The organism is Armatimonadota bacterium (genome assembly GCA_016869025.1).
Classification (GTDB): Bacteria; Sysuimicrobiota; Sysuimicrobiia; order Sysuimicrobiales; family Humicultoraceae; genus VGFA01.
Genome location: VGFA01000024.1, coordinates 1 through 41,894 on the forward strand (window position 1 = coordinate 1; position 41,894 = coordinate 41,894).

The 41,894-nt window shown below is 67.2% G+C and carries 42 protein-coding genes and 1 tRNA gene; 31 read left to right on the forward strand and 12 right to left on the reverse strand.

Features of this window, described 5'->3' with window-relative positions:
* On the reverse strand, positions 1-1,632 hold a 1,632-nt coding region (locus tag FJX73_11150; GenBank protein MBM3471328.1), incomplete at its 3' end, for a hypothetical protein.
* A gap of 198 nt (positions 1,633-1,830) precedes the next feature.
* On the opposite strand from FJX73_11150, the gene FJX73_11155 reads away from it, so the two are divergent.
* The gene (locus FJX73_11155) at positions 1,831-3,303 is read left to right on the forward strand and encodes a hypothetical protein (protein ID MBM3471329.1); all 1,473 of its coding nucleotides are present in this window, start codon (positions 1,831-1,833) and stop codon (positions 3,301-3,303) included.
* On the opposite strand, the gene FJX73_11160 is transcribed toward FJX73_11155, so the two are convergent.
* Positions 3,254-4,096: a hypothetical protein gene (locus tag FJX73_11160; GenBank protein MBM3471330.1), complete on the reverse strand. Its 843-nt coding sequence runs from the start codon at positions 4,094-4,096 to the stop codon at positions 3,254-3,256. The genes FJX73_11155 and FJX73_11160 overlap by 50 nt on opposite strands.
* A gap of 88 nt (positions 4,097-4,184) precedes the next feature.
* On the opposite strand from FJX73_11160, the gene FJX73_11165 reads away from it, so the two are divergent.
* The 4 genes from FJX73_11165 (at position 4,185) to FJX73_11180 (ending at position 8,081) form a co-directional block, all read left to right on the forward strand.
* Positions 4,185-5,441, forward strand: coding sequence for a CBS domain-containing protein (locus FJX73_11165; protein ID MBM3471331.1), 1,257 nt, complete (start codon positions 4,185-4,187; stop codon positions 5,439-5,441).
* A 61-nt stretch (positions 5,442-5,502) separates the two neighbouring features.
* Positions 5,503-5,578, forward strand: a tRNA-Arg gene (locus tag FJX73_11170).
* Between the two features lie 295 nt (positions 5,579-5,873).
* Entirely contained in the window at positions 5,874-7,247 is a 1,374-nt protein-coding gene (locus FJX73_11175; protein MBM3471332.1) for a gluconate:proton symporter, read from the forward strand.
* 24 nt (positions 7,248-7,271) lie between these two features.
* Positions 7,272-8,081, forward strand: coding sequence for a serine hydrolase (locus FJX73_11180; GenBank protein MBM3471333.1), 810 nt, complete (start codon positions 7,272-7,274; stop codon positions 8,079-8,081).
* A gap of 172 nt (positions 8,082-8,253) precedes the next feature.
* On the opposite strand, the gene FJX73_11185 is transcribed toward FJX73_11180, so the two are convergent.
* Complete coding sequence (locus FJX73_11185) at positions 8,254-9,441, reverse strand: trypsin-like serine protease (GenBank protein MBM3471334.1); 1,188 nt, start codon at positions 9,439-9,441, stop codon at positions 8,254-8,256.
* Positions 9,442-9,669: 228 nt separating this feature from the next.
* On the opposite strand from FJX73_11185, the gene FJX73_11190 reads away from it, so the two are divergent.
* Positions 9,670-10,191, forward strand: a complete 522-nt coding sequence (locus tag FJX73_11190) for a nitroreductase family protein (protein MBM3471335.1) — start codon at positions 9,670-9,672, stop codon at positions 10,189-10,191.
* Positions 10,192-10,211: 20 nt separating this feature from the next.
* On the opposite strand, the gene FJX73_11195 is transcribed toward FJX73_11190, so the two are convergent.
* From FJX73_11195 to FJX73_11225, 7 genes are all read right to left on the reverse strand, one after another.
* The gene (locus FJX73_11195) at positions 10,212-11,615 is read right to left on the reverse strand and encodes an ATP-binding protein (GenBank protein MBM3471336.1); all 1,404 of its coding nucleotides are present in this window, start codon (positions 11,613-11,615) and stop codon (positions 10,212-10,214) included.
* A 179-nt stretch (positions 11,616-11,794) separates the two neighbouring features.
* Entirely contained in the window at positions 11,795-12,145 is a 351-nt protein-coding gene (locus FJX73_11200) for a hypothetical protein (GenBank protein MBM3471337.1), read from the reverse strand.
* Positions 12,146-12,158: 13 nt separating this feature from the next.
* Entirely contained in the window at positions 12,159-13,076 is a 918-nt protein-coding gene (locus FJX73_11205) for a 4Fe-4S binding protein (protein MBM3471338.1), read from the reverse strand.
* A 43-nt stretch (positions 13,077-13,119) separates the two neighbouring features.
* Complete coding sequence (locus tag FJX73_11210) at positions 13,120-13,623, reverse strand: hypothetical protein (GenBank protein ID MBM3471339.1); 504 nt, start codon at positions 13,621-13,623, stop codon at positions 13,120-13,122.
* 94 nt (positions 13,624-13,717) lie between these two features.
* Positions 13,718-14,284 carry a hypothetical protein gene (locus FJX73_11215; protein MBM3471340.1) on the reverse strand — a complete coding sequence of 189 codons (567 nt, stop codon included), beginning with the start codon at positions 14,282-14,284 and terminating at the stop codon, positions 13,718-13,720.
* A gap of 191 nt (positions 14,285-14,475) precedes the next feature.
* Positions 14,476-14,997, reverse strand: a complete 522-nt coding sequence (locus tag FJX73_11220) for a YjbQ family protein (GenBank protein ID MBM3471341.1) — start codon at positions 14,995-14,997, stop codon at positions 14,476-14,478.
* 68 nt (positions 14,998-15,065) lie between these two features.
* Entirely contained in the window at positions 15,066-15,752 is a 687-nt protein-coding gene (locus FJX73_11225) for a GntR family transcriptional regulator (GenBank protein ID MBM3471342.1), read from the reverse strand.
* A gap of 58 nt (positions 15,753-15,810) precedes the next feature.
* Between FJX73_11225 and FJX73_11230 the strand changes: the two genes are divergently transcribed.
* The 13 genes from FJX73_11230 (at position 15,811) to FJX73_11290 (ending at position 29,645) form a co-directional block, all read left to right on the forward strand.
* Positions 15,811-16,179 carry a hypothetical protein gene (locus FJX73_11230; GenBank protein ID MBM3471343.1) on the forward strand — a complete coding sequence of 123 codons (369 nt, stop codon included), beginning with the start codon at positions 15,811-15,813 and terminating at the stop codon, positions 16,177-16,179.
* Positions 16,167-17,324, forward strand: coding sequence for a D-galactarate dehydratase (locus tag FJX73_11235; protein MBM3471344.1), 1,158 nt, complete (start codon positions 16,167-16,169; stop codon positions 17,322-17,324). Before FJX73_11230 ends, FJX73_11235 begins: the two co-directional genes overlap by 13 nt.
* 36 nt (positions 17,325-17,360) lie before the next feature.
* Entirely contained in the window at positions 17,361-18,776 is a 1,416-nt protein-coding gene (locus FJX73_11240) for an aldehyde dehydrogenase family protein (GenBank protein MBM3471345.1), read from the forward strand.
* Between the two features lie 49 nt (positions 18,777-18,825).
* Positions 18,826-20,091 carry an ABC transporter substrate-binding protein gene (locus FJX73_11245; protein MBM3471346.1) on the forward strand — a complete coding sequence of 422 codons (1,266 nt, stop codon included), beginning with the start codon at positions 18,826-18,828 and terminating at the stop codon, positions 20,089-20,091.
* A gap of 16 nt (positions 20,092-20,107) precedes the next feature.
* The gene (locus FJX73_11250; GenBank protein ID MBM3471347.1) at positions 20,108-21,046 is read left to right on the forward strand and encodes a sugar ABC transporter permease; all 939 of its coding nucleotides are present in this window, start codon (positions 20,108-20,110) and stop codon (positions 21,044-21,046) included.
* A gap of 45 nt (positions 21,047-21,091) precedes the next feature.
* Positions 21,092-21,883 (forward strand): carbohydrate ABC transporter permease, encoded by a 792-nt coding sequence (locus FJX73_11255; GenBank protein MBM3471348.1) that lies wholly within the window; start codon positions 21,092-21,094, stop codon positions 21,881-21,883.
* Positions 21,880-23,256, forward strand: coding sequence for a fucose isomerase (locus tag FJX73_11260; GenBank protein MBM3471349.1), 1,377 nt, complete (start codon positions 21,880-21,882; stop codon positions 23,254-23,256). The genes FJX73_11255 and FJX73_11260 overlap by 4 nt, the downstream gene beginning before the upstream one ends.
* Entirely contained in the window at positions 23,246-25,435 is a 2,190-nt protein-coding gene (locus FJX73_11265; protein MBM3471350.1) for a glycoside hydrolase family 31 protein, read from the forward strand. The genes FJX73_11260 and FJX73_11265 overlap by 11 nt, the downstream gene beginning before the upstream one ends.
* Before the next feature lie 89 nt (positions 25,436-25,524).
* On the forward strand, positions 25,525-27,096 hold the full coding sequence (locus FJX73_11270) for a hypothetical protein (GenBank protein MBM3471351.1): 1,572 nt from the start codon (positions 25,525-25,527) through the stop codon (positions 27,094-27,096).
* Between the two features lie 35 nt (positions 27,097-27,131).
* A complete protein-coding gene (locus tag FJX73_11275) occupies positions 27,132-28,073 on the forward strand; it encodes an ABC transporter permease (GenBank protein MBM3471352.1) in 942 nt (313 codons plus the stop codon).
* Positions 28,066-28,905, forward strand: a complete 840-nt coding sequence (locus FJX73_11280) for an ABC transporter permease (GenBank protein ID MBM3471353.1) — start codon at positions 28,066-28,068, stop codon at positions 28,903-28,905. Before FJX73_11275 ends, FJX73_11280 begins: the two co-directional genes overlap by 8 nt.
* Before the next feature lie 106 nt (positions 28,906-29,011).
* The gene (locus tag FJX73_11285; GenBank protein ID MBM3471354.1) at positions 29,012-29,233 is read left to right on the forward strand and encodes an AbrB/MazE/SpoVT family DNA-binding domain-containing protein; all 222 of its coding nucleotides are present in this window, start codon (positions 29,012-29,014) and stop codon (positions 29,231-29,233) included.
* Entirely contained in the window at positions 29,226-29,645 is a 420-nt protein-coding gene (locus FJX73_11290) for a type II toxin-antitoxin system VapC family toxin (GenBank protein ID MBM3471355.1), read from the forward strand. The genes FJX73_11285 and FJX73_11290 overlap by 8 nt, the downstream gene beginning before the upstream one ends.
* Before the next feature lie 35 nt (positions 29,646-29,680).
* Here FJX73_11290 and FJX73_11295 read toward each other — a convergent pair whose 3' ends face one another.
* Complete coding sequence (locus FJX73_11295; protein MBM3471356.1) at positions 29,681-30,730, reverse strand: aminotransferase class V-fold PLP-dependent enzyme; 1,050 nt, start codon at positions 30,728-30,730, stop codon at positions 29,681-29,683.
* A 206-nt stretch (positions 30,731-30,936) separates the two neighbouring features.
* On the opposite strand from FJX73_11295, the gene FJX73_11300 reads away from it, so the two are divergent.
* From FJX73_11300 to FJX73_11350, 11 genes are read left to right on the forward strand one after another with little or no spacing between them, the layout of a single operon-like run.
* Entirely contained in the window at positions 30,937-31,680 is a 744-nt protein-coding gene (locus tag FJX73_11300) for a GntR family transcriptional regulator (GenBank protein ID MBM3471357.1), read from the forward strand.
* A complete protein-coding gene (locus FJX73_11305) occupies positions 31,611-32,882 on the forward strand; it encodes a homoaconitate hydratase (protein MBM3471358.1) in 1,272 nt (423 codons plus the stop codon). Before FJX73_11300 ends, FJX73_11305 begins: the two co-directional genes overlap by 70 nt.
* Positions 32,870-34,129 (forward strand): 3-isopropylmalate dehydratase large subunit, encoded by a 1,260-nt coding sequence (locus tag FJX73_11310; protein ID MBM3471359.1) that lies wholly within the window; start codon positions 32,870-32,872, stop codon positions 34,127-34,129. The genes FJX73_11305 and FJX73_11310 overlap by 13 nt, the downstream gene beginning before the upstream one ends.
* Before the next feature lie 10 nt (positions 34,130-34,139).
* Complete coding sequence (locus tag FJX73_11315; protein ID MBM3471360.1) at positions 34,140-34,649, forward strand: 3-isopropylmalate dehydratase; 510 nt, start codon at positions 34,140-34,142, stop codon at positions 34,647-34,649.
* Positions 34,646-35,164 carry a hypothetical protein gene (locus FJX73_11320; GenBank protein MBM3471361.1) on the forward strand — a complete coding sequence of 173 codons (519 nt, stop codon included), beginning with the start codon at positions 34,646-34,648 and terminating at the stop codon, positions 35,162-35,164. The genes FJX73_11315 and FJX73_11320 overlap by 4 nt, the downstream gene beginning before the upstream one ends.
* Entirely contained in the window at positions 35,161-35,640 is a 480-nt protein-coding gene (locus FJX73_11325) for an AbrB family transcriptional regulator (protein ID MBM3471362.1), read from the forward strand. Before FJX73_11320 ends, FJX73_11325 begins: the two co-directional genes overlap by 4 nt.
* A 14-nt stretch (positions 35,641-35,654) precedes the next feature.
* On the forward strand, positions 35,655-36,524 hold the full coding sequence (locus FJX73_11330; protein ID MBM3471363.1) for an isocitrate lyase/PEP mutase family protein: 870 nt from the start codon (positions 35,655-35,657) through the stop codon (positions 36,522-36,524).
* 5 nt (positions 36,525-36,529) lie between these two features.
* A complete protein-coding gene (locus tag FJX73_11335) occupies positions 36,530-37,951 on the forward strand; it encodes an MmgE/PrpD family protein (protein ID MBM3471364.1) in 1,422 nt (473 codons plus the stop codon).
* A 23-nt stretch (positions 37,952-37,974) separates the two neighbouring features.
* Positions 37,975-38,961: a tripartite tricarboxylate transporter substrate binding protein gene (locus FJX73_11340; protein MBM3471365.1), complete on the forward strand. Its 987-nt coding sequence runs from the start codon at positions 37,975-37,977 to the stop codon at positions 38,959-38,961.
* A 46-nt stretch (positions 38,962-39,007) separates the two neighbouring features.
* Positions 39,008-39,451 (forward strand): tripartite tricarboxylate transporter TctB family protein, encoded by a 444-nt coding sequence (locus FJX73_11345; GenBank protein MBM3471366.1) that lies wholly within the window; start codon positions 39,008-39,010, stop codon positions 39,449-39,451.
* A 16-nt stretch (positions 39,452-39,467) separates the two neighbouring features.
* Positions 39,468-40,979: a tripartite tricarboxylate transporter permease gene (locus FJX73_11350; protein MBM3471367.1), complete on the forward strand. Its 1,512-nt coding sequence runs from the start codon at positions 39,468-39,470 to the stop codon at positions 40,977-40,979.
* A 72-nt stretch (positions 40,980-41,051) separates the two neighbouring features.
* Here FJX73_11350 and FJX73_11355 read toward each other — a convergent pair whose 3' ends face one another.
* A complete protein-coding gene (locus tag FJX73_11355) occupies positions 41,052-41,768 on the reverse strand; it encodes a hypothetical protein (protein MBM3471368.1) in 717 nt (238 codons plus the stop codon).
* Between FJX73_11355 and FJX73_11360 the strand changes: the two genes are divergently transcribed.
* Positions 41,542-41,894, forward strand: a 353-nt coding sequence (locus tag FJX73_11360) for a copper amine oxidase N-terminal domain-containing protein (GenBank protein MBM3471369.1), incomplete at its 3' end; no start/stop codon positions are given. The two genes, FJX73_11355 and FJX73_11360, sit on opposite strands and share 227 nt — an antisense overlap.

Here is a 41,894-nt window from a genome sequence, read left to right on the forward strand (position 1 = left end):
CGGCTTTTCTGGCTGCTCACCGCACGCCGGTCCCCCGAGCCGAACGTAGAGAAGGGTTAGCGTAATGGCGACCCATGAAGCCCCGAGCCCGGTGGCAACGTACTGACCCACATGCGGAACCTTGCCCAGCGTTGAGGTCAGAAGGATGGTGACCGCCACCTCCAACGCCAGCAGGAAGAACATCCGCCACCAGTGACCACGCAGGAGCTCGCCACTAATCCGGATCGCGCGAATCGGGCCCGCATTGCCCAAGACACCGGCTTGCACCACGAGAGCACCACGGACGAATGCCACGACACCCGGGATGATCAGCAGCACGAACCCCACGAACACCCTAACAAAGAGGGTTATCTCGGCGCCGAGTAGAGCCGGCAGACGGATCAGGGCCTTGCGCAGGGCAGCGCCAGGGGATATCTGTCGGGCGAGTTCGAGTTGTGCAGCCATGTGGCTCACGATGGCGGTCGCGAGGGTGTCAAGCACAGCCACGGCGGCAGTCACATACCAGAACCGCGAATCCAAGCCCAGGAACCCTTGTGGACCGAACGCCCCGGGATTTGGCGTCTGGACGTCGGGCAGAACCACAAGTGAAAACAACCACTCGTGAATCGCGGCGCCGACCAGGGCAGGCAGTACGAGGAGTGGTTGGCGCACCATCAGGGCCGCGGCATCCAGCGCTGTCCGAAGATGCACGCCGCGCGGAGGGGGGCGCCTATCCATCACTTCGTCTTGGGCCTGCCGGACGGCCTGGGGATCCCTCCACAGGGCTGGCCAGGCGACGGCGAGTACCCCCAGGACCAAGATGGTCCCTGTCGCGGTGTCCCTCACCGCCTCCGGTAGCCGGAGGATCTTGAACACCCAGAGAGCGCCGGCGGCGGCCACGAACGCGGCCGGCAGGACCGCCAGGCGCAGTGCCAGCCGCAACCACCACTGGCGCCGTAGGACGCGTCGCCCGTACTGCCACGCGGTAGCGGCCGCGATCACTCCCGCCAGGAACATGGAACCCGCCATGAGAAGGTCGGCGGCGTCTGGTAGATGGAGCTTGTCAAGCATGGTGGACGCGCTCGCCACACAGGCAAGCGTCGACGCAACGGCAACGGTACGCAGGCAATATCGCTGCCACGGGCGGATTCGCCCGTGGTGCCGTCGGAGGTATATCCAGGCAGCAACGGCACTTGCGCCGAAAAGGCCGACGGCGACGGCCTGACCTAGGACCTCTCCCGCTCCCGGCCAGCGGTGCAGCGCGGCTGCGCGGAGTAGGCGGTCGAGCCCGACCAGTACCAACGCGACCGCGAATACCCCCTTCCCCCATCTATCCCACGTCCGCTGGCATGCCAGGAAATCGGCGAAATCGCGCCAGCGGCGGCTACTCCAGGCGGCTCGCTTGCCACCAACCACCGAGGCAAACCACGCAGCGGCCAGGACGGCAGCGAGTAACCACTCGAGCGACTCCGGACGCTCTGGGAGGAACCGGGCGAACACGAGCAGCAGGATGGGGAGTATCAACCCGAGCGCGTACGAGTGCGCGCGCATTGCCAGCAGGTAGAGAGGGCCCAACGCGGCGGCGCCCCACGAAGGACTGCCGATAATCTGGTCCTGAACGGCGAGGTTCGGAGCATGTGGATCGATACCCACGGCAGAGCCTCCGGGCCATTCCTGGACTGCTCCGGGATTTCAATACTGCAAGCGGATATGGTGACCTTAAGGTCCAGAGGCATGTTCAAAGCCAGAGGCTCAACGCTCGGAGATCTTCATCCGCCGAACCGTAGCCGGGCAGGACAAACAAGGCCACATGGCCGACGGCGGGTTCCTGCTCCAAGGAGGATATGACACATGTCCGCTCACGCGGCGCGTGCTCGCCGTCCCCTGGTGCCGGGTGTGCTGACGGGTGCGCCTCGCCATGAGAGCGGGGCCGCGTGCGCCGAGCAAGCGGCGCCGCCGCGCGAAGGTGCCACTTTCTCAAGGTGGCGGCCCGACCGCGATGGCTCAGAGCTGGTCGTCTCAGGTCTGGTTCTGTACCTCGGACTGCGGGATCAGCTCATGAGGCCGGCCGCGGAACAGCTGAGCGCCAGCGCCGACTTCACCGCCCACCGGTGGCAGCAGTCGCCGGCAGAGGCCTGCGCACCGCCGGCATTCGGCAGAAGCGGCTACCCGCGCGCGTCTCCAGGCACACCGCCTCCTCCTCCTCGCCTGCCCGGACGGCCGCCGATCTACATTGCCTGCATGGACCGGCAGGGGAGCATCCTCGGCTCGATGAGCTTCCCAGGAAGTGAGACCGATCCTCTGCCCCAGGCCTTCCTCAACCCGTCGCTCCTGGGGGACGCCTTGGCCAATGGGAAGGCCAGTGACGTGGTGGACGGAGGTGAGGAGGCCGGACCGATCTATCGCGTCGCCATCACCGTCTCGAACCCCACCTCAGGCGGGGTGCTGGGCGTTGTGCAGGTGGGCCGTTCCATTGCCCAGCAGACGAGCGCGCTGCGGCTCCTGCGCGACTTGCTGTTCGCCCTCGGCGCCCTCGCCGTGCTGATCGCCACGATTGGCGGGGTGCTTCTTGCCAACAGAGCTCTAGCACCGGCCCAGATCGCGCTTGCCCGCCAGCAGACCTTCATATCGGACGCGTCGCACGAGCTGCGCACCCCCTTGACCCTCATCCGAGCAAATGCCGAAGTACTGCTCCGGCATCGGGACCGGCCCGACCCGGGCGACTCGGGGCTAGTTGAGGACATCGTGGCCGAGACCGAGCACATGGAACGGCTGACCACCAACTTGCTGACACTCGCCCGGCTCGACGCCGGACAGTTCCATCTTGAGCGCGAGCCGGTAGACCTCAGAGAGGTGGCCGAAAGCGTCGTGCGCCGGCTCGCACCGCTGGCGCGGGAGAAGGACGTCGCCGTCCGCGAAGACTACGGTACAGGGACGCGCCTCCTCGGCGACCGGCAGGCCCTGGAGCAGGCGGCCGTAATCCTGCTAGAGAATGCCATCAAGTTCACGCCGCCGGGAGGGACGGTCACCCTCCGAACCGGCGCGGGTGACGGCCTGGTCAGCCTCATCGTCGAGGACACCGGCATCGGAATCAGCAAGGAGCATCTCCCACGCCTGGGAGATCGCTTCTATCGTGTGGACCCTGCCCGCTCCCGGGATGCGGGTGGCGCAGGTCTCGGCCTTGCGATTGCCTTTGGGATCGCTGCGGCTCATGGGGGCACGGTACAGATCTCCAGCACGCCCAAGCAGGGCACGCGGGCGACGTTGCGGCTGCCTACTTGGAAGGATTCCGGCGGCGACCCTTGGGCTGCGAAAACTGCTTGACGAACTTCGCCGCGCGCGGTGAGGTCCGCGTCGGGCTGCGATAGGCTGCTTGGAGAATCCTGCTGGTGTCCGAGGGCGAGAAGGTAATCTGAGAAAGCCCTCCGCCGCCGGACGGAGCGACGGTCCCCCCGGTGATCCCGCACGCCGCTTGGAGCTCGCGGCTGAGTCCCTCAACAAGCGGCTTGTTGCCCACCAGCGTGAGGGTGCGCGGCACCCGCGGCGCCCGCGCACCCTGGCCGCCAAACGGCGGGCAGCGCCGGCTTCCCTCGAGATACCCTCTGACGAAATCCGGCCACAGCGCTGGCGGGATGAACTCGATGGGAATCGAGCCGTCTTCAGCTGAAGTACCGATCCCCCACTGGAGGAGCACCTCGGCGAGCGAGCGGTCGCGAACGTACGCCTGGCGCCCGTCGAGGCTGCTCTCGGCGAACTCACACCGGGGATGGCCGATGACCAGATCTGCCAGAAGCGTCTGGATGTGGGCCACGTCGTCCGGGTGAATCGCCAGGATCAATGTGGACAGGTTGTTCTGGCCGAAGACCCGGCCGCTGGCGGCTATGTAACCCAGCCAGTAGACCTGCACGGCGGCATTCGGCGGAAGATCGGCCCCCCGCAGCTCGTAGGGACTCAGCAGCGCGCAGGTCTTCCCGCTGGACCGCAAGAATCCCTGGACCGTGACCGCGGGCAGGTCGTGCTTCACCGCTATGTCCGCGGCACTCTTGCCGGCCTCGCGATCGGCGTGAATGCGGTAGATCGTCTTGGGATCGTACCTGGGGCGTGGTCTCGGGAACATTCTCACTGAAAACATTATACCACTTTCGCTCCGCCGCCAGAAGGCAAACTGGGCCGTGGCCGTGAATCTCCCTGCCGAGGGCCATCCCTTGAGCACCGTCGAGCAGGCAATGACCACGAACGTGGTCACCATCGGGCAGGACCGCACTGTCGGCGAGGCTGCTACCCTCATGCTTGACCGCGACGTGAGCGTCCTCCCCGTGGTCAGCAAGGAGCGCCTAGTAGGCGTCGTCGCGATGAGGGATCTCCTCCGCGCCCCGCCCTATCGGCCGGTCAGCGAGGTGATGTCCCGAGAACCTCCTGCCGCACGCCCCGGAACGAACCTGGCCGCCGCTTTCGACCTGATGGACAAACGGCAGATCGGCTACCTTCCGGTCCTGGACGACGACCGTCTGGTCGGTCTCATCACGCGGGAGGACATCCTCAAGGCGCTGGGGCGCCCGATGGATCCGCTGACGGAGCTTCCATGGGGGACCACCGTCCGCGATAGGGCAATCGAGTACCTGAGGGACGGACTCGAGATCACCATCCTCTTCCTCGATCTCGACGACTTCCGGTCGGTCAACAGGCGGTTCGGACACGCGGTGGGTGATCGTTGCATCCGGACGGTCGCCGAGGCGCTGCTCGCCACAGTGGACTCCGATCGCGACCTGCTCTGCCGGTACGGCGGCGACGAGTTCGCCATCCTGACCACACGACCGCAGGAAGAGGCGCAGGCGCTGGGCCTCAGGGCCCTTGAGGCCATCTGTGGGTTGCGATTGTCCGGGGCACCGCCGGGATTCGCCCTGGGGGCAAGCATGGGCATCGCCGGTGGGAAGCGGACGACGGAGCGGCAGGACGTCCACTTCGCGGCGACGGTGGACGATCTCATCACCATCGCGAGCCGGCAGTCCACGCAGGCCAAGAGAGAGAAGGCCCTGGCTGCGGGCGAATCTGCCGGGGGGCGAGTGTTGCCAGAACCGCGCCTGCAACTCCGGCGGGTCAACCTGTCCGCCGGGAACGGCAACGCAACGGTCACCGTCGAGTTGGGCCTGGGATCCGATCGCTATATCGGCGAGACCACAGGGCCGGACATGGGCTCGGTCCCGCTGCGGCTGCTGGCGGAATCCACGCTGGCGGCGGTGAACCAGGCGCTGCGCGGCGGGTGGCGGACGGCTGTGGAGGAGGTCCACGCTCTCCACATCCCCGCTGGCACGGCACTGGCTGTGACCGCCCTGCTGGGCGGGCCGGGCCAGCCCACTGAGCGCCTCATCGGCTGCGCGGCGGCGGAAAGCGACCTCGGGCAGGGCGTCGTACGGGCGACGCTGCTGGCGGTCAACCGTCGGCTGGCCCGCCTGTTGGAGTGACAGCCTCGAGCCCGAAGAAGGACTACGGTAAGTAGCGGGCCATCTGCTACAATGCTACCGCGGGCCCGTAGCTCAGTGGATAGAGCAGGGGACTCCTAAGCCTCTGGTCGGGGGTTCGATTCCCTCCGGGCCCGCCAATCCGGTCAGGACACGGGTTTCAGCCGTTGAATCCCTCGCAGAGCCGGCCGAAGAAGCCCCTGCTCACCCCCTCTGCGGGGCCGTCGAGGCGTCCCAGGCGTTCGCCACGCAGTGACGGCAGCGCGATCAGCATGTCCGAGAGAGCGTCCAAGGGGCCAGGACCGGCACAGCAGCAGGAACACAGCCCGAATAGGTACAAGTCTAACCATCGAACCACGCAACGCTGGGGACGAAAGGAGGTGGTGGAGAAGGTCCCCGGCAGCAACCAACCCATGATTGGGGGAGCGTGAACAGATGCGTAAGGCACAGGACACTTGGAGTGTCGTGCTGTTCGTCATAGCCCTCCTTCTGGCCTTCTACATCTACACTTCCATACAACCTCCCACGCTATGGGGGCTGGTTCCCATCTTGCTGTACGCGGTGCTCGTCCTGCTGGGCGTGGACGTGGTCTTGGCCACGCTCTCTTCCCTGGTTGTGGCGATCGTGATGACAGGAACCGGCGCCAAGGCCCTCGCAGGCCTGATGGCGGAGTCGCTGGGGGCTTTCATAACGGTCGTCGGCATGATCATCATGCTCGGGGGTGGCCTCGGCCAGGTCACGCGGGAGACCGGCGTGGCCGAGTATCTCGTACGGACTATTGTCTACCGGATCGGGGTGAAGACACGCACGCAGGCTCAGATCGGGGTCATGCTGACCTCGACGATCCTGGTAGCGGCCCTCGGAACGCTCGCCGGGGCAAACGCCATACTGGCACCGATCGTCATCCCGATCGTGGCCGCTCTAGGCTTCACACCGCCGGCGCTCGCCGCCATGCTCCATGCCGCCGGAGCGCCGGGGTTGTTCATCGGGCCCTTCACGCCACCGGTCGTCACGCTTACGGGAACCGCGAAGGTCGCCTATGTGCCGTATCTGCTCGCGGCAGGCATTCCGATGGCCATCGTGACGTGGATCACGGGGTTCTTCATGGTGCGCTGGATCCAGCGGAGAACCGAGGGCGTCTACGCGTACGACGAGTCCGACATCATCAAGACAGAGCACGCCCTCGGCCCCGAGGCGAGGAGGGGCACCTGGGCGTTCGTCCTCACCCTGCTCATCATGGTGATCTACGGCATCAGCATCAAGGCCGGCTACTCCTACGCGATCCTTGCCATGCTCGTGACCTCGTTCACCACGGGGCTCGCGGCCCGGCTGGGCCTGGTTCAGATCCTGCAGGCGATCTACGCGGGCGCCTCACGGCTGATCTGGCTGTTCTTCCTGTTCTGGCTGTTCAACCCGCTAGTCACCCTGGTGGGCAAGACCAAGGCCTACGACGCGCTGCTCGAGGCTCTCAAGCCGCTGCTGGCCACGGTGGGCTCGTTCGGCTTTGCCGTGATCGCCGCGGTCATCGGCTGGCTCGGTGTTTCTGGCGCTGCTGTCGCGCAGGTCGTGCTGATGAACGAGGTCTTCGGACCGACGGTGCAACAGCTCGCCCTTCCCGCCCTGGTGTGGGTGGCCGTGCTCCTGGCCTCCTCGCAGATCGACTGGTTCGGCCCGTTCCCCAATGCCGACATGATCGGCCAGATGGGGCTGGCCCGCTCCAAGGACCTGAGGATGCAGATGTACAACGGGTGGGCGATCATGGGCGCCAACTGCATCCTGTTCCTGATCCTGTTCTGGATCCTGCTGTGATCGGCTGACGGGAGGATCGCTGGCATGGGCACACTCGACGCGGCCCGCACGATCATCGAAGGCCTGATCGAGCGCGCGCCCGGAACGGTCGGCCTCGTCATCAAGGACGTGGGGTCGCAACAGGTCCTCACGTGGTCTCCAGACGAGCCGTTTCCCGCCGCCAGCGTGATCAAGATCCCGGTCCTCGTCGAAGCCCTGCGGCAGGCGCAGTCGGGGGAGGTCTGCCTCGATGAGCGCCTGCCCGTTAGGGCCGAGGACAAGGTAGGAGGGTTCGGCATCCTCAAGGACCTGGAGAGCGTCGCCGAGTTGACCTTCCTCGATCTGCTCACCCTCATGGTAATCATCAGCGACAACACCGCGGCCAACCTGTGCATCGAGCGCGTTGGTATGGCGGCAATCAACGAGTACATGGCCGCGCTAGGCCTGCGCGGGACGTTCCTACAGCGCAAGATGATGGACATGGAGGCGCGCCAGCGCGGCCTCGACAACTTCACAACGCCCGCCGACGTGGCGCTGCTGCTGGAGCTGCTCGCGAGGAAGCAGATCCTGACACCGGAGGGCTGCGATCTGGCGATCGGCATCATGCGCAGGCAGCAGGTCCGGGACAGACTTCCCCTCTGCCTCCCTCAAGAGATCGCCATCGCCCACAAGACCGGCGAGTTGCCGGAAGTCCGTCATGACGTGGGAATAATGCTCGCGGAGCGCGGACTGGTGGTGATCGCGGCGCTGACGAAGGGCTTCGGGACGCAGCTCGGCAGGGGCCTGATCGGAGGCGAGGCGTCGGCGCTCATCGCCAAGGTGGGCCGCGCGGTCTACGACGCCATCACGAACTAATGTCCTGAGTCAGGAAACCAGTGACAATACCTGGCCGGGGGCGCCAGGATTTGGGTGGCTGGCGGCCTGGGGTGGCGCCTGCAATCAGCCAGTTTGCGCATACCAGCGAGGCGAACGTGATGGATCAGGCGATCAGAAAGCCCCTGATCACCACACAGGCCTCAGGGAATCACTACCTTACGCCGAAATACACCACGCGCCTGTCCGGCATGTTCACGACAGGGTCATAGCCAGCGTATATCCCGGTCCATGATAGATTAGGAAAGTCATACAGGGGAGTCATGCTCACGCGGTAGTTACGCCCGAATTCCTCCTTCAGCTTGTCCAGCAAGTCGCCCACGCGGACGCCCCCAGGGGTGGCGAAATAGGGACTCGTCGTTTGAATCTCGTTGATTGGACTCCTTTCGTCCCTTGCGAATGCGGAGACCCGGGGGCTCAGGCGGGAAGTGGGTCCAGGCACGTCCCAGGACCAGAAGACCCCGCTCGGCGTTGCCGCGCCGCTTCGCGTCCACCTCCCGGCACTCAGCACTGCCTGTTCAATCGTCATATCCAGAGCAATCATCCCAATGCTTGCCCCAGGGCGAATCAACGTGGGGGACATTGGACCGACGGGCCGGGCAGACGGAGGAACCGGTTGCGGAGCCGGTGGGGGTGTCTGCTGAGGACCAGGGGGCTGCGCGCCCGGGGAACTCCTTGGCGCCGGGATGGCCACGGCGGTCAATTGAGTCAAGAGCGTGCGCGCGAGATTCGACGCCACCGCGAAATTCACCAGGGTGGCCTCCCGCAGAGAGGATACGGCGACCCCAACCACCTCGCCCCGTCGGTTCAGGACTGGGCCGCCGCTGTTCCCTGGGTTAAGTGCCGCGTCGAGTTGGATGTAGCCTTGGGCCGGGCGCAGCGCGCTGACGATGCCTCGCGTCACGGTAGCCGTCTCCGATCCAAGGGCACTGGCCCTAGGATAGCCGATTACGATCACTTCCTGCCCTTGTTGAACGCTGTCAGAATCCCCGAGTGGTAGTACTGGGAAGCCACTTCCATCAACCTTTAGCACAGCGACGTCAAAAAGCGCACTGTATCTAACGATGATGGCAGAGAGAGCTCTTCCATCAGCGATCTGAACGGCTATGCGGCCAGCGTCCTCGATGACATGTCGGTTGGTGATGATGTACCCAGTGGGGTCGACGAAGAAGCCGCTCCCAGAGAACCTTCCCCGGTCTGTTTCGACCATGATGAAGACTACGGCCGGTCTGGCACGAGTGACGATCTCCTCATACTGTGCTCGGAGTTCGGGCAGGGGCAGAACGAGAAGCAACCCGACGATGAACAGTGCGGCAGCCACGAATACGGCGCGCCATCTCATTTCTTCACCCCCCGCAAAGGCGGTTCGATTCACGCGGGTTCAGCTGTTGTCAACTATCTGAGGGCCTGAATTCGCGCCGTCGAGGGTGTGCTCCTGCTGTCGCAGGCCTCGGGGTCTCCCCAAACGTATCCCAGAGGCCGCGGAAGACAGGATCAGGAGCCATCTGTCGCGAACGGGGCTCCCCGCACGCACTCCTGACTCAAGTAGGTGCCGGAGGAAGTGGTGACGATGGAATCAACCGCAGTACCAGCATTGATCCTGAAGCGCAGGAGCATACGGGCCTACACCGGCGCTCCTGTGGCCGAGGACAAGGTCCGGGCCCTGCTCCAGGCCGCCATGGCCGCGCCGTCGGCCAACGATGTCCGCCCGTGGGCGTTCATCGTGGTCCGCGACCAGGCACGGCGCCGCGCGCTGGCACAGACCCACCGGTGGGCTCACATGTGCGCCAGCGCACCCGTGGTCATCGCGGTGGTCGGCGATCCCACCGCGTCCGACCATTGGGTCGAGGACTGCAGCGCGGCCACCGAGAACCTGCTGCTGGCCGCGGCCGGGCTCGACCTGGGGGCAGTGTGGGTGGCCGTCTACCCCCGCGAGCAGCGCGAAGCGTATGTGCGCAAGGAACTGGGCATTCCAGACCGACTGCGGGTGCTGTGCCTGGTGCCGGTCGGCCACCCGGCTGAAACAAAGCCGCCTCGCACCCGGTACGAGGAGGGCAAGGTGCACCACGAGTCTTTCGGGAATCGGCCGTGACCCTGGCCTGAACCCCTGCCTCAGTAGAGGTCCGCGACCGTGTAGAGCCCTACGCCCATCTCTTGGGCCTTCCTCAGGGCTGGCCGGCTGAACTGCCGCCGCGCATATAGGGCCAGGCCTCGGGGTGCATACCCGGTTCGCGTCTGGAAGTAGGCGGCCTTGCGCTGCAGCTCATCGACCTCCCGAGGATGCACGGCACCAGCAGACCAGGTGCATTCAGCCAGATAGGCCTCCTTCGTCGAGTGACGCACGGCGGCGACGTCAATCTCCGCTTTGCCATCCCACCAGGAGCCCACAGCGTCCGGCTCGAACGGCAGGCGCCCAGCGCGTGAAAGCAGCCAGGTGTGAGCGCGCGCGCACTCCTCGAACACGGGCACCATGGTCTCCGGCAGTCCGGGGCGGATCCGCTGCGACCACACCTCCTGGGCACGCCCCTGTTCAAGTGCGCTACGGCTGGGCGCAGCAGATCGAAACCAGAATCGAAGGAACGGGTCACTGATACGGTACAGGGCATCCCGTGTCCGCTGCGGGTTTCGTACGGTAGCCGGCACAGCGCGCTCGACTATTCCCAAGCCCGAAAGCCGGTTCAGGTACGGCTGAGCGCTCGCCCGCCCTTCGGGGCCGAAGATGGCCCGCGCAACATCTTGATGGCGCGTCGCACCGGAGGCCAGGGCGGACAACGCAGCGTAGTAGCGACTCGTCTCGCGGAGTTCGGCCTGTAGCAGGAAGTACACTTCCTCGTACAGCATGGAACCGCGCGACAGGACCCGCTCGACAACATTGGCTGCAAGCGGCTTGCTGGGGTCGAACTGCTCAAGATACGCTGGCATGCCGCCGAGGATGCCATAGGCGGTCAATTGATCTTCCCTAGAGTACTTGGGAAAGAACAGGGCAGCGTCACGATAACCGAGCGGCGCTACCCTCCACTGCCCCGTGCGGCGACCATAGAGCGGACTGCGTTGGCCGAGCACCTCACTTTCCATTACACTCACGTGGGAGCCACACAGGACCAGCATTAGCTTCGTCCGGCGCAGTTCCGCGTCCCAGAGGTTCTGCAGTTGGGAAGCCACAGCCGGTTCGGCCCGCAAGAGGTACGGGAACTCATCTAGTACCACAACAAACCTCCGGTCACGCGCGAGCCGGCCGAACACTCTAAACGCTGATGGCCAGTCCTGCAGGACCGTGCCTGACGGCAGAGGGCTTTCCGACAGGTCGGCCAGGTGGGTGGAGAAATCCCGTAGGAGCCGCTCGGATGTTGTCTGGCTGGCTACGAAGAACAGGTGTGGAAGCGAGGCACAGAAGTGCCGCAACAACTCGGTCTTGCCCACTCGGCGGCGGCCATAGAGGATCACCAGCTCGGCACGATCCGACTCGGCCTGGCTGTGGAGATACTTCAGCTCCTGCTGACGGTCTACGAAGGGCATGGTGTAATCCTGGTTAGTGTAATCTTGATTACACTATATCACTTGACAGATCCAACGAGGACTGTCAGGGGGAGCCACGCCGCCGCGACTCCCCCGTCCCGCTGGAAGAGCACTTCGTCCTGTGGTGGATCCCTGCGCTGCTCAGTGCCCGCTCTACGCTACCTAGCGAGCGCTCTGCGCTACGTATCGCCCGCTCCGCGCTTCTTCAGCCAATCGCGCAGGTCGTCGACCTCCATCCTGTTGGCGTGCATGACGTCCTTGAGCCGCTTACTTGGCGGCGTGTCCGCGGGAAGCTTCATCGCGGCGAAGATCTCGGCTGGAGGGATGCCAAAGGCCTTCGAGACGTCCTCAAAGGTCATCCATCCCTTGACCGTGTCCACGTCGCTCACGTCTACTGTGATTTGCTCGCCCGAGGCGGTAACCCGGTGGCTGGTGTTCCAGACGCCCGCGGCCTTGGAGACGTAGATCACCCCCAGGAACAGCACAACTGCCAGAAGGCCGTACGCGAACGGGTTCAGACGCATCGTCATCTCGCTCCTCTCCTCATCGTTCCGCCGAGACCAACGGCTTCGACCACGGCCAGCGCAGGGTGAGGTCCAGCGCGCCGGTGCGCGGGCAGACATCCACGCACTTCAGGCAGTCGTTGCAGTCCACGGCCGTGATCCGACTCGCCGTGGCGACGGGCAGGTTCATCGGGCACGCGACACTGCAGATGGCGCAATCCTTGCAGTATGTGCTTGTGCGCTCGATCTTGACCGACGCCAGTTTGCCTACCAGCCCCACGATCGGGGAGAGCGGACATAGGTACTTGCACCAGGGCCGCTCCGTGAAGAACGAGAGCACGACGGTCGCGATCAGGATCACCAGACCGGGCCCGAGCGTCGCCTCGGTGATGTTCAGGGCCGTGATGTACGGATCGTACGGCCGGAACACCATACGCGCGGCCAGGATCGTGCCGTATAGGAAGTAGGCGAGCATCAGGTACTTGCCCCACCTCAGGTACCGGTCCACGACTTCCAGGCCCCTTGTGCGCGCCTTGAGGGTCTTTGCGAGCCGTGCCACCGCCCGGAACCGGCGTTCGAGGAACCGCGTGATGCCGGTCAGCGCCTCCTGGAACGTCCCAAATGGGCAGATCCAGCCGCAGAAGGACGACTTGAGGGCCAGCGACCCGAGCAGCACGCCGCCCAGCACAATCAGACTGGACGAGGTGGCGTGGTGGATGTACTTGCCGGTCGTGATCCAATGGTAGAGCGTTTCGATTCCGCCGAAAGGACAGTACGCCTCGGGTGACGGCGGGGAGTTGACGACGCTTTCCGGCACCAGCGCGTGCCTGACCGCCATCACAACGACCGTTGCCAGGAATCCCGCCTGTACAAGGTACCGGAAGTTCTGAACGTTCCACAAAGCAGCGAGGCCCTTGGGTCTTCGCCTGATCGCTCCGAGCTGCACTCCCATCTCCATGCTCCTTTCGTATCAGGATGGCCGCCTGCCACCCGTGCGGCTGCTAGTCGCAGTGCTCCCGTACGCCGTTCTGGCGGCGCCTGGCCGCATCACGCATCTCGGTGAAGGCCGCGACTATGTCCGCTTCCTTGACGGTCTTGAGGAACTTCTCGTACAGCGCCACCCGCTCGTTCTCCAGTTGACCCGCGATGCGGCAGGCGTCCTTGAACGATGCCGGCGCGGCTACCTTTGCCGGGTCCGGCATCGCCGGTATGGGCACCCCGTACTTTGCGAACAGGGGCTTGAGGTTTTCATCAACCCGCTCCGGGCCGGAGCGAATCCAGCTCACGAACGGCCGGCCCTCGCCGAACTTCTTGACCACGGCCTGGTAGAGAGCCAGCGCCTTGAGCTCTGACGTCGTGGCGTCAATCAATGCCTGCCTCGCCACCGGGCTGATGGGCGCAGCGGCGGCAACCGCGATTGCCGCCGTCGCTGCGATCAGGACCAGGACAAAGACGAGCCCTCCGAACCGCTGCTGCCATCGGGTCCTTGCGCGAATCGTGCTCACGATCACACCTCCTCATCATCTCGCCGGGTCTTGCCACAGGCGATGCCCCGGCGGGGCAGAGGCGGCCCGCCCCGCCGGGTGGTGCAGCTCGGGACTAGCGCCCCGGGCCGAACCGGTGCATCCTGCCGCCCCGCATCTGACCGGGCCGCTGTTGACCTGCGCCCGCCCACCGACCTGCGCCGGGTCTGGCGCCGAAGCCGGGCTGCATCCCAGGGCCAGGGCCCATCGCGGTCCCGGTACCGGGCCTGCCGGCCGCCCCGAAGCGGGGTCCGGCCTGCAGCAGCGCATCTGCCTGGGCCTTCGTGATCTTGCCCGAGGCCAGTGCCTGGTTGATCGCGTACTTGCGGGCGTTGACCATGGCCGTCTGCACTGTCTGCAGCGGCACACCCTTGGCCCCTGCAAGGTATGCCAGGGTCTTGCCTGCCGCGCGCTCCTTCTCGAACTCGGCCGGGGTCATCTTGAGGACCCTGGCCGCGGCCGCTTGAGTCGCCGTCTCAATGGCCTTGTGGACGTCCGCGGGAATCGTCGCCGCCACACCGGCACCAGGGCCGCGCCCCGCACCTGGACCGGGTGCCCACCTGGGCCCGGCGGCCATGGCAGGGGCAACCGACACGACCAGCAGCGCCAGGAGAACTCCGGCGGCTGTCAACATCGTTCTCATCGCTCTTCCCTCCTCGTTGCCCGTGCCGGACCATGCACTCGGGTCCGGCGGGCGTATCGTTCGAGGAGAAGAGTAGTCCCGGTTGATGAGGGGAGCGTAAGGCGAATGTGAAGATTGTGTGAGGAGTTCAGGCCTCGCAGGCCCGGAACTCGCGCACGTTCTCTGGCCGGGGTTGCCGGGGATCGCTACGCCTAATCCACGAGGCCGATGATCTTGACCAGAACCCGCTTGCGGCGCTGCCCATCGAACTCGGCGTAGAACACCTCCTGCCAGGGTCCCAGGTCCAGGTCTCCGCCGGTTATCGGAACGATCACCTGATGGTGCAGCAGGAGGCTCTTGAGGTGGGCGTCGGCGTTGTCTTCCCCGGTTCGGTGATGCAGGTAATCCGACCGGAAGGGCGCCAGGTGGTCGAGCAGCCCCATCATGTCCTGCATGATCCCGGCCTCATGGTCGTTCACGTACACAGCGGCGGTGATGTGCATCGCGCTGACCAGGGCGAACCCCTCGCTCACGCCGCTGTCCTTGACGGCCTTGCGCAATCGGTCGGTCAGGCGGACGATCGCCCGGCTCTCCCTGGTCTGAAGCCACAGGTAGAGCGTGTGGCTGCGAAACGAAGCGCCCTCGTGCTGCGCGGTCTCCTCCTGCTTCAGGCTCTCGCGCAGAGACGCGTCTATCTCGACGGTGCGTCCGCCGCTGGTGATGCGCTGGGCCATGATGCGCTCGCCTCCCGGTAGGTCTTCGTTGAGTACTTCGGCAGACGGGGCGGCGACCCTGGGGGCAACTAGCGCGGGGTGTTAGCCAGGTGCGCCATGAGCGCCATCCCGGCCTGCTGTACGTGGCGGCGCATCGCGGCCTCGGCGGCGGCAGGGTCGTGGTTCTTCACCGCCCGCACGATGGCCTCGTGCTCCCGCAGCGACACGGGGAGTCGGCCGGGGAGCTGCGCGGACGTGCTTATCAGGAGCCGTATCTGCCCGTTGAACGCTTCGGCTACCCTGGACAGCCGCCTGTTGCCCGACGCCTCGCGCAGGCACCGGTGGAACGCGAGGTCGAGATCGCCGTAGCCCTCCACGTTCCCCTCCCGAACGCACACGCGCTGTCGCGTCAGCAGACGCTCCAGTTGCGCGCGCAGGCGCTCATCCCCTCGCCGCGCGGCGAGCGATGCGGCCAGCCCCTCGACGATCTCGCGCAGGGCATAGAGCTCCTCGATGTCGTGCGGTGTGATGGTCGGAATGCGGTATCCCCGGTGCGGAACGGCCACCACGAGGCCCTCGCGATCGAGGGCCGCCAGCGCCTCCTTGATCGGGGTGGGCGACAGGCCCATGTCCTCGGCCAGCACGCGCACGACGAGCCTGGCCCCGGCAGGCAGACGCCGGTTCAGTATGGCCGAGCGGAGCGCCCGGTAGGCCTCGCGCGAGAGTGTGGTCCGCGACAGGGCCGCACGGCCGACACGCAGATGGGTTGCCCGCATAATCCAAGTATACGCCTGGGGTATTGACCGGTCAAGATTTTGGATTTAGAATTCAAATATGGCCGAGCGCAATCCACACACAGCCGCCTCATCCGCGCACGGCCGCTCACGTCACGCCATCAGGCCAAAGGAGGCACCCGTGGCCTACAAAGCCGTCGCGCACAGGAAGGAAGACGCGGTTGCGGTAGCCATCGCCGACCTGCACGCCGGCGAGACCATTCAGGTACGCGTTCTGGACGGCTCTGCCCCGCTTGCCGTGACGGTGCGGGGCGCCATCCTGTTGGGACACAAGGTGGCCCTGGCTGACATCGCACCCGGCGGCGACGTCACCGAGTACGGCGAGCGCATCGGCAGGGCCACGCTGCGGATCCCCCCGGGCGAGCACGTGCACGTACACAACATCGAGAGCGCGAGGTGGTCGGCGTGAGACTCACCGGGTATCGCCGTCAGAACGGCGCGGCCGGGATCCGCAACCATGTCGTGATCTTGCCACTCGACGATCTCTCCAACACTGCGGCCGAGGGCGCGGCCCGGCTGATCCCGGGCGCTCTTGCCCTGCCCCACGCCTACGGCCGGCTGCAGTTCGGCGAGGACCTCGACCTCTTCTTCCGGACCATGATCGGGACCGGCGCCAACCCCAACGTGGCCGCCGCCGTTGTGGTGGGCATCGAGCCCAAGTGGACGCAGCGCCTCGCAGACGGCATAGCCAGGACGGGCAAGCCGGTCGAGGCGTTCTCGATCGAGGGTTCGGGTGACCTGCGCACCATCGAGCGCGCGGCGCAGGCGGCGAAGATCATGGTGCAGGACGCGAGCGAGACGGAGCGCGTGCCAATCGAGCCCCGCGACCTGGTGGTCTCGATCAAGTGCGGGGAGTCCGACACCACGCTGGGGATAGCCGGCAACCCGGCGCTCGGGCGTGCGGTGGACTGGTTGGTCAACGCCGGGGCGACGGTGATCTTCGGCGAGACGTCCGAGCTGACCGGCGGCGAGCACCTGATTGCCGCGCGGTGCGCCGCGCCCGAGGTGCGCGAGGCGTTCCTGCGCACCTACGCAGAATACATCGAGTTCATCCGCTCCACCGGCGCCGACCTGCTCGGCTCGCAGCCAACCGAGGGCAACATCGCGGGCGGCCTGTCCACGATCGAGGAGAAGGCGCTGGGCAACATCCAGAAGACCGGCACCACGCCGGTGCGGTCGGTGCTGGCGCCCGCGGAGGCGCCTCGTGGGCCCGGGCTGCACTTCATGGACACCTCGAGCGCCGCCGCCGAGATGATCACGCTGGCCGGGGCCGCGGGGTCCGTCCTGCACTTCTTCACCACCGGGCAGGGCAACGTCGTCGGCAACCCTATCGTGCCGGTTGTCAAGATCTCGCCCAACCCCAACACCACGACCTCGATGAGCGAGCACATCGACGTGGACCTTTCCCGGCTGCTGGCCGGCGATATGAGCCTGGAGGAGGCGGGCACGCGCGTCCTCGAAGTCTTCGAGCGCACGGTGCGCGGTCGGCTCACCGACGCCGAGGCCCTTGGGCACGTCGAGTTCGTGATGACCAAGCTCTACCGCAGCGCCTGATCCAGGCCAGTCCGATCCGGAGGGTACGCCGTGAGGATGTACGTCGCCGGGAAATGGATCGAGGGGACGCGGACCCTGCCGGTCACCCACCCCTACGACGGCAGCGTCGTTGACACGGTCCCTGTTGCAGGATCTGAAGAGGTCGAGATGGCGCTGGATGCCGCGGTCCGGGGCGCGCGCGACATGCGTGCCTTGAGCGGCCATGAGCGCTACCGCATCCTGACCAGGGCCGCGCGGCTGATCGAGGAACGCGCCGAGGAGTTCGCCCGAACGATCACCCTGGAGGAAGGCAAGGTCCTGCGGGAGTCGCGCGCCGAGGTCGCACGGGCGGTCGAGACGCTGACGCTCTCTGGCGAGGAGGCCCGGCGCATAGCCGGTGAGATCGTGCCGCTGGACGGCTCGCCGGGCGCAACCGGTCAGTTTGGGTTCACGGTGCGCGTGCCGTGCGGCGTAGTTGTCGCCATCAGCCCGTTCAACTTCCCTCTAAACCTGGTGATGCACAAAGTCGGCCCGGCGCTGGCCGCGGGCAACAGCGTCATCGTCAAGCCGGCCAGCAACACCCCTCTGTCGGCGCTCCGGCTGGTCGAGGTCCTGCTCGAGGCCGGCCTTCCCCCGCTGGGCGTGCAGTGCCTGGTCGGGGGCGGGCGCGAGATCGGCGAGCCGCTGTGCGCCGATCCGCGCGTGCGCAAGATCACGTTCACCGGCAGCCGGGACGTGGGCGAGCGCATCTGCCGGATCGCCGGCATAAAGAAGGTCACGATGGAACTCGGCAGCAACTCGCCGGTTGTTGTGATGCCGGACGCGGGCATCGAGGAGGCCGCCGCCGCGATCGCGGCCACAGGCTACTCCAACGCGGGACAGGTCTGCATCAGCGCACAGCGGATCATTCCCCTCGAGCCGATCTACGCGGACCTGCTCGACGCGCTGGCGCCCAGGGTGGCTGCGATCACCACCGGCGACCCGCTGGACGAGCGAACCGCCATGGGCCCGATGGTGCGCGAGAGCGAGGCGAGGCGCGTCGAGGCATGGGTGACGGAAGCCGTATCCGGGGGGGCCCGTCTAGTGGTAGGCGGCGAGCGCCGCGGCGCGATCTACGCGCCGACGGTCGTGGCCGATGTGAGCCCGCGCATGCGCATCTCGTGCGACGAGCTGTTCGGGCCCGCGGTGGCGGTCACGCCGGTCGGCACGTTCGAGGAAGCCCTGGCGCTGGCCAACGACTCCAACTACGGGCTGGCGGCGGCGATCTTCACGCGCGATCTTGACCGGGCGATGCGGTTCGCCCGGGAGGCCGAGAGTGGCAGCATCCACGTGAACTGGGGGCCGCAGTGGCGTGCCGACATGATGCCCTACGGTGGACTCAAAGAAAGCGGGTTCGGCAAGGAAGGCCCAAGGTACGCGGTGGAGGAGATGACCGAGCTCAAGATGGTGGTGTTGCACCTGAAGCAGCGGTGAAATCGCACGTAAGGCCGAAAGACGGCCATAGACAGGGAGGGAGATTGGCATGAGAACTCGCTTGCTGGCCATTGCGGCGGCGCTTGCGATGGGGTTCGCGGTGCTGCCTGTCTCGGCACAGGCACCGGTCACGATCACTTGGAGCACGCTCGCCACGGGCGGGCCGATCGTCTCCGACGTGTACCGCGCGCTCGTGCAACAGTACGAGCGTCAGAACCCCGGGGTGCGGGTGAACCTGCAGATCCAGCCGGGGACCTCAGGGGAACAGCTGAGCCGATACGTGACCCTGTTCGCGGCGAAGGACAGCTCGGTGGACCTCATCTCTATTGACGTGATCTGGCCGGCCCAGATGGCAGCCGCGGGCTGGCTTGCCCCGCTCGACCAGTGGTTCACGCGCGAGCGGCGCGAGGAGTACCTGCCGGGAGGCATCAGGGCCAACACGATTGGCGGGAAGATCTACGGGGTCCCGTGGTACGCCGACGCGGGGCTGTTCTACTATCGCAAGGACCTGCTCGAGAAGCACAGGGCGCGGGTCCCTGTGACCTGGGACGAAATGATCGCCACGGCCCAGCGGATTGTTGCGGCCGAGGCCAACCCTGCGCTTGGCGGCTTCCTGTTCCAGGGCGCGCGCATCGAGGCGCTGGCCAACTTCTTCTTCGAGGTCCTCTGGAGCAACGGCGGGGATATCCTCGATCCCGCCGGCAAGGTCATCGTGGACAACGGCAAGGGGCTGGAGGCGCTGAACTTCATGCTCGACCTGGTCCGGCGCCACCGCGTGACCCCGCCCGGAGTCACAACCCTGCCGACCGACGACACGCGCGCCATCTTCCAGGACGGCCGGTTCGTGTTCCTGCGCAACTGGACCTACGCCTACGGCCTGTTCCAGGGCGAGGGCTCCAACGTTGTGGGCAAGGTGGGCATCGCGCCGCTGCCTCGGGGGTCCGTGGGCAGCGCGTCCACGCTCGGTGGCTGGCAGCTCGCGGTCAGCAACTTCTCGCGCAACAAGGAGGCCGCCTACCGCTTGGTCGAGTTCCTGACCGGATCGGTTGCGCAGAAGAGCATGGCCGTGCAGCTCAGCACCGTGCCCACGCGCAAGGACACGTTCGAGGACGCCGTTGTGAAGCAGCGGGCGCCGCACTACCCCGACATGCTGAAGGTCGTCCTGAACGCGCGCCCGCGGCCGCAGATCGCCGACTACCCCCGGCTGTCGAGCATAGTGCAGACCAACCTGCACGCGGCGCTGACCGGCCTCGTGAGCCCGGAGGAGGCGATCACCCGCATGGCACGAGAGATCCGCTCACTGCTGGGTCAGTAGAGGAGCGGCGCGGCGCATGGCGGCGCCGACGATAGCGCAACCAGGAGCAGGATCGCGCGCTCTGCGCCGGTGGATGACCGGCCAGATCACCCAGGGCGAACTGGCCGCGATCCTGCTCTTGCCCTGCTTCGCCTTCCTGGTGGTGTTCGCAATCTACCCGGTGTTCAACGCAATCTGGACCAGCCTGCACCATCTGCGGCTCGACCAGCCGCACCTGGGCACACCCTTCGTCGGGCTGCGCAACTTCGCGCGGGCGTTTGGGGACGAGTACACCTGGCACTCTATCCGCGTGACGCTCGTCTACACCGGAGTGACCGTCTCGGCCCAGCTAGTCCTCGGTCTCGGGCTTGCGCTCGTTGTCAACCGCCTGGTGCGCGCGCGGGGATTCGTGCGGGCTGCGGTGCTGCTGCCCTGGACCATGGCTCCGGTGCTCGCCGGGCAGATGTGGCGGTGGCTCTTCAACGACCAGGCGGGCGTCGTCAACGACCTGCTCAATCGCACCGGCCTGGTCCAGGGGCAGATCATCTGGCTGGGTTCGCCGGTGCTGGCCTTCTTTGCGGTGACGGTCGCGGCCACCTGGGGCGCGGCCTCATATATGGCGCTGATCCTGCTCGCGGGCCTGCAGGGTATCCCCGACGACCTGTACGAAGCCGCCAGCCTGGACGGCGCGTCGCCGCTGCAGGCATTCCTTGCGGTCACCCTTCCGCTGCTGCGCAGCGCTATCATGGTGTCGCTGGTGCTGCGCACGCTTGGCGCGCTCCAGGCGCTCGACCTGCCGTTTGCGATGACCGGCGGCGGGCCGGGCAACGCCACCGAGACCTTCGCCCTGTTCATCTACAAGAACACTTTCCAGTTCCTCGACTTCGGCTACGGGGCGGCGCTGTCGGTCATCCTTGTAGTCATCGCGCTGGGCTTCGCCGGCACGTACTACCGCGTGCTGGCGCCGAGGGATTAGACCGTGGCCGGCCGGGGCGCACTCGCCCGCACCACTCTTGCCGCGCTGGTCGTGCTTGCGCTCGTCTGGTCGCTCGCGCCGTACCTCTGGACCCTGTTCACGTCGTTCAAGACCGAGCGCGAGCTCTACCAGTTCCCGGTCACGTACATCCCGAAGAACCCCACAATCATCAATTACGTGCACGTGTTCACGCAGAACCCCTTCGGGCGATTCCTGCTGAACAGCGCGATCGTAACTGTGCTCTCGACCGTGCTGTGCCTGTTCATCGCGTCGCTGGCCGCCTACGCGTTCGCGCGGCTGCGGTTCCGGGGCCGGGAGCCCCTGCTGGTCGGGCTGCTCGTCGTGGCGATGATCCCGCTCATCACCCTGATCGTCCCGCTGTACGTCCTTGTGCGCAACCTTGGTATGCTCAACACATACTGGGGGCTGATCGCGCCCTACGTCACGTACTCGCTCCCGGTCGCGATCTTCATCCTGACCGCGTTCTTCCGCGAGATCCCCCACGAGCTGGAGGAGGCGGCGCTCATCGACGGCTGCACGAGGATGAACACGCTGTGGCGGATCATCGCGCCGCTGGCCGCCCCGGGCCTGATCACGGCGGGAATCATCGTGTTCGTCTATACCTGGAACGAGTTCCTGATCGCGATGACGCTCACCAGCACCGCCGATGTGCGCACAATAACAGTGGGCATCGCGCTGTACCGGGGCGAGTTCACCTTCCCGTGGGGGGTGATCTCCGCGGCCGTCGCGCTGGCCACGATCCCAATCATGACGCTCATACTGCTCGGCCAGCGCCTGGTGATACGCGGCCTGACCGCGGGCGCGGTGAAGGGATGATAGGAGCGGAGAGAAGAGTGGTTCGCGTCGGGCTGGTCCCGGTTGTCCGCCCCATCTTTCGCGGCGCGCACATGGGCCTCGAGGAAGCGAGCCGCCGCTCGCTGGAGGCCCTGTCGGAGCGCCTGGGCTTCGCGCTGGTCTACATCGGGGCTCCGGTCACCGACGCCTCGGAGGCAGAGAGCCGCGCCGCCGAGGTGGCGGCCCTGCATAGTGGCGGCGGGCTCGACTTCCTGCTCGCCCTGCACGTGACGTTCGCAACGGGAGATCTCGTCAGACCGCTGTTGGGGCTCGACATGCCTCTGGGCCTCTGGGCCCTGCCGGAGGCCGCTGTGGATGGGCCGCTGCCGCAGAACGCCCTGTGCGGCCTCAACCTGGGTCTGAGCCTGCGGACGGGCCGCCGGACGCCCGTGAAGTGGTTCTATGGAAGCCCCGATGAACGGGCGTTCCAGGAGCGGTTGGGCATCACGATGCGGGCGATGCGTGGCTGCAGGGCCGTGCGCGAGGGCAGGGTGCTGTGGGTCGGCGGGACCGCGCCAGGCTTCTACCGTCTGGAGACCGTCCCTGAGTTGCCGCTACGGATAGACCGTGCACCCCTGGAAGTTCTCTTCGATGCGCTGTCGCAGGTGGACGAAGCAGGCGTCACGCATCGCCTGGCCGAAATGGACGAGCCCTTGGATATGCCAAGGGAGGATCTGCGGTCCACCATCAGACTCGAGATAGCACTCGAGCGCCTGGCAGAGGGCTACGATGGGGTCGCGCTGCGCTGCTGGCCGGAAGTGCCCGAGCGCGCGGGCACGATGGCCTGCGCCGCCTTCGCGCGCCTGGCCGATCGCGGCTGCCCGTACGCCTGCGAGGGCGACCTTGCCGGACTGGCGTCCATGCTCGCAGTGGCCGCTGTGACCGGCGGCCCGGCTGCGCTGCTCGACCTCTCGCACGCCGATGACGAGGGATTGATGTTCTGGCACTGCGGCAACACGGCGCGCTCGTGGGCCGATGGCGCCACACGCCTCGTACCACACTTCAACCGCGGCCTGCCCGCTGTGCGCGACATGCGCCTGGCGCCCGGCCAGGTCTGCGGACTGCGGTTCCTGGAATCGAGAAAGGCCGCGGTGTACGCCGGGGCCGTGCTCGGACGGGCTCGCGGCTACGACGGCGCCGCGGGCTGGATCGGGCACCTGCGGTGGGCAGGCGAGCCAGCCAGCCCGAGCGGATTCCTGGCAAGCGTCCTCAACCGGCGCCTTCCTCATCACCTGGCATGGGGACGAGGCGACGAGGAGGAAGCGCTGCTGGAGATGTGCTCCTGGCTGGGACACGAGCCGCTGCCGCTCGACCCAGAGGATAGGCTGCTCAGGTGGACCTCCGATGCGCCTTGACCCAGGGGCGCTGCGCCGTCTCGATACCCTGTGGCTACGGGATACCACGCCGTCCGGAGCGCGGTTCACCACCGAAGCGGGAACGCTGCAGGCTGAGATCTACGCGCCAGGAATCCTGCGTCTGCGCCTGTCTACCGGCCCTGAGATTGAGAGGCCGGACTACGGTCTTCTCGCGGCAAACCCGGAGCCGCCCTCGCGCATAGGATTCTCAGAAGACGCCGGCGTCTATCGTCTCGAGGCCGGCGGGATGGCAGGAGAGGATGGAGCCGAGCCGGGCTCCATCAGCCTGGAGCTGCGCGCCAATCCCCTTCGTCTGCGCCTGATGCGCCGCGGCGTCACGCTCCTTGAGTCAAGCGGCGACGCGCACATACGGGGCGGCCTGCGCCTTCCGGCTGTGGCGGTCGAATCCGGAGACGGCGGGGAACCGGGGTGGTTCCTGAACCTGGGCCTGCGCTCAGGCGAGCCGGTCTATGGGCTGGGCGAGAAGTTCGGGCCGCTCGATCACCGGGGGCAGTTGATAACTTCGTGGAACGAGGACGCACTCGGCGTAAACAGCGAGCGCTCGTACAAGAACATCCCCTTCGCGTGGAGCCCTCAGGGGTGGGCCCTGTTCGTCCACACCACGGGGCGCGTCACACACGGCGTGGGCTATCCGCAGTGGTCGCAGCGCAGCTACGTGCTCCGCGTGGACGACCCCACGCTCGACCTCTTCCTGTTCGCGGCCGACTCACCGGCCGCGCTGCTGGAGCGCTTCACGCACCTGACCGGCCGCGCGCCACTCCCTCCGCGCTGGAGCTACGGGGTCTGGATGTCACGCTGCTACTACCGCACGCCCGACGAGGCGCTCGATGTCGCGCGCACCCTGCGTGAGAGGCGCATCCCTTGCGACGTGCTGGTGCTCGATGGCCGCGCATGGCTTGAGGTCGAGACGCGCTACGGATTCGAGTGGGATGCCGAACGGTACCCCGATCCCAACGCTTTCATCGGCCGGCTCAAGGCACTGGGCTTCCGCCTGTGCCTGTGGGAGTACCCGTACGTATCGGTGCACAACCCGCTCTTCGCGCGCCTGGCTGAGAAGGGATACCTGCTGCGGCGCGCCTCTGGCGAGCCCTACATCTATGAGTGGGACCCTGAGCCATTCGGGATGCTGCTTGCCCCGCTGCCACACAGCGGAATGGTGGATTTCACGCACCCCGAGGCCTTCGCCTGGTTCCGCGACGCGCACAAAGACCTGTTCGAGCAGGGCGTGGACGTCTTCAAGACCGACTTCGGAGAGCAGGTCCCAGAAGACGCGGTTGCCGCGAACGGCGAAGCGGGCCGGCGCCTGCACAATGTCTACCCCCTCCTCTTCAACCGGTGCGCCTACGAGGCGAGCCAGCGCTACGCACCGGGCGGCGCGCTGGTCTGGGGCCGCTCGGGCTGGACCGGCAGCCAGCGCTACCCGATCCAGTGGGGCGGCGACCCGCAGGCCGACTGGGAAGGCCTGGCAGCCAGCGTGCGCGGGGGGCTGTCCTGGGGGATGAGCGGCGCGCCTTTTCACAGCCACGACATCGGCGGCTTCTATCACCAGAGGCCCGGCGCATTGCCTGATCCCGAGCTCTACGTGCGCTGGATGCAGGCAGGCGTCATGGCGTCCCACACGCGTTTCCATGGGACGAGCCCCCGCGAGCCGTGGTTCTACGGCGACGAGGCCGAGCGGATCGTGCGACGGTGGCTGGAGTGGCGCTACCGGCTGATTCCCTACATCGAGGCGTGCGCGCAAGAGGCGCAGCAGACCGGCATGCCGGTTGCGCGCGCGATGCCTCTCGCCTTCCCTGAGGACGCGGCGGCGTGGGCGTTCGAGCACCAGTACATGCTGGGGCCGTCACTGTTGGTTGCCCCGGTGCTCTCTCCCGATGGAGACGTCACGCTGCACCTCCCCAAGGGTGGATGGTACGACCTGTCAAGCGGCGAGCGCATCGAGGGCCCGCGCACGCTCCGGCGCACGATGCCGCTTGAGGAGATGCCTGTCTACGGCCGCGAAGGCCACTCCCTACCGCTGGGCCCCGCGGTGCAGCATACCGGAGAACTGGACGAAGCGGCACGGATCAATGAGATCTGGATCTTCGGTGCCCCGAGCCAGAAGGCGAGGGCAGATCTCAGCGGCCTCCCCAAGGGAACGCGCCTGCGCCACTTCTAGAAGAGAACCGCCCGCACGCGTCGAATCGTCTTCCGCCCGCAGCGCGCGAGTATAATGGTGTGCGGTGCGGCCCTGGGCGTGCAAGTTCAATGGAGGTGGTTGAGATGAACATCAGCCGTGTCCCGATCGCGCTGGCGCTCGCGCTGGTGCTTCTCTGCGTGGGCGTCGCGACCTCAGCCCCGGCCAGGCAGGAGATCGTCATCGGCAACGAGGCCGACGTCACGATCTTCGATCCGATCCGCATCCAGGAAGCCCCCACGAGCTTCGTGGCCGACATGGTCTACGATCCGCTCGTGCGGAGAACGCTCGACGGCAAGATCGGCCCGGCCCTCGCCGAGAGCTGGAAGACGTCTCCTGACCGCCGGACCTGGACCTTCAACCTGCGCAAGGGCGTCAAGTTCCACGACGGCTCGGAGTTCGACGCCTCGGTCGTGGAGTGGCACTTCAAGCGGGCGCTCGACCCCAAGGAGGGCAGCGTCTTCCGGCGGCAGTTCATGGTGATCGAGAGCATCAAGGTGCTCGACCGGCACACGATCGCCTTCACCCTGACCGAGCCCAACGTCGCGTTCCTGGAGTTCGTCCTGCTCACGAACGGCGGGTACATCCCGAGCAGGAAGGCGTACGAGACTCTGGGCGAGGAGTTCCCGTTCAGGCCCATCGGCACAGGGCCGTTCCGGTGGGCGCAGTGGGTCCAGGGCCAGCGTGTGGTCCTGGAGCGAAACCCAGATTACTGGGGGACTCCGCCAAAGCCGGACCGTCTTATCATCCGCCCTATCACCGACGTCAACACGGGAATCATCGAGCTGGAGACCGGCGGCGTGCACTACATCATGCGCGGCAGCCGGGAGGATCTTGACCGTCTGTCCAAGGACAAGCGATTTGTCGTACACCGCGTGCCGACCTACCGCGTCCGGTTCATCTCGATGAACTCGGTGCGGCCGCCGTTCGACGACATACGCGTGCGCAAGGCGGTCAACCACGCGCTCAACGTGCCTGAGATAACGAACGCCCTGACCGGCGGCATGGCGATCCCGGTGGACACCATCCTCCCGGTGGAGAGCCCGTTCCACCCCGCACGCGGGACCTACACGACGTACGACACCACCCCACAGAAGGCGCGTGCGCTGCTGGCGGAGTCCGGATGGCGCCCGGGCCCTGGCGGCGTCCTACAGAAGGGCGACCAGACGCTGCGGTTCCTGCTGCACTCGCCGAACGGCAGGTACTACATGGACAAGGAGATATCCGAGGTCATCTGCAACCGTCTGCGCGCCGTGGGCATCGAGTGCCGCGTCAAGGTGATGGACTGGGCGGCGTTCCTGGCCGAGGTGCGCGCCGGTAAGTACGAGGCCGCCTTCCTGGGATGGAACCAGTCGAGCGGCGAGCCCTCGCTGTTCTTCGATCCGCTGGTCGCGACCGGCGGGCGGGGCAACTACGGCGGCTTCAGCGATCCGGCGCTGGATGCCGTGCTCAGGGAAGGGCTGATAGCGTTCTCGGAGGGCCGGCGCAAGCTGCTTTACGCCAGGGCCACCGACATCGTGAACAAGAACGCCTGGTACGTGCCGCTGAACAACGAGTTCAAGGTCGCGGTCACGACCTCGCGCATGGGGGGGTACGTCCACAGCGCGGCGCGCAACGACTTCACGACGATGTTCCTCAAGTGATGGCGTAGCCTAGGCGCTGCTCCAGTTCGCTTGAGATGTGGCGGTACATCGTCCGCAAGTTCCTGGCCGCGATCCCGGTCCTGCTGGGCGCGGCGCTGCTGGCGTTTCTCATTCTCCACCTGAGCCCGGGAGATCCGGCCCGGCTGGTCGCAGGCGAGAGCGCGTTCGAGGAAGACGTCCTGTTGATCCGCAAGAAGCTGGGCTTGGACCAGCCGTTCCTGGTCCAGTATCTCAGGTTCGTCGGCAGCAGCCTGCGGGGAGAGTTCGGGCGCTCGCTCCGGACCGGAAGACCGGTGCGGGACGAGGTCGCGGCCAGGTTTCCCCATACGTTCGAGCTGGCGGTCGCCAGTCTCATCCTATCCATCGGCATAGGGGTAGTCGCCGGGGTCGCGGCCGCGATCCGGCCGAACACCGCGTACGATTACGGCGCCACGCTCGTGGCGCTTGCCGGAATATCAACGCCGGTCTTCTGGCTGGGACTGCTCCTGATGCTCCTGTTCTCCTACTACCTGGGCTGGCTGCCGGCCTCGGGCCGCGGGGGCCCGCTGTGGACGCTGGCAGGACTGCAGTCCATCATCATGCCCGCCATTGCGCTGGGCACGCCGTCGGCTGCCATCATCGCCCGCCTGACCCGGAGCAGTCTGCTCGAAGTGCTGAGGCAGGATTACGTGCGAACCGCCAGGTCGAAGGGGCTGATAGAGCGCGCCGTGATTGGCCACCATGCGCTGCGAAACGCGCTGATCCCGGTCGTGACCGTGGTCGGGCTCCGGCTGGGGGCCTTGCTCGGCGGGGCGGTCATCACGGAGCAGGTCTTCTCCTGGCCTGGGATCGGGACGCTCATCGTGACCGCCATCAACACGCGAGACTACCCAATGGTCCAGGGAACGATGCTGATCGCGGCGCTGGTCTTCGTCGTGGTCAACCTGTGCGTGGACCTGGCGTACGCGTTGGTAGACCCGCGCATCCGCTATGAATAGCGCGGGGTTTCTGCGCCGGCTGTTCCGGCGGCGCCTGGTGATCCTCGGCGCGGTGCTGGTGTTGGGATTCCTGCTGGTGAGCATCGCGGCGCCCCAACTGGCTCCGGGGGGTTACGACGAGCAGGATCTGCATCGCCGCCTGCAGCCGCCGTCGTCGGATCACCCGATGGGGACCGACATGCTGGGCCGGGACCTGCTGGCGCGCATCGTGTGGGGTGCCCGGATCTCGCTCATGGTGGGCTTCCTGGCCATGGGCCTGGGGTTCACGTTCGGCTCGCTGCTGGGCCTCTTCTCGGGCATGTACGGCGGCGTGGTAGACCGCGCGGTGATGGGCGCGATGGACATCCTGCTGGCGTTCCCGGGCATCCTCCTGGCCCTGGCAGTGGTCGCAGCACTTGGGCCAGGGCTCTACCAGGTCATGATCGCGGTGGGCGTGAACCAGATCCCATCGTTCGCGCGTCTGGTGCGGGGATCGGTGTTGTCCGTGCGCAAGCACGAGTACGTCGAAGCGGCGAGGGCGGTCGGCGCGTCTGACCCGCGCATCATGCTGCGGCACGTTGCGCCGCAGGTCATCGCGCCGGTGATCGTGCTGGCCTCTCTCGACGTCGGCACCGCGATCCTGGCCTCGGCCGGGCTTTCTTTCCTGGGTCTGGGCGCCCAACCGCCGCTGCCGGACTGGGGCGGCATGATAAACCAGGGGCGGGCGTTCCTGCGCAGCGCCTGGTGGGTGGGCGTCTTCCCGGGGCTGGCGATCATGCTGACCGTGCTGGGATTCAACCTGGTGGGAGACGGGTTGCGCGACGCCCTCGATCCGCGGTTGCGGCAGGCGTAGGAAGAAGCCGGCCCCGATCTCTCGAGCCCTCACATGCCATTTGTCAAAGACCTCTTGCATTTCGGAGAAACGTCTTGCAGAATCAACGTGCGGGGGGTGATCTCGGATGAAGACCACGGTGACCGCAAGAGGCCAGACCGTTATTCCCGCGAAGGTCCGGCGGGCCCACCGGATCACGCGGCAAACGAGACTGGAATGGGTGGACGACGGAGAAACAATCCGGGTCGTTCCCCTTCCCGAGAATCCCATCGCCGCCGCCCGCGGCGTCACCAAGGGCCTCCGGCGGGCGCTGTTGGCCGAACGTAACCGAGAGCGCCGGCGTGGCTGATTGTTACGTCCTCGATACATCGGCACTCCTGGCCTTCCTCGGCGATGAGCCAGGCGCCGACAAGGTGGAGCGTTTGCTCGAAGGCGCCCGCGACAGCCGGTGTCATTTGCTCTCGTGCTCGATCACGCTGATGGAGATCTTCTACACTGCCATGCGCGAGAAGGGCGAGGATGAGGCCATCAAGATACTGGCGCTGGTGAAGGCCTGGCCGATCGAATGGGTTGACCCTGACGAGAAAGTGCTACTACAGGCCGGAAGGCTGAAAGCAGCGTATCGTCTCTCGGTCGCCGATGCCCTGATTGCCGCCGTTGCAAGGACGAGGGGCGCAATCCTCGTGCACAAGGATCCGGAACTGGAGACCTTGAGGGGGAATGTGAGACTCTTGGGCTTGCCCTTCAGGACAACACGCTAGGCGATAGCCCGCAGCAGCGGTCCACCCCGCCGCGCTCAGGCGATGGCCCGCAGTAGCGCATCGGCGTCCTCGGGCGCGTTGTAGACGTGCGGTGACACCCGTATCCCGTGCGGTCGCAGCGAGACGACTACGTTCCGCTCCAGGAGGCGCCGGTGCAGCGCCTCGTCCCGTGCGCTATCGCCGGTGGTGAAGCTCAGAATCGTCGAGCGCGTCCCCGGGGCCAGCGACGACGTGATCGTCATCCCAAGCCGCGCCAGTCCGGGGATGAGACGGTCGAGTAGCTCCGTGATGTGCGCGTGCGTGCGCTCGATGCCCGACTCCAACAGCAGCCCGAGCGAACTCTCCAGGACCAGCAGGGCCGCGGTGGCCTCGCTGCCGACCTGGTAGCGCATCGCGTCCTCCTTCCATACAAGATCGGGCCGGGCGACCATGGAGGTCTTCACGCCCGCCTGGCCGGCGCGGTCCGGGGGAAGCGAGGGCATGGCGTCCCTGCGAACGTACATGAGGGCGGTCCCTGGGATGCCGAGCAGCCACTTGTAGCATCCGGCCACCAGCACATCCGCGCCCATCTCCTTTACGTCCACCGGCGTGACGCTCAAACTCTGGATCGCGTCAACGACGAGCAGGATTCCGCGCGGGCGGCACAACCGGCCGAGCCGGCCTACGTCGCACCGATAGCCCGAGGTCCACTCCACGTGGCTGATGGACACGACGCGCGTCCGGCCGTCAATGCGCTCGATCAGCGCGTCCATGTCCACCTGTCCGTTGGGCGCCGGCGTCATGCGCGCCTCGACTCCCCGGCGCGCGAGATTGAGCCATGGGTAGACCACGCCCGGGTACTCGCACTCCGGCAGGACCACGTTGTCGCCGCTCCGCCAGTCCACCGCGTTGGCCACAATGCCCACGCCGTCGGATGTGGACGGGACGAACGTGATCTCGGACGGATCGCAGTTGATCGTCTCCGCCAGTGAGCGACGCAGAGGTCCGAGATCATGTTCCTGGGCACCCGGCCGGTAGCGCAGGAGGCGGCGTGATTCAGGAAGGCGCACGCCGCGGTCAGCGGGAACTCGACTCGGCGCAGGTATTCTAGATCATGGCTCACGGTGTCCGGCTCCTTTGATGTGGGAAACGCCGTTCGGATTCTACTTCGTTTCCATCCCTGCTTCCTGCCCACCTGCCAGTTCGCGGTCCATTTCCTCAGCCGTCCCACAAGCAATTGACACAGCGTCTCGATATTGTATACTAAATTGTGCACAAATCTACGTCCACGACTGCCAGCCCGGGAGCAAAGATGCCCCAGCGACGCAAAGCGGCTACCAGCGGCCCCCCCACCACGTCGAGGCGCCGCTCCACTACGCCGAGCAATCCCTCCGCCACGTTGAAGGAACACGCCTACTCCCGCCTGCGCGCCGAGATCCTCAACGGCCTGATCACACCCGGCGCCGGCCTTCAGGAAGCCGATCTCAGCCGGCGACTTGGGATCAGCCGCACGCCGTTGCGCGAGGCCATCTGCAGACTTGCCGAAGAAGGCTTGGTCGAGGTCCTGCCCTACCGGGGCGCCCGCGTCGTCCGCCTGGACAACGACCACCTCGACGATCTGTTCCAGGTCCGCGAGATCGTGGAAGGATTGGCCGCGCGCCTGGCAGCAACACGGATGTCGAAGCAGGACGTGGCGAAGAGCAGGCGCAGCCTGAAGGTCCGGCTGCGTGAGACCGACCGGAGGACCTCCGTCTACCGGGCGCCGACCCTGGACTTCCACCAGGAGCTGCTGCGCGCATCCGGAAACCGGCTGCTCATCGACATCGCCGGCCGTCTTTACGCGCGCCTGTCCCTGGCGCGCGCGGTCTCCGGCGCCTTTCGCGAGCGCGCCGCCGACGCAGCGCGCGAGCACCTGGCAGTCCTCGACTCAATCGCGCAGCGCAAAGCCGACACCGCAGAGAGGCTGACGCGCCGGCACGTCCGGCGATCCCACGAGAACCTCCTTCGCTACCTGGAGGAGCTCAGCCGCGAGCAGGAGCGAACGTGGACGGAGTAACAGAGTATCTGAGCCCCCACGTCCGGCGGCCGGAGGCCCGCGCGGGGTTCAATCTGCCGGCAGACATCATAGTGTGCGACTGCACCGCCCGTGAGGGTGAGCAGGCTGCCGCGGTAGACTTCGGCGCCGACCTGAAGGTGGAGCTGATCCGGCTGCTGGACGAGATCGGCGTCCCCCAGGCGCAGGCGGGATACCCGGCCAAGTCGCCGCTGGACGGGGAGACCGTCCGCAGAGTGCGGCGGCTTGGGTTGCGGATCAGGGTCGAGGTCATCGCGCAGGTCTTCGACCCCAACTGGCGCGATGAGGTTGACGCGGCCGTCGCGTGCGGGCCCGACATCGTGGACATCCAGCTCCCCTGCTCCGACCGGCGGTTGCTGCTCCTGCACAAGATGACCCGCGGGGAGATGCTGGACCGCGCAGTCGAGGCGATCCGCCGCGCACGCGGCCGTGCGCCCGTCGTCCGCTTCGCACCCACCGACACCACCCGTGCGGATCTCGACTACGTCCGCGCCCTGTACCGTGCGGCGCTGGATGCCGGCGCCGACCGCCTGTCCCTGGCCGACACGGCCGGGGCGATGTTCCCACCGGCCATGCGCTGGCTCGTGGGCGAGCTCACGCGCGAGTTCACGGTCCCCCTTCAGGTGCACTGCCACAACGACTTCGGGCTGGCCCTGGCCAACACGCTGGCCGCGGCCGAGGGCGGGGCCTCCATCCTCGACGCGACGGTGAACGGCCTGGGCGAACGGTCCGGCAACGCGTGCCTGGACGAGCTCGTCGTGGCCCTGGAGGCGTTCTACGGCGCGCGCACCGGCGTCCGGACCGAAGGTCTGTACCGGCTGGCACATCTGGTCTCGAAGTGGACGGGCATCCCTGTCCCGACCCACAAGCCCCTTGTAGGGGACAGCGCGTTCGCGCACAAACTGGAAGGCCACGTGCGCGGGGTGCTGACCTCGCCGCCGCTGTACGAACCCCTCCCGCCGGAGACGGTCGGCAACAGGCGGCGCATACCCATAGGCAAGTACAGCGGTGTGCACGCCGTCCGCTACCGGCTCGGGCAGGCCGGGATAGACGTAACCGAGGAGCAGGCCCGAAAGGTCCTGGACGCCCTGGGGAAGGTCTGGGAGGAGACGCGGGCCAGCAGCCTCTCAGACGACGCCTTCCTGTCTCTGGCCGAGGAGACGCTGTGCCGATGCCCGGACTGACGATCGCCGAGAAGATCCTGTCAGAGCGAAGCGGGCGCGAGGCCCGCGCAGGGGCGTTTGTGGTAGCGGAAGTTGACGTGTTGATGGCGCACGACGGCAATCGGCCGCTGGTCATAGACACGCTCGGGGAACTCGGGTTCGACCGGCCGGCCCGTCCCGAGAGGCTGGTCCTGGTGCTGGATCACGCGGTGCCGCCGCCGACCTCCGTGGTGGCGAACATCCACGCCCGAATGCGGGCCTTTGCCCGGGAGCACGGCGCCCATCTTGTAGAAGCGGGCGACGGCGTCTGCCACATCGTCCTGCCCGAGCGCGGCTACGTGAGGCCCGGGGATCTCGTCGTGGCCTCGGACTCCCACACCACGACGATCGGTGCGGTGAACTGCTTCGCGACCGGCATGGGCTCGTCCGACATGGCACTGGCGGCGGCGAAGGGCGCGGTGTGGTTTCGGGTCCCGACGACCCTGCGCATCGTGCTGACCGGCCGTCTGGGCACCGGCGTCGCCGCCAAGGACGCCGCGCAGTACCTCGTCCGCCGCCTCGGGCTGCACCGCTGCAACTACCGGACGCTGGAGTTCGAGGGCCCCGGCATCGAGGCGATGGGCATGGACGGCCGCTTCGCGATGGCCAACGTCGCCGTCGAGCTTGGCGCCAAGTGCGGCATCTTACCGGGCGACGCCGTGCTCAGGGTCTGGCTGGAGCGGCGGCTGATCGGCCCACTCAAGTTTGTCGCGTCCGACCCGGGCGCGGTCTATGAAGAGAGCTTCGAGTTCGACCTTGGCGCACTGGCCCCACAGGTGGCCCGGCCGCACTCTCCCGCCGATGTTGTGGACGTCGCCGAGGTCGAAGGAATCTCGGTGCAAACGGCCTTCATCGGCACCTGCAGCGCCGGCCGATTGGAGGACCTGCGGGCGGCGGCGCAGGTGCTCGCGGGTCGCAGCGTCGCGCGCGGCGTGCGGCTGGTCGTCGCCCCGGGCTCCGCCGAGATCCACCTGGCCGCGGTCCGCGAAGGGATCGTGGAGACACTGCTGGCAGCCGGGGCAGCGCTGGTGCCGCCCGGGTGCGGGCCGTGCGCGGGCGTCTCCCAGGGGGTTCCGGGCGACGAAGAGACGGTGGTGGCCACCTCGCCCCGTAACTTCCGCGGCCGGATGGGCAATCCCAAGGCGCGCATCTTCCTGGCCTCGCCGGCCACCGTCGCGGCGTCCGCGGTCGCCGGCGCCATTACCGACCCGAGACGCTACCTTAGCTGAGGGAGAAGCCGTGATCATCAGCGGGCGCGTGCACCGAGTCGGCGACGACGTCAACACCGACTACATCATCCCGGCGCGGTATAAGAGCCGCACGGAGGACATCGCGTCCCTTGTGCCGGTGCTCTTCGAGGACCTGGATCCCACGCTGGCTTCCCGGATCCGGCCGGGCGACCTCGTGGTGGCCGGTCACAACTTCGGCATGGGCTCGTCACGGGAGACCGCCCCGCGCCTGCTGCGCGCCGCCGGCGTCGGCGCCGTGTTGGCCCGTTCATTCGCACGGATCTTCTTCCGTAATGCGGTGAATGTCGGCCTGGCGGTGATCGAGTGCGATACCGAAGCGATCGCCGACGGTGACGAGGTGGAGGTGGACCTGGAGTCGGGCTCTGTCAGAGTCCCTGCCCGTGAGGTCGCCGTGACGGCACAGCCGCTACCCCGGCTGATGCTCGACATCCTGCGGGCCGGGGGGATCAAGGGCTACCTGGAGGCCCAGGGCAGAGGCACGGGAGAGAATCGAGTATGAGCAGCCCGGCGGGCGTGGTCCTCGTGCTCCTCATCGGAGCGGCCGGCGGCTATGCCGGCCTGCGGCTCCGCCTGCCTGCGGGCGCCCTGCTGGGAGCGCTGCTGGCCGTCCTGTTGGCCCACGCGCTGATCCCGACACTGCCGGCCATAGACCCGACCATCCGGCGTTGGCTCCAGATCCTGGTGGGCACGGCCCTTGGCTCGCGCGTGTCGGCGGATACGGTGCGGCGGTTGCGCAGGGCGGTCCCCGTGGCCGCGCTGGTGGTCGCCGCCACGATAGCAGGGACGCTGGTGGGCGGTGCCGTTGTAGCCAGTGTCCTCAACATTGACCGCGGGACCGCGCTGCTCGCCAGCACTCCCGGCGGTTTGCCCGAGATGGTGGTGATGGCCGACGCGCTGGGCCGCGACGTTCCCACGGTGGTGGTTATCCAGCTCGTCCGGATCATCCTGACGCTGATCGTCGTGCTGCCGTTGGCTCGCCTCTTCATGGTCCGGCACGGGGCGGAGCCGTCGTGAGTCTGCTGCTGACGCTGGCCGCAGGCGTTGCAGGAGGCTGGCTGGGCATGTGGCTGGGCCTCCCCGCCGGCGCGCTGGTCGGATCAATGGTCGCCGCCGGTTCCCTGCGCCTGCTGGGCGGGCCGGTCCAGGAGATCCCCGCGGGAGTGCGCCGCGGGGCTCAGATGGTGATAGGCGCGGCTCTGGGCGTCTCTTTCGGCTGGAGTCAGCTAATGATCGGCCGGATGCTCTTTCCGGCCCTCCTCCTGGCGGCGGTGCTGTTCAGCTTCTCTTTCGTCCTGGCGGGGGTGATGGTGCGGCAGACCGGGTGGTCCTGGTCCGCGGCGCTGCTCTCTACGGCGCCCGCGGGCATGACCGAACTCTCGCTGTCGGCCGACGCGATGGGGCTGGACGCGTCCGTGGTGGCGACCATCCACCTGGTGCGCCTGACAACAGTGATGACGGTGGTCCCCTGGCTCGTACGCTGGCTGGGATGAAGGAGGCGGGTGAAGTGGACAAGCGGGAATGGCTGCGCCGGCGCCTGGCAGAGGGCCCCATCCTCATGGCGCCCGGCGCGTTCGACGCCCTCAGCGCCAAGGTCGTGGAGTGCTGCGGGTTTGAGGCCGTCTACGTGAGCGGTGGGGCAATCTCGCGGAGCCTCGGGTTCCCGGACCTGGGCCTGGTGACCGCCTCGGAGATGCTGGAGCGCATCGCCCGCATATGTGAGGCCACCGACCTGCCGGTGATCGCGGACGCCGACACCGGCTACGGCAACCCACTCAACGTCCACCGAACCGTGCGCGAGTGGGAGCGCGCCGGCGCAGCCGCGCTGCAACTCGAGGATCAAGTGACGCCGAAACGGTGCGGCCACTACGCGGGGAAGGCCCTGATCTCCACCGGCGACATGGTGCAGAAGATCCGGGCCGCCGTGGAGGCGCGCCGCGAGGGGACGCTAATCATCGCCCGCACCGACGCGCGGGCCCCAGAGGGTCTGGACGGTGCGCTGGCGCGCGCGCGGGCCTACGGCGAAGCGGGCGCCGACGTGCTCTTTGTTGAGGCTCCCGAATCCCTGGCGGAGATCGAGACGATCGCCCGGGCCCTGCCCGGGCCGCTGATGATCAACATCTTCAAGGGCGGCAAGACGCCCGTTGTGCCGACTGGCGAGCTGGACCGGATGGGCTACCGGCTGGCGATCTTTCCGAGCGAGCTCCAGCGGGCCGCAATCTACGCCATGCTCGAGTGCGGGCGGCACCTGCGGGAGACGGGAACCGTTGAGGACTTCGCGCCGGTGGTTTCATTCCGGGATCGTGAGGCGATAATCGATGCCGGCCGTTGGGCCTCGATGGGCGACCGGTACGCGACGCCGCCTGTGGGAGGCTGAGGGAGATGGCACATGCCGGGGGGAAGGGCACGGTCGCGATCACGCGCCGCCTGGCCGAATGGGTAGCGGCGCTCCGCCTGGAAGAGGTCCCCGACGACGTGGTCCGTCACGTCAAGCTGGGTTTGCTGGACACGCTGGGTTGCGGGCTGTTCGGCAGCACCCTTCCCTGGGGACAGACGGTAATCAGGTTTGCCGGCACGCTGGGCCGCGGCGAGGAGGCCACGGTCTGGGGCGACGGGTCCCTTCTGCCGGCTGCCAACGTTGCGCTGGCCAACGGTACGCTCGTCCACGCGTTCGAGATGGACGACCTCCACGCCAGCGGGGTGCTCCATCCGGGCTCGGTGACGGTCACGGCGGCGATGGCCGTGGCGGAGCGCCGGGAGCGTGGCGGCGGCCCGCCTGCAGACGGCCGCAGCCTTTTGGGGGCGCTGGTGGCGGGCTACGAGGTCGGCGCACGCATCGGCGTGGCCTGCGGCTACGCCAAGCTGCGCAAGGGGTTCCACCCCGCGGCCACCACCGGGGTGTTCTGCGCAGCGGCGGCGGCCAGCCGCATCCTGGGATTGGACGCGGACGCCACGCAGGACGCCCTTGGCACGGCGGGCACCCAGGCCTCCGGCCTGATGGCGGCGCAGTACGGGTCTATGGTCAAGCGCATGCACATGGGCCTCAGCGCCCAAAGCGGCATCTACGGTGCCGACCTGGCGGCGATGGGGTTCCGGGGGGTGCGCGAGGTGATCGAGGCGCCCTACGGCGGCTTCCTGAGCACGCTGGTGGGCGACGCCGCCGACCCGGCGTTCATCCTGGAAGGCCTGGGAGAGCGCTATGAGTTGATGGGAACCGGCTTCAAGGTCTACCCGTCGTGCGGCAGCTCGCACACCACGATTGATGCGCTGCTGGCCATCCGGGAACGCTGCCCGGATCTGAGCCCGGAAGCGGTCGAGTCGGTCGTGGTGCGGACCACCACGAGCACCCGGGACCACGTCGGGTGGCCCTACGTACCCGACACCGTTACATCTGCGCAGATGAATCTCCCCTACACCGTCGCCGCCCTCCTGGCAGACGGCGCGCTCACGGTCGAGTCCTTCGCCGAGCACCGGCTCCGCGAGCCCAGGCTGGTCGCCCTGGCGGAGAAGGTGCACGTGGAGGCCGACCCCGACCTGGACCGGATGGGACGTGACCACCGGCACACCGTGCGCGTCACGATTCGCCTGACCGACGGCCGACAGTTCGAGGATTCCCGCACCCACGCCCGCGGAACCGCCCGGGTGCCGATCTCGGCCTCCGATCTGGAGGCCAAGTTCACCGATCTCGCCGGGCGCGTGGTCGGCGACGATCAGGCGGCAGCGATCCGAGAGATGGTGGAAGACCTGGAACATCTGCCCACCGTATCTCCACTGGGAGATCAGATGGTGAGACCGCCGGAGTAGACGGCGAAAAGGGAGGCAGGGCGATGAAGCAGAGAGGGATGGGAGTGACGGTTCTGGTCGTCGTCGCGCTGGCGCTGAGCGGAGCGGCCATTGCAGGGCCCGCGTGGCAGCCCACTGCGTCGGTGGAGCTGGTCCCTGCGGGCGATCCCGGGGGTGGTTTGGACCTTCACGCGCGCATCATCGCGGAGGTCTTCCGCAAAGAGAAGATCCCGCCCACCCGGTTCATCATCAACAACATGGGCGGCGCCGGCGGCAACACGGCCCGCTCCTACCTGGCGCAGAAGCGCGGCGACCCGCACGTGCTCGTGCTGGAGAGCAACCGGGCATACCTGGCCGAGCTGCTGGGAACCACGAAGCTCAGGGTGAACAAGGACTTCCTGGCGGTGGCGCGCCTGACCGCGGACTACATCGTCTGGGCCGTACGCAAGGACTCGAAGTTCAAGACCGCTAAAGAGGTGCTGGACGCTGTCAAGCAGGATCCCGCATCGGTCAGCTTCGGCGTCGGCACTGTGCCCAGCAACGACCAGTTCCACATCATCCGGGCGGCCCGCTCCGTCGGCGCCAAACCCGAGCAACTGCGCATCACGGCCTTCCGGGCCGGCGGGGACCTGATGGTTCAGTTGCTGGGTGGCCACGTCCAGGTCATCTCCACCGGGCTGTCGGAGGCCGTCACGCAGTTCGAGGCGGGAGAGGTACGCATCCTGGCGGTGACGGCGCCCAAGCGCCTCGGCGGCGCCCTGGCCTCCGTCCCGACCTGGCGCGACCAGGGGCTCGACCTGGTCATCGAGCACTGGCGCGGAGCCTTCGCGCCGCCGGAGGTCCCGCGTGAGGCGATCGCCTTCTGGGTGGATGCCTTTGCCACCATGCGGCAGGTGGAGTACTGGGAGGGGCTGCTGCGCCGCTACAGCCTCTTCGACGCGTTCCTTCCCGCAGACCGGTTCGCCCGGGCCCTGGAGAGCGAGCGTGAGCAGACGCAGGAGCTGCTGCGCGTGACGGGGTTCATCAAGTAGCGTCGGCGGGCGGGCCGGCAGGCCGGGATGCTGGGGGGTTGAGCCGATGGAGATGCGGGCGGATCGTGTCTTTGTGGCGCTGCTGCTGGTCATTTCCATAGCCTATGCTTTCGAAGCCACGCGGATCTTCAACCCCCCGGCGATCGCCGATCCGCTGGGACCGCGGGCCTTCCCCCAGTTCCTGGGGATCGTGGGTGTCGTCCTGTGCATCGCCATCCTCCTAGGGCGGCCGGCCGAGGACGGGTTGCCGATCACCCCGACGGTGTTGCGCGAGATGGCCAGCATCCTGGCCGCGCTGGCCGCCTACACGCTGCTACTGCCACGCCTGGGGTTCGTACTGGCCACCACCGGGCTACTGACGGCGGGGTTTGCCTATGCAGGGGCCCGGCGCCCTGTGATACCCGCCGTCATCTACGCCGTGCTGGTCCACCTGCTGTTCACGCGGCTGCTGGGGATGCGGCTGCCCACGGGCATCCTGCCGTGGCTGTAACGGGGAGGCAACCGTCGTGTCGGTGATCCCTCAACTGATGGCGGGCTTCTCGACGGCCCTCAACCTGGAGAACCTGCTGTCGGCCGTGCTGGGGTGCTTCCTCGGCACGATCGTCGGGATCCTGCCGGGACTGGGACCGTCCACCACCGTGGCGCTGCTGATCCCCGTGGCCTTCGCCGTGCGCCCGGATACCATGCTCATCATGATGTGCGGGGTCTACCTGGGTGCCATGTACGGGGGCTCGCTCACCTCGATCCTGCTCAAGGTGCCGGGCGAGGCATCCTCGGCCCTCACGGCGATCGACGGTTTCGAGATGGCCAGGCAGGGCCGCGCCGGCCAGGCGCTGGCCATCTCAGCCATTGGATCGTTCATCGGAGGCACCCTCTCCGTCGTCGCTCTGACGGTCGTGGCCCGCCCCATCGCCCAGGCCGCCCTGAGGTTCGGGCCGTCGGAGTACTTCGCCCTGATGGTCTTCGCGCTGGTGATGTCGGCTACTCTCATCGGGAAGTCGCTGCTGCGAGGGTTCCTGGCGGTGGTGCTGGGGATCATGCTGGCCGTGATCGGATCGGACCTCCAAACCGGCGTCCCGCGCTTTACCCTGGGCATCTCCGAGCTGCTCGACGGCATTGACGTGGTGATCGTCATAATCGGGGTCTTCGGGGTCGCGGAGGTGCTGTACTACCTTCTCCACGAGCGCCGCGTGCTCGGCGAGCGGCTGGCGCTGCGGGGCCGGCTGTGGCTGTCGCGCGACGACTGGCGGCGGTCGGCGCCGGCGGTCGGCCGCGGCAGCGTCGTGGGGTTCCTGGCGGGCGTGATGCCGGGCTCGGGCAGCACGCTGGGGTCGCTGCTGGCCTACGCGATGGAGGGCCGGTTCGGGAGGGCGCGGCGAACCCTGGGGACGGGCGCGATTGAAGGCGTGGCGTCGGTGGAGACGGCCAACAACGCCGCGACCGGGGGCGCGTTGATCCCTATGTTCACGCTGGGCATCCCCGGTTCCGGGACCACCGCCGTGCTCCTTGCCGTCCTGCTGATGTACGGCGTGCAGCCGGGGCCACGCTTAATGATCCAGCAGGCAGATCTCTTCTGGACTGTCGTGGCATCGCTGTATATCAGCAACATCATCCTGCTGATCATGAACCTGCCCATGATCCCGCTGTTCGTGAAGATCCTGGACATCCCGGCCAGGTTCCTGATGCCGGCGATCGGGGTCTTCGCCGCCGTCGGCGCCTACTCCATAAACAGATCCGTGGCAGACGTCTGGCTAGTGTTCTTCTTCGGCCTGCTGGGGTATACCATGCGGTGGGCAGGCATGCCGCCCGTGGCCCTGGTGCTGGGCATGGTGCTCGGCGACCGGCTCGAGCAGTCGCTGCGTCAGGCCTTTATCCTCAGTAACCGGTCGTTCGAATTCCTGCTGCGGCCGATCACCCTGGTCCTTCTATCCGTAACGGTGCTGGTGGTCGTGCTCGACATCGTGGCCAAGACCCGAGATCGGCGCCGCGCGGCAGCTGCCCCCGGCTCCCCAGGCTAGCCGGCCTCCACCGCCTTGATCGCCCTCTACCCCACGGCTGCCGCGGGTACGCTGGCGACGCCCGCGCGTGGATCAGACTGAGTCTCCGATCATTCTCAAGAACGCCGCGACGACTTGAGGATCAAAGTGCTTCCCCGCCTGCTCGCGGATGTAAGCGCGCGCCTTCTCGTCGTCCCAGGCCCTCCGGTAGGGCCGATCCGAGCGCAGCGCGTCCCACACGTCCACAACGGCGAAGATTCGCGCCGCCAGCGGGATCTGTTCACCCCGCAGCCCCTGCGGGTAGCCCGTGCCGTCCCACTTCTCGTGGTGGGCATACGGAATGTCAAGGGCCGGCCGCAGAAATGGGATGGGCAGTAGGCGACCTTCGGCATTGTCGCGTCTCCCTGGGGCTCTACCATAGAACACCCAGTGCACCTCAGTATACCTCAACCGCCGAGCAGGGCGGCAAGCGACGGGCCAGGAGCGGGATCGGCGGCGCCTCGCCGGGCAGGCCTCCAAGGAGCACAGGCCGCGGGCGCCGAAGGAAGTCTCACTTACTGGTGGAGTGCGAGGGAAGGGAGCGGTGAGTGGAATGCGTACAACCTTCGTGGGTGTTCTGCTGATCTGCGTCCTGAGCCTCAACCTTCTACCGGCGGCCGGCCAGGGAGCGATCCGCGTTATCGTCAACGGCGAGGAACTGGCCTTCGACGTACCGCCCGTCGAGGTGGGCGGACGGCTGCTGGTCCCGCTCCGGGGCGTCTTCGAGCGCCTGGGTGCCACGGTCTTGTGGGAGCCTTCCACGCAGCGCATCACCGCCGCAACGGCGTCCAGGACGATTGAGCTGGTAATGGGACGGCGTGAAGCCGCGGTGGACGGAAAGTTGGTCCTCCTCGACATTCCCCCTATGGTTGTCGGGGGCCGCACGATGGTGCCGCT

Bases quoted from the DNA above. Each gene is read 5' to 3' on its own strand.
- FJX73_11335 (MBM3471364.1), top strand. From the start codon at position 36,530: ATGGCACATGCCGGGGGGAAGGGCACGGTCGCGATCACGCGCCGCCTG.
- FJX73_11250 (MBM3471347.1), top strand. From the start codon at position 20,108: ATGGCGGCGCCGACGATAGCGCAACCAGGAGCAGGATCGCGCGCTCTG.
- FJX73_11285 (MBM3471354.1), top strand. From the start codon at position 29,012: ATGAAGACCACGGTGACCGCAAGAGGCCAGACCGTTATTCCCGCGAAG.
- FJX73_11215 (MBM3471340.1), bottom strand. From the start codon at position 14,284: ATGAGAACGATGTTGACAGCCGCCGGAGTTCTCCTGGCGCTGCTGGTC.
- FJX73_11205 (MBM3471338.1), bottom strand. From the start codon at position 13,076: ATGGAGATGGGAGTGCAGCTCGGAGCGATCAGGCGAAGACCCAAGGGC.
- FJX73_11265 (MBM3471350.1), top strand. From the start codon at position 23,246: ATGCGCCTTGACCCAGGGGCGCTGCGCCGTCTCGATACCCTGTGGCTA.
- FJX73_11270 (MBM3471351.1), top strand. From the start codon at position 25,525: ATGGAGGTGGTTGAGATGAACATCAGCCGTGTCCCGATCGCGCTGGCG.
- FJX73_11240 (MBM3471345.1), top strand. From the start codon at position 17,361: ATGTACGTCGCCGGGAAATGGATCGAGGGGACGCGGACCCTGCCGGTC.
- FJX73_11175 (MBM3471332.1), top strand. From the start codon at position 5,874: ATGCGTAAGGCACAGGACACTTGGAGTGTCGTGCTGTTCGTCATAGCC.
- FJX73_11220 (MBM3471341.1), bottom strand. From the start codon at position 14,997: ATGGCCCAGCGCATCACCAGCGGCGGACGCACCGTCGAGATAGACGCG.
- FJX73_11320 (MBM3471361.1), top strand. From the start codon at position 34,646: ATGAGCAGCCCGGCGGGCGTGGTCCTCGTGCTCCTCATCGGAGCGGCC.
- FJX73_11190 (MBM3471335.1), top strand. From the start codon at position 9,670: ATGGAATCAACCGCAGTACCAGCATTGATCCTGAAGCGCAGGAGCATA.
- FJX73_11300 (MBM3471357.1), top strand. From the start codon at position 30,937: ATGCCCCAGCGACGCAAAGCGGCTACCAGCGGCCCCCCCACCACGTCG.
- FJX73_11200 (MBM3471337.1), bottom strand. From the start codon at position 12,145: ATGACGATGCGTCTGAACCCGTTCGCGTACGGCCTTCTGGCAGTTGTG.
- FJX73_11245 (MBM3471346.1), top strand. From the start codon at position 18,826: ATGAGAACTCGCTTGCTGGCCATTGCGGCGGCGCTTGCGATGGGGTTC.
- FJX73_11180 (MBM3471333.1), top strand. From the start codon at position 7,272: ATGGGCACACTCGACGCGGCCCGCACGATCATCGAAGGCCTGATCGAG.
- FJX73_11155 (MBM3471329.1), top strand. From the start codon at position 1,831: ATGTCCGCTCACGCGGCGCGTGCTCGCCGTCCCCTGGTGCCGGGTGTG.
- FJX73_11185 (MBM3471334.1), bottom strand. From the start codon at position 9,441: ATGAGATGGCGCGCCGTATTCGTGGCTGCCGCACTGTTCATCGTCGGG.
- FJX73_11225 (MBM3471342.1), bottom strand. From the start codon at position 15,752: ATGCGGGCAACCCATCTGCGTGTCGGCCGTGCGGCCCTGTCGCGGACC.
- FJX73_11195 (MBM3471336.1), bottom strand. From the start codon at position 11,615: ATGCCCTTCGTAGACCGTCAGCAGGAGCTGAAGTATCTCCACAGCCAG.
- FJX73_11160 (MBM3471330.1), bottom strand. From the start codon at position 4,096: ATGTTCCCGAGACCACGCCCCAGGTACGATCCCAAGACGATCTACCGC.
- FJX73_11310 (MBM3471359.1), top strand. From the start codon at position 32,870: ATGCCCGGACTGACGATCGCCGAGAAGATCCTGTCAGAGCGAAGCGGG.
- FJX73_11260 (MBM3471349.1), top strand. From the start codon at position 21,880: ATGATAGGAGCGGAGAGAAGAGTGGTTCGCGTCGGGCTGGTCCCGGTT.
- FJX73_11355 (MBM3471368.1), bottom strand. From the start codon at position 41,768: ATGCGCTGCGTGGAAGGCTCCCACAAGACCGTGGCACCCAGGCGCTCG.
- FJX73_11340 (MBM3471365.1), top strand. From the start codon at position 37,975: ATGAAGCAGAGAGGGATGGGAGTGACGGTTCTGGTCGTCGTCGCGCTG.
- FJX73_11275 (MBM3471352.1), top strand. From the start codon at position 27,132: ATGTGGCGGTACATCGTCCGCAAGTTCCTGGCCGCGATCCCGGTCCTG.
- FJX73_11230 (MBM3471343.1), top strand. From the start codon at position 15,811: ATGGCCGAGCGCAATCCACACACAGCCGCCTCATCCGCGCACGGCCGC.
- FJX73_11280 (MBM3471353.1), top strand. From the start codon at position 28,066: ATGAATAGCGCGGGGTTTCTGCGCCGGCTGTTCCGGCGGCGCCTGGTG.
- FJX73_11345 (MBM3471366.1), top strand. From the start codon at position 39,008: ATGGAGATGCGGGCGGATCGTGTCTTTGTGGCGCTGCTGCTGGTCATT.